The sequence below is a fragment of the Paenibacillus mendelii genome (assembly GCF_024498075.1).
Lineage (GTDB): Bacteria > Bacillota > Bacilli > Paenibacillales > Paenibacillaceae > Paenibacillus_Z > Paenibacillus_Z mendelii.
Window position 1 is genome coordinate 57,672 of sequence record NZ_JANHOF010000010.1, and the last position, 57,671, is coordinate 115,342.

Annotated in this window: 57 protein-coding genes and 1 riboswitch (2 of these 58 cut by a window edge); of the genes, 4 read left to right on the forward strand and 53 right to left on the reverse strand. The window is 53.0% G+C overall.

The genetic code is table 11. The annotated features are described in order from the left end of the window. From NNL21_RS24635 to NNL21_RS24745, 23 genes are all read right to left on the reverse strand, one after another. Positions 1-1,057, reverse strand: the 5' portion of a protein-coding gene (locus NNL21_RS24635; protein WP_204820078.1) for an NADH-quinone oxidoreductase subunit D. Its footprint begins 44 nt before the window's first position; 1,057 of the gene's 1,101 nt are visible here — the first part of the coding sequence; the start codon lies at positions 1,055-1,057; its stop codon lies beyond the left edge, outside the window. A gap of 6 nt (positions 1,058-1,063) precedes the next feature. Then, the gene (locus NNL21_RS24640; RefSeq protein ID WP_204820079.1) at positions 1,064-2,161 is read right to left on the reverse strand and encodes an NADH-quinone oxidoreductase subunit C; all 1,098 of its coding nucleotides are present in this window, start codon (positions 2,159-2,161) and stop codon (positions 1,064-1,066) included. Continuing rightward, positions 2,158-2,676 carry a NuoB/complex I 20 kDa subunit family protein gene (locus NNL21_RS24645; RefSeq protein ID WP_204820080.1) on the reverse strand — a complete coding sequence of 173 codons (519 nt, stop codon included), beginning with the start codon at positions 2,674-2,676 and terminating at the stop codon, positions 2,158-2,160. The genes NNL21_RS24640 and NNL21_RS24645 overlap by 4 nt, the downstream gene beginning before the upstream one ends. Further along, the gene (locus NNL21_RS24650) at positions 2,661-3,032 is read right to left on the reverse strand and encodes an NADH-quinone oxidoreductase subunit A (protein WP_204820081.1); all 372 of its coding nucleotides are present in this window, start codon (positions 3,030-3,032) and stop codon (positions 2,661-2,663) included. Before NNL21_RS24650 ends, NNL21_RS24645 begins: the two co-directional genes overlap by 16 nt. Positions 3,033-3,584: 552 nt before the next feature. Then, positions 3,585-3,986 carry a F0F1 ATP synthase subunit epsilon gene (locus NNL21_RS24655; protein WP_204820082.1) on the reverse strand — a complete coding sequence of 134 codons (402 nt, stop codon included), beginning with the start codon at positions 3,984-3,986 and terminating at the stop codon, positions 3,585-3,587. Positions 3,987-4,010: 24 nt separating this feature from the next. Next, entirely contained in the window at positions 4,011-5,429 is a 1,419-nt protein-coding gene (gene atpD / locus NNL21_RS24660) for a F0F1 ATP synthase subunit beta (RefSeq protein WP_204820083.1), read from the reverse strand. A 139-nt stretch (positions 5,430-5,568) separates the two neighbouring features. Beyond that, complete coding sequence (gene atpG / locus NNL21_RS24665; protein WP_305880943.1) at positions 5,569-6,432, reverse strand: ATP synthase F1 subunit gamma; 864 nt, start codon at positions 6,430-6,432, stop codon at positions 5,569-5,571. 63 nt (positions 6,433-6,495) lie between these two features. Then, the gene (atpA, locus tag NNL21_RS24670) at positions 6,496-8,010 is read right to left on the reverse strand and encodes a F0F1 ATP synthase subunit alpha (protein WP_204820084.1); all 1,515 of its coding nucleotides are present in this window, start codon (positions 8,008-8,010) and stop codon (positions 6,496-6,498) included. 16 nt (positions 8,011-8,026) lie between these two features. Continuing rightward, positions 8,027-8,575: a F0F1 ATP synthase subunit delta gene (locus NNL21_RS24675; RefSeq protein WP_204820085.1), complete on the reverse strand. Its 549-nt coding sequence runs from the start codon at positions 8,573-8,575 to the stop codon at positions 8,027-8,029. Then, positions 8,572-9,054 carry a F0F1 ATP synthase subunit B gene (gene atpF, locus NNL21_RS24680; RefSeq protein ID WP_204820086.1) on the reverse strand — a complete coding sequence of 161 codons (483 nt, stop codon included), beginning with the start codon at positions 9,052-9,054 and terminating at the stop codon, positions 8,572-8,574. The genes NNL21_RS24675 and atpF overlap by 4 nt, the downstream gene beginning before the upstream one ends. 96 nt (positions 9,055-9,150) lie before the next feature. Continuing rightward, on the reverse strand, positions 9,151-9,363 hold the full coding sequence (gene atpE / locus NNL21_RS24685; protein ID WP_204820087.1) for a F0F1 ATP synthase subunit C: 213 nt from the start codon (positions 9,361-9,363) through the stop codon (positions 9,151-9,153). 110 nt (positions 9,364-9,473) lie between these two features. After that, positions 9,474-10,229 carry a F0F1 ATP synthase subunit A gene (atpB, locus tag NNL21_RS24690; RefSeq protein ID WP_204820088.1) on the reverse strand — a complete coding sequence of 252 codons (756 nt, stop codon included), beginning with the start codon at positions 10,227-10,229 and terminating at the stop codon, positions 9,474-9,476. A gap of 21 nt (positions 10,230-10,250) precedes the next feature. Beyond that, positions 10,251-10,619 (reverse strand): ATP synthase subunit I, encoded by a 369-nt coding sequence (locus NNL21_RS24695; RefSeq protein WP_204820089.1) that lies wholly within the window; start codon positions 10,617-10,619, stop codon positions 10,251-10,253. Next, entirely contained in the window at positions 10,612-10,836 is a 225-nt protein-coding gene (locus NNL21_RS24700) for an AtpZ/AtpI family protein (RefSeq protein WP_204820090.1), read from the reverse strand. The genes NNL21_RS24695 and NNL21_RS24700 overlap by 8 nt, the downstream gene beginning before the upstream one ends. A 189-nt stretch (positions 10,837-11,025) precedes the next feature. Then, positions 11,026-12,174, reverse strand: coding sequence for a non-hydrolyzing UDP-N-acetylglucosamine 2-epimerase (gene wecB, locus NNL21_RS24705; RefSeq protein WP_305880944.1), 1,149 nt, complete (start codon positions 12,172-12,174; stop codon positions 11,026-11,028). A gap of 24 nt (positions 12,175-12,198) precedes the next feature. Continuing rightward, positions 12,199-12,828: a uracil phosphoribosyltransferase gene (gene upp, locus NNL21_RS24710; RefSeq protein WP_204820091.1), complete on the reverse strand. Its 630-nt coding sequence runs from the start codon at positions 12,826-12,828 to the stop codon at positions 12,199-12,201. A gap of 200 nt (positions 12,829-13,028) precedes the next feature. Continuing rightward, positions 13,029-14,141: a UCP032817 domain-containing protein gene (locus NNL21_RS24715; RefSeq protein WP_204820092.1), complete on the reverse strand. Its 1,113-nt coding sequence runs from the start codon at positions 14,139-14,141 to the stop codon at positions 13,029-13,031. Between the two features lie 270 nt (positions 14,142-14,411). Next, positions 14,412-15,659, reverse strand: a complete 1,248-nt coding sequence (glyA, locus tag NNL21_RS24720) for a serine hydroxymethyltransferase (protein ID WP_204820093.1) — start codon at positions 15,657-15,659, stop codon at positions 14,412-14,414. A gap of 126 nt (positions 15,660-15,785) precedes the next feature. Beyond that, positions 15,786-16,418, reverse strand: a complete 633-nt coding sequence (locus NNL21_RS24725) for a TIGR01440 family protein (protein WP_204820216.1) — start codon at positions 16,416-16,418, stop codon at positions 15,786-15,788. 11 nt (positions 16,419-16,429) lie between these two features. Continuing rightward, positions 16,430-16,888, reverse strand: a complete 459-nt coding sequence (gene rpiB, locus NNL21_RS24730; protein WP_204820094.1) for a ribose 5-phosphate isomerase B — start codon at positions 16,886-16,888, stop codon at positions 16,430-16,432. A gap of 120 nt (positions 16,889-17,008) precedes the next feature. After that, a riboswitch (ZMP/ZTP riboswitch) is annotated at positions 17,009-17,091 on the reverse strand. A gap of 54 nt (positions 17,092-17,145) precedes the next feature. Further along, complete coding sequence (locus NNL21_RS24735) at positions 17,146-17,739, reverse strand: low molecular weight protein arginine phosphatase (protein ID WP_309145354.1); 594 nt, start codon at positions 17,737-17,739, stop codon at positions 17,146-17,148. A gap of 62 nt (positions 17,740-17,801) precedes the next feature. Next, the gene (locus NNL21_RS24740; RefSeq protein ID WP_204820095.1) at positions 17,802-18,362 is read right to left on the reverse strand and encodes a manganese efflux pump MntP; all 561 of its coding nucleotides are present in this window, start codon (positions 18,360-18,362) and stop codon (positions 17,802-17,804) included. Positions 18,363-18,431: 69 nt separating this feature from the next. Beyond that, positions 18,432-19,514, reverse strand: coding sequence for an L-threonylcarbamoyladenylate synthase (locus NNL21_RS24745; RefSeq protein ID WP_204820096.1), 1,083 nt, complete (start codon positions 19,512-19,514; stop codon positions 18,432-18,434). Positions 19,515-19,715: 201 nt separating this feature from the next. On the opposite strand from NNL21_RS24745, the gene NNL21_RS24750 reads away from it, so the two are divergent. After that, on the forward strand, positions 19,716-21,191 hold the full coding sequence (locus tag NNL21_RS24750; protein WP_204820097.1) for an MDR family MFS transporter: 1,476 nt from the start codon (positions 19,716-19,718) through the stop codon (positions 21,189-21,191). Positions 21,192-21,316: 125 nt separating this feature from the next. Here NNL21_RS24750 and spoIIR read toward each other — a convergent pair whose 3' ends face one another. The 6 genes from spoIIR to NNL21_RS24780 all read right to left on the reverse strand — a co-directional run bounded on the left by spoIIR (position 21,317) and on the right by NNL21_RS24780 (position 27,933). Next, positions 21,317-21,997, reverse strand: coding sequence for a stage II sporulation protein R (gene spoIIR, locus NNL21_RS24755; protein ID WP_204820098.1), 681 nt, complete (start codon positions 21,995-21,997; stop codon positions 21,317-21,319). 385 nt (positions 21,998-22,382) lie between these two features. Next, entirely contained in the window at positions 22,383-23,267 is an 885-nt protein-coding gene (locus tag NNL21_RS24760; protein WP_204820099.1) for a stalk domain-containing protein, read from the reverse strand. A 174-nt stretch (positions 23,268-23,441) separates the two neighbouring features. Continuing rightward, positions 23,442-24,500, reverse strand: a complete 1,059-nt coding sequence (gene prmC, locus NNL21_RS24765) for a peptide chain release factor N(5)-glutamine methyltransferase (protein ID WP_204820100.1) — start codon at positions 24,498-24,500, stop codon at positions 23,442-23,444. Between the two features lie 95 nt (positions 24,501-24,595). Further along, positions 24,596-25,669, reverse strand: a complete 1,074-nt coding sequence (gene prfA / locus NNL21_RS24770) for a peptide chain release factor 1 (protein WP_204820101.1) — start codon at positions 25,667-25,669, stop codon at positions 24,596-24,598. A 211-nt stretch (positions 25,670-25,880) separates the two neighbouring features. Continuing rightward, positions 25,881-26,981, reverse strand: a complete 1,101-nt coding sequence (gene ychF / locus NNL21_RS24775) for a redox-regulated ATPase YchF (protein ID WP_204820102.1) — start codon at positions 26,979-26,981, stop codon at positions 25,881-25,883. A gap of 232 nt (positions 26,982-27,213) precedes the next feature. Further along, the gene (locus NNL21_RS24780; protein WP_204820103.1) at positions 27,214-27,933 is read right to left on the reverse strand and encodes a hypothetical protein; all 720 of its coding nucleotides are present in this window, start codon (positions 27,931-27,933) and stop codon (positions 27,214-27,216) included. A 260-nt stretch (positions 27,934-28,193) separates the two neighbouring features. Between NNL21_RS24780 and NNL21_RS24785 the strand changes: the two genes are divergently transcribed. Then, complete coding sequence (locus tag NNL21_RS24785; protein WP_204820104.1) at positions 28,194-28,340, forward strand: hypothetical protein; 147 nt, start codon at positions 28,194-28,196, stop codon at positions 28,338-28,340. 116 nt (positions 28,341-28,456) lie between these two features. On the opposite strand, the gene NNL21_RS24790 is transcribed toward NNL21_RS24785, so the two are convergent. The 13 genes from NNL21_RS24790 to NNL21_RS24850 form a co-directional block, all read right to left on the reverse strand. Continuing rightward, entirely contained in the window at positions 28,457-32,287 is a 3,831-nt protein-coding gene (locus NNL21_RS24790) for an S-layer homology domain-containing protein (protein WP_204820105.1), read from the reverse strand. 186 nt (positions 32,288-32,473) lie between these two features. Further along, positions 32,474-33,709, reverse strand: coding sequence for a molybdopterin-dependent oxidoreductase (locus NNL21_RS24795; RefSeq protein WP_204820106.1), 1,236 nt, complete (start codon positions 33,707-33,709; stop codon positions 32,474-32,476). A 54-nt stretch (positions 33,710-33,763) separates the two neighbouring features. Further along, positions 33,764-34,711 (reverse strand): helix-turn-helix transcriptional regulator, encoded by a 948-nt coding sequence (locus NNL21_RS24800; RefSeq protein ID WP_204820107.1) that lies wholly within the window; start codon positions 34,709-34,711, stop codon positions 33,764-33,766. A gap of 92 nt (positions 34,712-34,803) precedes the next feature. Further along, on the reverse strand, positions 34,804-35,541 hold the full coding sequence (locus NNL21_RS24805; protein WP_204820108.1) for an ABC transporter permease: 738 nt from the start codon (positions 35,539-35,541) through the stop codon (positions 34,804-34,806). 2 nt (positions 35,542-35,543) lie between these two features. Further along, a complete protein-coding gene (locus tag NNL21_RS24810) occupies positions 35,544-36,254 on the reverse strand; it encodes an ABC transporter permease (protein ID WP_305880951.1) in 711 nt (236 codons plus the stop codon). Positions 36,255-36,256: 2 nt separating this feature from the next. Continuing rightward, positions 36,257-37,171: an ABC transporter ATP-binding protein gene (locus NNL21_RS24815; protein WP_204820109.1), complete on the reverse strand. Its 915-nt coding sequence runs from the start codon at positions 37,169-37,171 to the stop codon at positions 36,257-36,259. A gap of 188 nt (positions 37,172-37,359) precedes the next feature. Beyond that, complete coding sequence (locus tag NNL21_RS24820) at positions 37,360-38,754, reverse strand: HAMP domain-containing sensor histidine kinase (protein ID WP_204820110.1); 1,395 nt, start codon at positions 38,752-38,754, stop codon at positions 37,360-37,362. After that, positions 38,751-39,425 carry a response regulator transcription factor gene (locus tag NNL21_RS24825; RefSeq protein WP_204820219.1) on the reverse strand — a complete coding sequence of 225 codons (675 nt, stop codon included), beginning with the start codon at positions 39,423-39,425 and terminating at the stop codon, positions 38,751-38,753. Before NNL21_RS24825 ends, NNL21_RS24820 begins: the two co-directional genes overlap by 4 nt. Positions 39,426-39,546: 121 nt before the next feature. After that, a complete protein-coding gene (locus tag NNL21_RS24830; RefSeq protein ID WP_204820111.1) occupies positions 39,547-41,907 on the reverse strand; it encodes an S-layer homology domain-containing protein in 2,361 nt (786 codons plus the stop codon). A 147-nt stretch (positions 41,908-42,054) separates the two neighbouring features. After that, positions 42,055-43,539 (reverse strand): cellulase family glycosylhydrolase, encoded by a 1,485-nt coding sequence (locus tag NNL21_RS24835; protein ID WP_204820112.1) that lies wholly within the window; start codon positions 43,537-43,539, stop codon positions 42,055-42,057. Positions 43,540-43,734: 195 nt separating this feature from the next. Then, positions 43,735-44,049, reverse strand: coding sequence for a thioredoxin (gene trxA, locus NNL21_RS24840; RefSeq protein WP_204820113.1), 315 nt, complete (start codon positions 44,047-44,049; stop codon positions 43,735-43,737). Between the two features lie 99 nt (positions 44,050-44,148). After that, positions 44,149-44,574, reverse strand: coding sequence for an RrF2 family transcriptional regulator (locus tag NNL21_RS24845; protein WP_204820114.1), 426 nt, complete (start codon positions 44,572-44,574; stop codon positions 44,149-44,151). Positions 44,575-44,816: 242 nt separating this feature from the next. Further along, positions 44,817-45,665: a DUF72 domain-containing protein gene (locus tag NNL21_RS24850; RefSeq protein ID WP_204820115.1), complete on the reverse strand. Its 849-nt coding sequence runs from the start codon at positions 45,663-45,665 to the stop codon at positions 44,817-44,819. Positions 45,666-45,861: 196 nt separating this feature from the next. Between NNL21_RS24850 and NNL21_RS24855 the strand changes: the two genes are divergently transcribed. After that, positions 45,862-46,497 (forward strand): DsbA family oxidoreductase, encoded by a 636-nt coding sequence (locus tag NNL21_RS24855; RefSeq protein WP_204820116.1) that lies wholly within the window; start codon positions 45,862-45,864, stop codon positions 46,495-46,497. Between the two features lie 52 nt (positions 46,498-46,549). Here the strand turns inward: NNL21_RS24855 and NNL21_RS24860 are convergent, their stop codons facing one another. The 4 genes from NNL21_RS24860 to NNL21_RS24875 all read right to left on the reverse strand — a co-directional run bounded on the left by NNL21_RS24860 (position 46,550) and on the right by NNL21_RS24875 (position 48,665). Beyond that, a complete protein-coding gene (locus tag NNL21_RS24860; protein ID WP_204820117.1) occupies positions 46,550-47,215 on the reverse strand; it encodes a serine/threonine-protein kinase in 666 nt (221 codons plus the stop codon). Between the two features lie 99 nt (positions 47,216-47,314). Beyond that, the gene (locus NNL21_RS24865; RefSeq protein ID WP_204820118.1) at positions 47,315-47,638 is read right to left on the reverse strand and encodes a DMT family transporter; all 324 of its coding nucleotides are present in this window, start codon (positions 47,636-47,638) and stop codon (positions 47,315-47,317) included. A gap of 57 nt (positions 47,639-47,695) precedes the next feature. After that, positions 47,696-48,070: a DMT family transporter gene (locus NNL21_RS24870; protein ID WP_204820119.1), complete on the reverse strand. Its 375-nt coding sequence runs from the start codon at positions 48,068-48,070 to the stop codon at positions 47,696-47,698. A gap of 7 nt (positions 48,071-48,077) precedes the next feature. Next, positions 48,078-48,665 (reverse strand): TetR/AcrR family transcriptional regulator, encoded by a 588-nt coding sequence (locus NNL21_RS24875; RefSeq protein WP_204820120.1) that lies wholly within the window; start codon positions 48,663-48,665, stop codon positions 48,078-48,080. A gap of 290 nt (positions 48,666-48,955) precedes the next feature. Here NNL21_RS24875 and NNL21_RS24880 point away from each other — a divergent pair, with 290 nt between their 5' ends. Further along, complete coding sequence (locus tag NNL21_RS24880) at positions 48,956-50,101, forward strand: ATP-binding protein (protein ID WP_204820121.1); 1,146 nt, start codon at positions 48,956-48,958, stop codon at positions 50,099-50,101. 84 nt (positions 50,102-50,185) lie between these two features. Here the strand turns inward: NNL21_RS24880 and NNL21_RS24885 are convergent, their stop codons facing one another. The 7 genes from NNL21_RS24885 to NNL21_RS24915 all read right to left on the reverse strand — a co-directional run. Further along, entirely contained in the window at positions 50,186-50,422 is a 237-nt protein-coding gene (locus NNL21_RS24885) for a YczO family protein (RefSeq protein WP_204820122.1), read from the reverse strand. 950 nt (positions 50,423-51,372) lie between these two features. Continuing rightward, positions 51,373-52,731 (reverse strand): beta-N-acetylhexosaminidase, encoded by a 1,359-nt coding sequence (nagZ, locus tag NNL21_RS24890; protein WP_204820123.1) that lies wholly within the window; start codon positions 52,729-52,731, stop codon positions 51,373-51,375. A 93-nt stretch (positions 52,732-52,824) separates the two neighbouring features. After that, entirely contained in the window at positions 52,825-53,922 is a 1,098-nt protein-coding gene (locus NNL21_RS24895; protein ID WP_204820124.1) for an anti sigma factor C-terminal domain-containing protein, read from the reverse strand. Beyond that, positions 53,915-54,436: an RNA polymerase sigma factor gene (locus NNL21_RS24900; protein WP_204820125.1), complete on the reverse strand. Its 522-nt coding sequence runs from the start codon at positions 54,434-54,436 to the stop codon at positions 53,915-53,917. Before NNL21_RS24900 ends, NNL21_RS24895 begins: the two co-directional genes overlap by 8 nt. Positions 54,437-54,779: 343 nt before the next feature. Continuing rightward, positions 54,780-55,604: an alpha/beta hydrolase family protein gene (locus NNL21_RS24905; protein WP_204820126.1), complete on the reverse strand. Its 825-nt coding sequence runs from the start codon at positions 55,602-55,604 to the stop codon at positions 54,780-54,782. A 215-nt stretch (positions 55,605-55,819) separates the two neighbouring features. Continuing rightward, on the reverse strand, positions 55,820-56,548 hold the full coding sequence (locus NNL21_RS24910) for a DNA alkylation repair protein (protein WP_204820127.1): 729 nt from the start codon (positions 56,546-56,548) through the stop codon (positions 55,820-55,822). 272 nt (positions 56,549-56,820) lie between these two features. Then, positions 56,821-57,671 carry the 3' portion of an ABC transporter ATP-binding protein gene (locus NNL21_RS24915; protein WP_204820128.1) on the reverse strand. 115 nt of this gene lie beyond the right edge of the window, so the window shows 851 of its 966 coding nt (coding positions 116-966); its start codon lies beyond the right edge, outside the window; its stop codon occupies positions 56,821-56,823.

Sequence of the window (57,671 nt, forward strand, 5' to 3'; positions counted from 1 at the left end):
TCGTAATGAGGTTGGTCATGGTTTCACCAACAAGCAGTTTCGGCAGTATCTGGAGGTTAACGAAAGACGGACGTCTGAATTTCAGCCGATACGGCTCCGCCTTGCCCTTGGAAACGATGTGGCAGCCGATTTCGCCGCGGGGCGATTCGATGCTGACATAGACTTCGCCGGCTGGCGGCCGGATCACGCGCGGCACTTTGCCCATCGTATCGCCTGAAGAAGGAAACTGCTCTACAGCCTGCTTCAGAATGCGCAAAGACTGACGGATTTCTTCAAGCCGGATCAGATAGCGGTCGAAGCAATCGCCTCGCTTACCAAGCGGAACATCGAACTCGAACCGGTTGTATAAGCTGTACGGCTTCACTTTGCGTAAATCCCAATCAACGCCGGTGCAGCGCAGATTCGCGCCTGACAACCCGTAATCAATCGCCGTCTGCGCATCGTATTGCCCGACATTCTTGATGCGTGCCAGAAAAATCTCGTTTCCGCTGACCAGATTATCGTATTCCACCAGCTTCGTTTCCATATAAGGAATAAACTCGCGCACCTTGTCGATCCAGCCCTCAGGCGCATCCCACTTGACCCCGCCTACACGCATATAGTTGTAGGTAAGGCGCGCACCGCACAGCTCATTAAATAGATCAATAATTATTTCTCTGTCGCGGAACGCGTACAGAAACGGACTCATTGCTCCGATATCGAGTAAATAAGTGCCCCACCAGACGAGATGGCTCGCTACGCGCTGCAGCTCCATGACGATCAGCCGCATGAAGTCGGCGCGCTCTGGAATCTCGAGTCCCATTAACGTCTCCACCGCATGGCAGAGAACATAGTTGCTCGTCATCGCGGATACGTAGTCCATCCGGTCGGTATACGGAATGATCTGGGTATAGTTCAAGTTCTCCGCAAGCTTCTCCGTGCCCCGGTGCAAGTACCCCATGACCGGAATGGCCTCTTTAATGACTTCACCGTCCAGCTTGACGATGATGCGGAATACGCCGTGCGTGCTCGGGTGCTGTGGGCCGACGTTAAGCAGCAGTTCTTCAGTGCGAATCACGGCTTGTCACACCTCCGGGTCCAGTGGTTCATAATCTTTGCGCAGGGGATGGCCTACCCATTCATCCGGCATCATGATGCGCCGCATATCGGGATGGCCAGGAAAATCCACGCCAAGCAGGTCGTAGATTTCCCGTTCGTTCCAATTCGCCGTAGCCCATACCGGTGTCGCGGAAGGAACCGATGGAGCCTCGCGATCCGCTCGCAGCTTCACGGCAAGCTCACGCTTCGTCTCGATGGACACGAGGTGATATACGACCTCCATATGCGTCTCGAAGTCGATGCCGGATACGTTGCGCAGGTATCCATACTGCAGCCTATCGTGCGTCCGCAGCAGATTGGCGGTTGCCTGCCAGTGATCGCGGCCTACGACGATAATCGGCATGTGATCGTTCAATTCATTTATGTATGCTTCCTCGACTGCTTGCTCGGAGATCAATGAACGTACCAGCTCGACCGTCTCGTCGAGCTGCGGCTGCTTCGGCGACGGTGGCTTCGGTTCAGCAGGGGCCTCTGCGGCCTCGGAGGCTGCCTTGGCTGCCGCTCTGGCCGCACGCGCTTCCGCTGCCGCCTTCTGCTTGGCTTCGCGCTCAGGGTCGCTTCCCACGGCATCGCCGGGCGCAGCGGCGGGCTCACCACCTTCTGCAGCCGCTTTGGCCGCAGCTCTGGCAGCACGCGCTTCCGCTGCTGCCTTCATCTTCGCTTCGCGTTCCGGATTGACCGCAGGTGAGCTGCCTTCTTCAGCAGGAGCATCACTCTGCTGCTGGGAAGGTGTTGCAGCGCTTACTTTTAATTCAGCTCTTGCCGCCCGTGCCTCCGCAGCCGCCTTCAGCTTGGCTTCCCGTTCCGGATTTGCTGCCGGTTGTTCCGAAACGACCGACTGTTCATGCGCTTCTCCTGACTCCGGTAGTATGCGTTCATCTCCGGCGGCCTTGGCCTCCTGTTGATCCGGCTGACCCGGTACTGAAGCTGACGATCCCTTCTCCGGGTCCAGTGCCTGGGACGCGGCAGCCTCCGCTTTCTCAGCCGTAGAAGACTCAGCCTTAACAGAGTCGTCCTTCTGCTTGCCGAGAAGCTCCTTATCCTTGTCCTGTTCCTCGCTCATCGGTTCGTCACCCGCTTTCCGGTCTTCGCCTCATAGCGGATCTTCTCCTGCAGCTTATTAATGCCATAGATGAGCGCAGCAGGGTTGGGAGGACAGCCAGGTATGTACACGTCTACCGGCACGATCTGATCGACGCCCTTCATAACCGCATAGGACTTCACATAGGGACCACCCGCCGTTGCGCACGAGCCCATGGCAATGACCCACTTCGGCTCCGGCATCTGATCATACAGCCTTCGCAACAGCGGGCCCATCTTCTTCGTAACGGTACCCGCAACGATCATAACATCCGATTGACGAGGGGAGGTGCGGAAGATAACCCCGAACCGATCCAAATCGTAGTGCGATGCGCCAGTGCCCATCATCTCAATGGCACAGCAAGCCAGTCCGAATGTCAGCGGCCATAGGGAGTTGCTGCGCGCCCAAGCCTTCAGCTCCTCAAGCGTGCCCATAAATACGTTGCGTTCCAATTCCCGCCGTTCTTCCGGTGTAACTGATTCTAGATTGAATTCCATTTCAGCACCTTCTTTTTCCAGGCGTAGATGAGTCCGATCAACAACAAGCCGACGAAGATCGCCATTTCGACAAGAATAAAAAGGCCGAGCTGCTTGTACGCAACGGCCCATGGATATAGGAAAACGGTTTCGATATCAAAGATCACAAACATGAGCGCAAACAAGTAGTAGCGCACGTTAAAGCGGATCTGGCCGTCCCCCACCGGTTCATTGCCGCTTTCGTAAGTTGTTTTCTTCTCCTCCGTCGGCTTGTTCGGCCGAAGCAAACGGCCTACAGTCAGAGCGACCACCGGTAGAAGGATGCCAAGCAGAATGAAGATCGTTACAATCACGTAGTTGTTGATGTATTTCTCCATACAATCGCCTCCGTGCGCATCGATATTCGGGCGGGATCAGGGGTCACGCCACTAGGACAAAATTCACTCACAATTATAACAAAACCTACCACTTCCGTCTATGATGGATTGAATGCGCTTCCCGCTCTGCGGGCAGGCAGTTCGTTTAAATTGAGAGCCTCTACAGCGTCCGGTCCAGTCCGATCGCTTCTCGAGTCTTAATCGTCCGGAAACCAAAAAATCTCTATCGCACATTGCAGAAGGGAGGTCTATAGGCTTATGCTCAATAAAATGGTTACCTATACTTAAGCGTGAATGTTCTTTCCATACGACAGACAGACGTGGCAGCGTTCACAAAGGCCCCCTACCAGCCGATGCCCCGAGCACATCGGAGGTACTTCTAACATTGTTCGCCTGGGTGCCTAGTTTGAGATACAGACTTCCCTTATAGACAAGCAAACCGAGAACAACTGCGCTTAAGAGGCCGATCAACGCCCCCCTAGCTCTGCCGCCCTTGAGAGAAAACACAAAAGCACCGTTATGCAGTAGCATAACGGTGCTTCATCGAATTCATTAGATCCCGCTCTTGATGTTCAGACGGTTCATCGCCCGCTGGAGCGCAAGCTCAGCGCGGCGGTAATCGTACTCGTCGTTCTTGCCGGACAAACGCTGTTCGGCACGCTGTTTGGCAGCTTGTGCGCGTTCTACGTTAATATCATCCGGCAGCTCGGCGCTTTCGGCCAAGATGACGACTTTGTCTTTGCGGATTTCCAAGAAACCGCCGTTGACGGCGATCACATGGGTCGCGCGATCTTGCTTGATTGTAACCGGTGCAATCTTCAATGGCGTTACAAGCGGAACGTGATGGGGTAGGATACCCATCTCACCTTCTACGCCTTTGACGATAACCATATTGACATTCTCAGCGTAGACTTTACGCTCAGGAGTAACGATTTCCAATAAAAAGGTGCTCATGCGGATACCTCCATTAACGGCGAATTACAATCCTTGAGCAAGCTGTTTAGCCTTCTCGATTGCGCCTTCAATCGATCCGACGTTATGGAATGCCGGTTCCGGAAGATCGTCATGCTTCCCTTCAAGAATTTCCTTGAAGCTGCGGACAGTGTCTTTGACAGGTACAGAAAGACCTGGCATGCCGTTGAATGCTTCCGCAACGTGAAGCGGCTGGGACAGGAACAATTGAATCCGGCGAGCGCGAAGCACGATCAGCTTGTCTTCCTCGGACAATTCATCCATACCGAGAATCGCAATGATATCAAGAAGCTCTTTATAACGTTGAAGAAGCTTCTTAACGCCTTGTGCAACTTGATAATGCTCTTCGCCCAAAATCTCTGGCGTCAAAATCCGGGAAGAAGAAGCCAGTGGGTCAACGGCTGGGAAGATACCCATAGCCGCGATGTTACGCTCCAAGTTGGTCGTTGCGTCCAAGTGGGCAAACGCCGTTGCTGGAGCCGGGTCTGTATAGTCATCGGCTGGTACATAGATCGCTTGAATCGATGTAACGGAGCCTTTTTTAGTCGAAGTAATACGCTCTTGCAATTGTCCCATCTCAGTTGCCAGCGTCGGCTGGTAACCTACCGCGGAAGGCATACGGCCGAGAAGGGCCGAAACCTCGGAGCCCGCTTGAGTGAAACGGAAAATATTATCGATGAACAGAAGCACGTCACGGCCTTCAGCGTCACGGAAATATTCCGCCATCGTCAAGCCGGTCAACGCTACGCGAAGACGCGCGCCCGGTGGCTCGTTCATCTGTCCGAATACCATCGCCGTTTTGGCGATAACGCCGGATTCGCTCATCTCGTGGTACAAGTCGTTACCTTCACGGGTCCGCTCGCCTACACCGGCGAATACGGAAATACCGCCGTGCTCTTGTGCGATATTGTGAATCAACTCTTGCATCGTTACGGTTTTACCAACACCCGCGCCGCCGAAGAGACCAATTTTACCGCCCTTGGAGTAAGGAGCCATCAAGTCGATGACTTTAATGCCGGTTTCCAGCATTTCTTGCTGGGTGGACAGTTCCTCGAAAGGAGGTGCTTGACGGTGAATCGGATTCGCGATCGAGCGGTCTACATCGCCGTTGTTGTCGATCGGGTCACCCAATACGTTAAACACACGACCTAGAGTTGCAGGGCCTACCGGTACTGTAATAGGTCCTCCAGTGTCAACTGCTGTTGTACCTCTTACGAGGCCGTCCGTGGACGACATCGCGACGCAGCGTACCATGTTGTCGCCAAGGTGAGTGGCCACTTCGACGGTCAAACTAATGTCGCGTTCATTCGCGTCTTGAGCTTTTTTTTCAATTTTTATCGCATTCATGATGTCCGGTAAATGACCATTGTCGAATACGATATCGACAACCGGTCCAGTTACCTGGACAACGCGCCCGTTGCTCATTGGGGTCCCTCCTAACTGTATTGTGAGGTTATGCCGCTGCCTGCTGATTCTTCTCAGTCGCAGCATAACTCGCTTCGATTGCATAAACCACGTTTATAATGCTAAAGGCCGGTTTATGCAATCCGAACATTGCTTACTATTAATTCTGTGCATTCGCTCCGCTGACAATCTCCGAGATTTCTTGCGTGATTGCCGCTTGACGCGCACGATTGTACGTTAATGTCAGACCAGAGATCATCTTCGTCGCATTCTTCGTCGCATTACCCATTGCCGTCATGCGAGCGCCGAACTCACTTGCCTTACTCTCCAGAAGCGCGCTGTAAATGACGGTTTCTGCATATTTAGGCAGCAGCACGTTCAACACTTCTTCCGGGTTCGGTTCGTATTCGTAATCAACTTTATTACCCCCGTCTGATTGCAGCTGATCCAACGGAAGCAGCCGTTTAAGGACAGGAATTTGCATCATTGCATTCTGGAACTGGTTGTATACGAGATACAGCTCGTCATAGGCTCCTTCTTCAAATCCGCGCACTGCTTTAGCAGCAATGCTCTTGATGTCGGAGAATTTCGGCGAATCCGATAAACCCGTGGCTTCTTCCGAAAGCGCAATATTGCGGCGAGTAAAGTAGTCACGGCCTTTGCGTCCGATGACAAAGATGTCATACTCGGCCGCCGACTTGTGATTCTCTTTCAGTGCAATCGACACTTTGCGAAGTACGTTTACATTGTAACCGCCCGCGAGCCCGCGGTCCGAAGTGATGACCAGATAAGCCGTCCGCTTAATTTCGCGGCTTTGCAACATGGGATGTTTCACGTTGCCGGCACCGGAAGCGATACTTGCAACCACTTCCCTGATCGTATCGGTATACGGTCTTGCGGCAATGGCTGCATCCTGCGCCCGCTTAAGCTTGGCTGCCGCAACCATCTCCATCGCCTTCGTAATCTGCTTCGTATTCTGTTTGCTCTTAATCTGGCGTTTGATTTCGCGCATTCCCTTAGCCAATCGTTGTCACCACCTTATTGCCGGGTTTGACACGAAAGGCAAACCCGGCTCTATTCCGCGTTATTAAACCGATGCTGAGAAGCCTTTTTTGAAGTTGTTGATGGCTTCAATCAATACTTTCTCATTGTCGGAGTTCAAATCTTTGGTATCGCGGATGGAAGCGAAGATTTCAGGCTTGTTCGCATCCACGTAGGCAAGGAATTCGGCTTCGAAACGGCGAATGTCCTGCACCGGAATAACATCTGCATGCCCTTTGGTCACGATGTAGAGGGAAACGACTTGGCGTTCTACCGGCAGCGGCTGGTTAATGCCCTGCTTCAGAATTTCCAGTGTTCTCTCCCCGCGATTCAAACGGGATTGTGTTACTTTATCGAGATCGGAACCGAACTGGGCGAATGCGGCCAGCTCGCGATATTGAGCCAAGTCAGTCTTGAGCGTACCGGCAACTTTCTTCATTGCCTTCGTTTGAGCCGAGCTGCCGACACGGGATACGGAGTTACCTACGTTAACCGCTGGACGTTGGCCTGAGTAGAATAGATCGGACTCAAGGAAGATCTGACCGTCCGTAATGGAGATAACGTTGGTTGGGATATAAGCTGAGATATCGCCTGCTTGCGTCTCGATAAACGGCAACGCGGTCATCGAACCGCCGCCGAGTTCGTCGTTCAGCTTCGCTGCACGCTCGAGTAGACGGGAATGCAAGTAGAAGACGTCACCAGGATAAGCTTCCCGACCTGGAGGACGGCGCAGCAGCAAGGAAAGCTCACGGTATGCTGCAGCTTGTTTGGAAAGATCGTCGTAAATGATGACAACGTGTTTGCCGTTGTACATGAAGTACTCACCCATCGAGCAGCCCGTATAAGGAGCAATGTACAGCAATGGGGATGGCTCGGATGCGCTCGCCGTTACGACGATCGTGTAGTCCATTGCGCCCTGCTTACGCAAGGATTCAACAACGGTACGAACCGTAGATTGCTTCTGTCCGATTGCAACATAGATACAGATAACGCCATTGCCCTTTTGGTTGACAATTGTATCGATTGCGATTTGGGTCTTACCTGTTTGACGGTCGCCAATGATAAGTTCCCGTTGGCCGCGGCCGATTGGAATCATGGCGTCGATTGCTTTAATACCGGTTTGCATCGGCTCGAAAACGGATTTACGGGCCATAACGCCCGGAGCTGGAGATTCTACAGGACGCGATTCGGTCGTTGCGATCGGACCGTTGCCGTCAACCGGCTCACCCAGTGCATTCACGACGCGGCCAAGTAGAGCTTCACCTACTGGTACTTCCATAATGCGGCCGGTTCTTTTAACTTGGTCGCCTTCGCGGATACCTGTGTAAGGTCCCATAATAACGACACCAACGTTACTTTCCTCCAAGTTGAGGGCCATACCGACAACGCCGTTCGCGAACTCGAGAAGTTCGCCCGCCATTGCGTTCTCTAATCCGTGTACACGAGCAATACCGTCACCGACCTGGATGACCGTACCGACATCGACGACTTGAATCTCGGATTTAAATTGTTCGATCTGTTGTTTAATCAGCGTGCTGATTTCATCAGGTCTGATACTCAATTCCGCTCACCCCTATCTACAGTGCTTGAGATTTCAACGCTTTTTCCAGACGTGCCAACTTGCCGGACAAGCTGCCGTCATACAGACGGTCGCCGATGCGCACCTGCACACCGCCGAGCAAAGATGGTTCCACGACTTGCTCTGCTTCGATCCGCTTGCCTGCAAGCGTTCCGAAGGTTGCTTCTACATTGGTCAGCTCTGCAGCCGACAAACGTTTAGCGGTATAGACAGTGGCGTGCGACTTGCCCAGCGCTTCGCCCGCTACTTTCGTATACGAGGCATAAACACCGCTCAGCGCGTCCTGACGGCCACGTTCAATGAGGACCTCGATCGTACGCAGGACGACCGCAGATACTTTGTTTGATAGAACGCCATTAATAAGCGCAATTTTTTTCGTTACGCTAATATTCGGCAACCCGAGAAACTTGCGTATTTCGGCATCTCCCTCGAGCGCCTCCACGACGAGTTTCAGCTGCTGCTCGACGTCTGCGATAATGTTCTGCTCCTGCGCAATGTCGAACAGCGCTTTTGCGTAGCGTTTCGCTACTGCGCTATCGCGGCTCATTTGCTTCCAACCTCTTTCAAGTATTGGTCAACAAGCTGCTCTTGTGACTTCTCGTCGATTTGCTTCTCGATGATTTTGGATGCGATTTGAACGGACATGCCGCTCACTTCGCTGCGGAGCGCAGCAATCGCTTTATTCTTTTCACTCGTAATATCTTGAACAGCATTTTCCTTGACACGGTTAGCTTCGGATTTCGCTGCTTGTACGATCTCATCAGCTTGCTTCACGCTGGTAAGCTTAGCCTGCTCGATAATGTCGTATGCTTCCTTACGCGCTTGCTGAAGCGCAAGCTTTTGTTCTTCCAATTGCTGTGCCGCTTGCTTGCGGCTTGCTTCCGCCGAATCCATCTGTTCAAGGACAAGCAATCTGCGCTTCTCCATGATGCTCAGTAACGGCCCGAACGCATATTTGCTCAACAGCCAGTACAGTATTCCGAAAGCGATAATCGCATAAACTGTCGATTCCCAATGGAGGGACATAGATGCAGCTCCTTCCTGTTCCCAGTATCCTCTTAATCAAAACGAAGGCGTGGAGGGCTAAGGCCTTCCCCGCCATGATTCGTTATTACGGGTCTATTAGCTAAAGAACGCCAGGAAGCCGATTACAACGCCGATAATCGGAACAACCTCGACGATACCAACGCCGATAAACATCGTTGTTTGCAGTTTACCTGCAAGCTCTGGTTGACGAGAGATACCTTCTACTGTTTTGCTGACGATCAGACCGTTACCAATACCTGCACCAAGGGCGCCCAAACCAACTGCAACTGCTGCTGCCAATACTTCCATTGTTAAAATCCTCCTCAAAAATGTAAAAGTTTTGTATTTGTGTGAATCGTATGCCTTATCCCAACTGAAATCGCGGTTATACCGCTTGTTCCATTCGGGTCAACACGGTATTAATGCTCCTCGTGCACAGTCGTCTTGGAAATGTAAACCATGGTGAGGATTGTGAACAAGAAAGCTTGAATGGCACCTACGAATAGGCTAAAGCCTTGCCATGCGATCAGGAATGGTGTTCCGACCCAACCTAGCATCAGAATCGTGGCGATCAGAATCTCACCCGCGAAGATGTTCGCATAGAGCCGCAGCGCCAATGTGAGCGGTTTCGCTAACTCCTCGATAATGTTGAGCGGGAAGAAGATCGGGTAAGGCTCGAAATAGTGTTTAAAGTAATGCTTGCGGTTCAGCTTCAGACCCAAGAAATGCACGAGTCCAAAGACGATCAATGCAAGACCTGCCGTAACAGCAAGGTCAGCTGTCGGTGATTTCCACCACGCGATTTCCACATGCCCGCCGTGCTTGTCAAGATCAGCCTGCGTAATGCCCAGCGTTTCATTGACTGAGTGCGTCTCCGTCACAATACCGAACGGAAGACCCAGCAAGTTGGAGATGAAGATAAACATGATAAGCGTCATGCCGAGATTAATGTAAGGCTTTACCTTGCTAAGCGGCATCGTACTAGCAATCGTGTTGTGAACGAAATCAACAACCCATTCCAGAAAGTTCTGCATTCTGGACGGATTATCGACCGACAGGTTGCGCACCGCCAGTCTTGCCAGTACAAACGTGATGATCACGGAAACCGTAATGGCGATGAAAGACGAAATATCAATGGTCAAGCCACCGACGTTAAGCTCTGGAAATAAATGCATACCGTATTTCACCCCTTTCCGCTACAAATTTCGTTTGTTCAAAAAATAGGCGTATGCCAATGTTACAAAGGGCATGAGGAAGCATGCAATCAATGTCGACGGCAGGCTGAATTGTTCCGGGTACTTCTTGGCAACCATAACGACAAGCAGAATAGTCGCTAATCGTCCTGCCAAGCCAAGGCCCATCTTCCGAGGTCCTAGCTCAGTTACCACCTTCCCCATCCAATCCACTCTTCTGCGAAGCAGAAACGTATTCGACAAGCTCGCAGCCAAGCCCAATACCAAACCGGCAGCTATGGTGCGCCATTCCGGCACAACGGCCCAGACGAGCAGGCAGCACGCCGCAAACAACAGAGCCGCCCGGGTTGCCTTCTTCATCACTTCATCCATCGGTGTCCTCCAAGGCTTTCTTGACAATGAGGATGGCTGTGAAGATTCCGGCAGCCAGACCGAAAAGCACGCCGAAAATGATCCATCCCGGCGATCCGCCGCCAAGCCACTTGCCCAAGAATAGGCCGAGCACGGTGCAGATTGCGACATCGAAACCTAAGGCTCCGACCATGGCTAGCGTACGCCACGGGTTATCTCCATTGCTCTTTTGTGTCATGGTTTTTACCCCTGTCAATCCTCATACATTTTATCGGAGCAAAGGAAGGTTTGTCAATTCACTTAAAATAAAACATTCCGTGAACAAGCGGCTCCAAACCCTTGATATCTCTGGCTTTCTCATATTTACCAACCGTACAGTACCACTGTATGCTGTAATGTTTGCGATTTGCCCTCTTCAGGCGGCAACTTATGAACGTTGTGTGAACAGGCTTGGACGTTCCGTACGCCTTCCAAAATGATGCAGGATGGCTTGTACAATCCGAACAGATGCTTGTCCATCGCCATAAGGATTAGCTGCCTGGCTCATCCGTTCATAGAGCGCCGCATCCGTCAACAACGCGCGGGCTCGTTCGTAAACATTCTCTTCCTCCGTGCCTACCAGTTCAAGCGTTCCCGCCTCAATGCCTTCAGGGCGCTCCGTCGTGTCGCGCAGCACAAGCGCCGGCACTCCGAACGATGGCGCTTCTTCCTGCAAGCCTCCCGAATCCGTCATAATCATGTACGAATGCGGGTAGAAGTTGTGGAATTCGAATACGTCGAGCGGGTCAATCAGCTTGATCCTTGGATGGTCGCCCAATATTTCATTAGCAGGCTCGCGTACGGCCGGGTTCGGATGCACGGCGTATACGAACGCCACGTCCTCGAACTCATCTGCAATACGCTTCACGGCGCGGAAGATATTCCGATGCGGCTCTCCGAGCGCTTCGCGGCGATGAGCCGTCATCAGAATCAGTCTTTTACCGCGCGCCCATTCGATGACCGGATGTGAGAAGGAAGGATCTACTGTGTACTGGAATACATCTGTCGCTGTATTGCCTGTGACATAGATGGAGGCTTCCGCTTTGTTCTCACTACGCAGGTTGTCTGCCGAGCGTTCGGTAGGCGCAAAATGCACATCAGAGAGCACGCCGGCCAGCTGGCGGTTCATCTCCTCCGGATACGGGGAGAGCTTATTCCACGTACGCAAGCCTGCCTCAACATGTCCAACTTGAATTTGCTGCAGGAAGGCAGCATAGCTCGCCAAAAACGTCGTCTGTGTATCGCCGTGAACCAGCACGATATCCGGCTTCGACTCGCGAAGCACCGGATCAAGTCCCTCCAGCACACGAACCGTCGTTTCCGTAAGTGTCTGACGATCCTTCATGACATTCAAATCATAATTCGGTACGATTTCGAAAAAGTCGAGAACCTGATCCAGAATTTGGCGATGCTGCGCCGTTACGCAAACAATGGGTTGAATATCAGCTTCATATTTCTGCAGCTCAAGAACTAGAGGCGCCATCTTAACCGCCTCCGGGCGGGTGCCGAATATCGTCATCACTTTCAGTTTAGCCAATCTTTGTCACTCCTATGAAACGCGTTATTTGGTGCCGTACATCCGGTCCCCGGCATCGCCGAGACCCGGTACAATATAGCCGTGGTCATTCAAGCACTCGTCAAGCGCGGCAATGTAGACGTCGACATCGGGATGGGCCTCTTGTACGGCCTTAACTCCTTCAGGCGCAGCAATTAAGCACATCAGCTTAATTTGTGTGCAGCCTCTCTGCTTAAGCGTCTCGATCGCAGCGTTCGCCGAGCCGCCAGTCGCCAGCATCGGATCAATGACGATGAGCAGACGCTCAGTCGCGTCCGTTGGCAAATTGACGTAGTACTCCACTGGAATAAATGTCTCTGGGTCGCGGAACAGTCCGATATGGCCAACCTTGGCGGACGGAATCAGCTTCAGCATGCCTTCCACCATTCCAAGTCCGGCGCGGAGAATAGGCACAATGCCGAGCATCCGCCCGGAAATGACTTTACCCTGCGCTTCCGTAACGGGAGTCGTCACGGGAATGGTTTGCAGCGGAAGATCTCTCGTAATTTCATACGCCATTAAGGTCGAGACTTCATCAACCAGCTCGCGGAAGTCCTTGGTGTTCGTGTTCTTGTCTCTGATGAATGTCAGCTTATGCTGAATTAGCGGGTGATCGCAAATGGTCAATTTGCTCAAAGTATCGTCCTCCTGGGGAAGCTTGATCGCGGACGTGCGACTTCCATGTTTACGATTGATACACAATCTTATTTATTATAGCACCGGATGTTTCTATTTTGCACAACTTCACTTCTTTTTCCGATTTTCTCGCAAAAAAAGGGCAGTCCCATTATTTCGGAACAACCCCCTATCCGTCAAGAACTTTCTTTTGGAGCGGCTTAGCTGCTGCATCCGCCGCCGCATCCCCCGCCTCCGCCAGAGCTGCATGAGGAGCCACCACCGCCGCTATCCCCGGAGCCGCTGCAGGAAGAGCCGTCGTTTCCGCCGGAATCATGGTCACTGTCACTATCGCCATAACTTCCGCAGCCCGAGGCCGATCCTCCGCTGCCGCCATTGACCTGCCGCTGAGCCTCTGTCTGAGCTTCCTCCATCTGACGGTCAAAGTCGTCGGCAGAGCCCATGGAAGAGAAGAACAATGCGCCCGATAAGACCCCTGTCATTATCATGGGATCGTTCAACATCCCGTTATTGCGGTAGGGATCTTCGTAAGACGTCCCCTTCTCCGCCCCGTTTCTTGCGTCAGAAGCAAGCCTGCGTCCGCGTTCGATGAGATAAGCAGCCGTGCTGTTCAAATCCGGATATGCCTCGGCCGCTTTCGTATTGAAGCGGCGCGCGAACAGCTCCTGCTCCAGAGCGAGCTCCAGCTCCTCGATTCGCTCCCGGGCAAGCGGCGTTCGATAGAATGCCCCCCAGAGCTTCGCGCTTGCCGGCAAGATGGTAAACAGCTCGCCGTAAACCCAATCGAACCAAGCACGGTCTGCAGGATCCGCTTTCGCTCCCGGTGCATGCGGCGCATGATGGATAAACGAGCTGCAGAAATTTTTGCAGAACTGCTCATACTCCCATGTAAACATCAGCATTTCATGCCATACATCGTCCACCTTGGCGCTGTACATGGGAACATTCCGAAGCACGCCGCACATCAGAAAATATCTTTTCAGCTCAAACCATCGCCACTGCCAGTCTCTCTCTCCCATACCGGGTTCATTCTTCAGTACACGATCCTTCACCCTGGCTTCAAAATCGGCCGTTAGGGCGTATTCCAGACGTTCGGCCGCTTGCCGGGCTGGATGCCCCTGCGGAACGCCTAATGCTGCTGGCGGCTGGCTTGATGAAGCCGCAGGTCTGCCTGCCGAAGGCTTACGGTAGGAGCCTGTTGATGAACGGCCGCTGCGGCCTTCCCTCTGCTGCCTATTCGAACGCTGGATGAACATGACGACAATGCCAATGATGATGGCAACAACTAACAAACTTCCGAAAGCTCCATCCATGCTTGATCACCTACTTATCGTTGTCTGCTCTAAGCATACCATGAAGAAGATGCGCACTTCTGCCGTTTCGTGTAAATTTTAGCGATCTTTTAAACAAGGATAAGAAGAACTTCCAGCTTGTCCAGCTTATACACAGTTTTATCCACAACCTATGCACAACTATTGATATTCTGTGGATAAACTAAAAACCGCCCCGGGTTCATCCTTTGTTAAGGATGGATCCAGGGCGGTGAACGCTCGTCCTCCGCTAGTTACTGGAGGCTAGGGCAATTAGTATTTCAATGCTGGGTAGAGCGGATACTGTGCAGTCAAGTCTTGTACCATACCGCGCGCTTTGGCCAAGATGGTTTCATCATTCGGATTCTTAAGTGTCATGGCAATGACTTCGGCAATCGTCTTCATGGCTTCTGTACCCATCCCGCGGGATGTAGCTGCAGGAGTACCGATCCGAATGCCGCTCGTAATGAACGGGCTTGTCGGATCAAACGGAATCGCATTCTTATTCGCCGTGATTTGAACGCTGTCCAGCACATGCTCGGCGTCTTTACCCGTGATGTTCAGGTTGCGCAGGTCAATCAGCATCAGATGGTTATCGGTACCGCCGGATACGAGGTTGATTCCTTGCGCGATCAGCGCTTCGGATAATACCTTAGCGTTGTCGACGACATTCTGGGCATATGTTTTGAATGATGGTTGAAGCGCCTCGCCGAACGAAACTGCTTTAGCAGCAATAATGTGCATAAGCGGTCCGCCTTGGGATCCAGGGAACACGGCCTTGTCGATCGCCTGCGCCCAAGCTTTGCGGCACAGGATCATGCCGCCGCGCGGTCCGCGAAGCGTCTTGTGCGTTGTCGTCGTCACGAAGTGGGCATGCGGCACTGGATTCGGGTGAAGACCCGCAGCAACCAAACCTGCGATATGCGCCATATCGACGAAGAACAGTGCGCCTACATCGTTAGCAATTTGACCCAGCTTCTCGAAATCGATAATGCGCGGGTAAGCGGAAGCGCCGGCTACGATCATGCGGGGGCGGTGTTTGAATGCCGCCTTGCGCACTTCATCATAATTGATCGTAAACGTATTCTCGTCAACGCCATAAGCCACGAAGTTATAGAGAATGCCCGATGCATTAACAGGGCTGCCGTGCGTCAAGTGACCGCCGTGCGCGAGGTTCATGCCCAGTACAGTATCGCCAGGCTTGAGCGCTGCCAAGTATACGGCCATGTTTGCTTGCGCGCCGGAGTGCGGCTGAACGTTCACATGTTCTGCGCCGAATAACTCTTTGGCACGATTGCGCGCGATATCTTCGGCGATATCAACATGCTCGCAGCCGCCATAATAACGCTTGCCCGGATAGCCTTCTGCATATTTATTCGTCAGTACGGTGCCCATCGCTTCAAGCACCGCTTCAGAAACGATGTTCTCGGATGCGATCAGCTCAATATTGTCGCGCTGGCGCTGGAGCTCAAGATCGAGTGCCTTCATCAATTCCGGGTCTTGTTTACGCAAATTTTCCATGGTTTAATATCCTCCTTAGTGGTGTCCAATATGTCAGCGCCAGGCCAGCCTCATAACCGCAAGCTGACTGTCAGGCGTGGTTTTAGCCAATCCTACTGCATATTCATCTATTCTTTGGGCTGCACGCTAGTCGCAGGTTCCGCCGGGTGCCTCCGGACTTCCCGGAGCCGGACTGTGTATTGGCGCAGGAGCTCCTGCCGCTTCGAGCGTATACACCGCCCGTTCTCCGCCGATCAGCTTCGGCCGCGTATACGCCATCGTCAGGTGAGCTCCGCCGATCGATTTGATCGAAGACCGAAGCGGCACTGCGACACGACGCAGATGCATGCCGATAAAGGTATCCCCGATATCGAGACCGGCATGGGCATGCACCGACTCCGTTAAGCAAGCATCCTGCAGATGCCTGTACGCATATGCAGCCATGGAGCCGCCCGCCTTCGGTGCGGGAATGGCCGATACCAGCTCAAGATTATACCGTTCCGCCGCCTCGCGTTCCATAACGAGTGCCCGGTTCAAGTGCTCGCAGCATTGGAACACCGGAGAGAAGCCGATTTCTTTGCGTACCGCGTGGATACCTGCGAATATAGCCTCCGCCGTCTCCAGGGTTCCTGACGTGCCAATTCGCTGCCCTAGCACCTCGCTCGTGCTTACACCTACAACGAGCAGCTGGCCGGTACGAAGTTTGGCCGCATCCGCGAGCTCACGTACGACCTGTTCCACATCACGCGCAATCGCTGAGATTAATAGTTGGTCGTCCATCATAGCCGTCCTTAAGATTGAACCGAGTCGGCCGATTCGATACGCATCACTTTGTTAATGCGCCCGATGTGGCGCTCGCCGCCCGAGAACGGGGTGTCCAACCAGATGCGTACGATTTCTTGCGCAAGCCCAGGTCCGATTACCCGCTCGCCCATAGCCAGCACGTTCGTGTCGTTATGCTCGCGCGTCGCTTGTGCAGAGAACATATCATGCACGAGCGCACAACGGATTCCATGTACTTTATTCGCGGCGATCGACATGCCGATACCGGTTCCGCAAATCAATATGCCGCGGTCTGCCTTCCCCTGCGTAACCAGGTCGCAAACCGGAAGCGCATAATCCGGATAATCGACGGATTGCTCGCAATTGCAGCCCACATCTTCGATTTCATGTCCAAGCTTCTTTAGAAAAGGTACGATTTCGTCTTTCAGCCGGTAGCCGGCGTGATCGGCGCCAATAGCGATTTTCATCGAAGTAAACCTCCCGAATGGTCCGCCCGCGAGGACGGATAATGTCGAATCACGATGGTTCCATTATACCCCATTAGCGTAAAAAGACGAAAAAAGAGCAAGACGTGCTATATGCACGCTGCTCTTTGCCCAGGCGACCGGCCGTATGATCCGATGCTCCACCGTGGTTTGATCCACTTTCGTCGCCAGTCACATCGGAAACCGTCTTTAATTGTACCTATCATACCGGATAGAAGCGTGAAAATCAATCGATAACGTTAATTTCCATGCTCATCCAGCTTCTTCAGAAGTTTATTCAGCGCCTGCTCAATTTCATCTGCGCAGCTCTCATAAAGGCCAATCGGGCCTCCGAAAGGATCTGCGATATCAAAGCCCGGAATTCGCTGCTCCAGCTCAATTAAGCGGTCTCTCTCCTCAGCTGAAAGCTGCTGGCCGAGTGCCTGCTTCATATGCCATTCCGTATATAAGGTTTCCAGTTCGGCAATATCGGCTAAAACCGCTACGTCCCTATCCACATATTCCTTCAAGGTAAAGGTTTTATCCACCGCTCCGGGAAACCGCTGCAGCAAATGCTTTTTGTGACTTGTTGTCATCGTGAGCACGAGATCAGCCCAACCGACCATTCCCCCGTCAAGGGCACTTGAGCCTTGGGGATGAGGAATGTTCCGGCGCTGCAGCGCCGTTCTGGCATTCTCGGACACCGGCAGCCCGTCCACAGTTGATACGCCTGCTGATCGGACCTCCAGCTCCAGTCCAAGATTGCGCGAGCGCTCCATAAGCATGGCTTCAGCCATTGGCGAACGGCATGTATTGCCGGTACATACGAACAATATTCGTTTCAAATCAGTCATAGCGGCCTTTCGCTCCTTCTATAACAAATAGGTGCGCACCATAGGCGGGCTCCTCGATTTAACTAAAGTATAAACAATATCCCGAACGTAAACAAAATGACACCGCCGCAAGCTTCGCCGTATTCACCAAGGCTTGTGCTTACCCGGCGGCCCAGCAGCAAGCCCAGGATAGACATCAGCCCGCCGAAAAAACCGAATACCAGCACCGTCAGAACGATATCAGCCGCAAACATGCCCAGCGATATGCCCACAGAGAATGAATCGATACTGACACTGAGGGCAAACAGCAGCATTCCCCACAATGTGCGATGATTGATCGATCGTACCGCTTCTCCACGCATGGAGCTGTATATCATATGTGCGCCAAGCAAGAGCAGGAGTCCGCCCGCCGCGGTTGTCGCTACGCTCCCGAGCAGCGTGCCTACATACTGCCCCGTAAACATACCCATGAGCGGCATCAAAATATGAAAGAGCGCGATAAGTGCGCTTAATTTTAAAACCTCAAGCAGCCGAATACCCTTGAGCCCGATACCAATGCCCAGCGAAAACGCGTCCATGCCAAGCGCAGCCGCCATGATGAGGAGCGTGAGCAATTGGCCGGCCTGCAAGCTCGCTTCAATCATTGTCATACCCCCTGTCCCATTCTCATCCAAGCATATGCGGACAAGAGTGGAAAGATGACGGGGGTGACGCTAGACTCGGACGATGCGGTGTCCTGCGGCTTTGACGAGGCGGTTCATCAAGGCATGACCGATGCCTTCTTCCGGACACGCCTCCGCCCATATACGCTGCGTGCCGCGCTCATCGAATGTTCGGAGAGCAGCATATAGCCCTTGAGCTGCCGTTTCCGGATGAGCCAGACTACCAACGATCACGACATCGTCGGCTTCATATCTAGTTCCGTGCTCGGCAAAGGCAAGTATACCCGCCCGTTCGCCATGCGACTTTGCGGTATTAGCTTGCCCTTGAATGTAAGCTGACACGTTATCGGCATCGCCTATAACGAGCTGCATGAGCCCTTTGGGCGCATAATGGGTGTATTTCATCCCTGGCGAGCGGGGAGTCCCGCCCTTCTCGTCCAGAGCCTTCCTGCTCAAGACTTCTCCCGGAACAGACTCCGCATCATAAATCACATGTCGCGAAACTTCTCGAAGCGCTTCGGCGGTAATACCGCCCGGACGCAGAATGCGCACCGCGTCACCTTCGATCTCGACCACGGTCGATTCAAGACCGACACCAGCGGGACCCCCGTCGACGATCCCGTCGATCCTGCCATCCAAGTCGCCCTGTACATGGTCAGCATGGGTGGGGCTCGGCCGACCGGAGCGGTTCGCGCTAGGCCCGGCAATCGGGCATCCGGACGAAGCAATCAGCTCTAAAGCAATAGGGTGGTCCGGCATGCGCACAGCCAGCGTATCCAGCCCCGCGGTGACGCGAGGCGATACGGCACCAGGCTTCACAGGAAGCACAAGCGTAAGGGGGCCCGGCCAGAACCGCTCCATCAATTTCTTCGCTGTTTCGCCATAAGGGAGAGTAAGCTCGCCCAGCTGCTCCAGATTCGCGATATGGACGATAAGCGGATTGTCCGACGGACGTCCCTTCGCCTCGAAGATGCGCGCCACCGCCGCATCATTGCGCGCATCGGCACCAAGACCATATACCGTCTCTGTCGGGAAGGCAACCGTTCCGCCATTCCGCAGCACCATAGCCGCTTCATTCAGTAGCCCACTTTCCCATTCACTTGTGTTTACACGCCAAACGCGAGTATTTAACATTTGCCCATTCAATCCTTAATCTCACATAGTCAGTTTCTGGACTTATTATAACACAGCTCGTTTTTCAGTCACCCGAACCGATGCCGGTTTGTACAAACTTTCCTTTATTTATTTCTTTTGACAACACCAGAATGCGGTTGTATGATTATCTTCTATTATTTTCATATGTAATTTTATACATAATTCTGGAGGCAACTATTCATGCAAAGCAAGGATGATTTAAAGAACGTCCGTTTCTTACCCATCATGATTGCCATCTTCTTCGGAAGCTTCGTTTCGACATTAAGCGTGAGCACGATTAACATCGCGATCCCCGTTCTGCAGAACCACTTCGACGCCGGGCTTAGTACCGTGCAGTGGACGCTGACGGGATTTATGCTGGCGATGGGAACTTTCGCTCCGATCACAGGGTATTTCGGCGAACGGTTCAGCTATAAACGGCTCTATATTTTTTCGCTTGCCGGCTTCACTGCCGCTTCCATTCTGTGCGCGCTCGCTTGGGACATTCAATCTCTCATCGCGTTCCGGATTCTCCAAGGGGCATTCAGCGGCATCATCACCCCGACTACCATGTCCATTATTTATCAGGTTATTCCGCGCGAGAAACAACCGCTGGCGATCAGCTTCTGGGCGGTCTCATCCATGCTGGCTCCGGCAATCGGGCCAACGTTCAGCGGCTGGCTGCTCGATAACGCCTCCTGGCAGTGGCTGTTCTGGATGAACGTTCCTTTCGGAATTATCGGTGTCGTGCTGATCATTCCATTCATCCCGTATTACCGCTTAAATATCCCGAAGTCCTTCGACCTCATCGGTCTCGTAACCGTCGTTATCAGCAGCTCCTCTCTTCTGGTCGCCTTGTCGCAAGGCCACTCCTGGGGATGGACCACGTGGAAAACGATCACGTTATTCATCGTCGGTATCGTATTCCTGGCCTTGTTCATCTGGCGTGAATTAACCGCCGAGACGCCGCTGCTCGATCTGCGCGTACTCCAGAACTGCCGCTATACGATTTCACTGATCGTCACGATTATCATCACAATCAGCCTATACTCAGGAACGTTCCTGACCCCGGTCTTCCTCCAAAATATACAGCATGTCTCGACGCTCGATACCGGTCTTATCCTGCTGCCGGCATCGCTGATCATGGCGATCACGGTGCCGTTCATCGGGAAGCTCTACAATTCGGTCGGGCCTCGCGTCCTGCTGCTGATCGGCGTCGTTCTGATGGCTGCCGGGACACTGCCGTTAAGCTGGCTGAGCGTCGATATTCCGCATGGCTATATCGTGTTCTGGATGATTGTGCGCAACCTGGGCATCGCTTTCGCGATGATGCCGGCGAGCAACGCGGGCATGGAGCTGATTTCGCGGCATATGAGCGGGCACGCGTCCTCAATCAGCAATTGGACGAGGAATGTGTTCGGCTCATTCGCGATCGCAATCTTCACGTCGATGCTATCGTCTCGCTCCGTGTCGCATGCGGCGGATCTCGTCCAATCCGGTGCCACGGATAAGCAGACCATCAGCATGCTATCCTTCACGATGAGCGTAAATGACGTGTATCTGGTTGCCACGATTATCGTGCTGGCCGCGCTGCCGATTAGTCTCTGGATTCGAAAAGTGCGCCCCTCCGAGGCAAGCGAGAAGCAAGCCGCTAAAGAGGCAACGGCCTCCGCATAGCAAAAGATTGAAAGGCTCATCCCAAGCGCGGGGTGAGCCTTTCCTTGTTAGCGTGCTGCTTGGGTTACAAGAAGCACCTATATCATGAGCGCGCATATTTTCCACGCTGAGTTTGCTAATTTGCACTAGCTAAATAGGTTTTTGAAGAAATTGAGAATGGACTGAAGGATTTCCCACAGAAAAAATTTCACTTCCGGATCGGCGTCAGCGTTTGAATCTGCGCTTGCTTGTCCGGCGGCTTGGGCTTGACCAGCGTCTGCCGCTGCTGTTACTGCTGCTGCGCCGGAAGCTTCACCGCTCACAGCATCCACGAAGCACAGGGGTGGAAACAAGACGCACCACCAGTTCTGGCCTTGGCCGCTGCCCAACGTAATACGAAGCGCTTCGTAGTTGCCGGCAGGATATACCGTATTTCCGTACATTTTGGTCGGGAAGGGCACAACGCCCAGCTCGGCTTGGAAGCTGTATGTAAAGCCGCGTGCACGCAGCTCATCTGCCACTACCTGCCCGATTTCTCCCATCCGGGAGCGAATCGTGTCACGGGCCTGCTCGATCGTCTGCGGACCATCCACCCAGCTGCCCATCTCCGCAACGACGGCGTCGCGCACAAAGCGTTTTACCGCTTGATCGGCCGGGGCATCGGAATTAGCCAGAATGCGAAGCCGGATCGATTCTGTTGGAATTTCGCCGCCAGCAATTGCCGCATCGGCCTGGAGGCCTTCCCAGCTCATAAGAAGAATGGCAATCACGAACAACAAGTAACCGTACGATGGGCGATAAGGAAAACGAGAATAAGTGCGGATCATATACACAAGCTCCTCTACAGGCACCCGTCGGTGCACTCGGCTTGCGTCCCGGAACGTCTATAACCCTAGTATGTCCGGCAGCTCTCGCATCTAAACCTAGCAATTCGATGAAAGGTTAATAGATTATTCTGAGATTCCTGTAAGACAACGGCATGCGCCGTGTGAAGCTTATAAAATAGAGGAACAGCTTCTGACGTTCTAATCTTCCAAACTTGATGAACAGCTCCTAATCTTCTAAACCATGAATAATGGCCCGCGTATTGTGAGCTTCTATACAAAAAAACGGCTCGCTCCGTGTGAAGCTTCTCGATTGTTCAAAGCGAAAAGCCGAAAAAAGCCAGCCTTGGCGGCTGGCCGTGATCGATCGAATGTGTCATGTTTGGAATCAGTTCTTACCCATATAATCCTTCAGCAGGGCAATAATCGTATCATAATCATTGATTGTCGGCGGCTTGTCAGCAGCGCTATCCTTGTAGCCGAATCTTAATTGCTCACGCCAAAATTCCGCCAATTCAAGCGCCGTACTCTTCGTTTCCGTGGTGATCGCAAGGTCTGCTCCCGAGGTCAGCAGAAACTTGACGACCTCAACACGGCCATTCGCAGCCGCATTGTGCAGCAGCGTATAACCGGCGTAGTCCGCGCTGCGTGTATTAATATTCATCCCATGCTTGAGGAATAATTCAACGATTTCCACCGAGTCATCCGCAAATGAAAAGATCGCAGGCCCCAGAGGCCCAATGAGCACCTTCGGATCAGCGCCGCGCTGCAGCAGCTTCTCGACCTCCGCCGTTTCATGACCGGTGACAGCCTTATACAAGTCGTTCTGATCAGCCGAAAGCATCCAGACCACATTCAATCCGCCTTTGTACAGCTCGACAGCTCCACCGCTCGCCGTGCCGGCGAATCGAAGCGGAATATAGGTGGTGTCATTCTTAACGACTGGAGCCAGCAGCAGCGTCTCGGCTTTTCCGTTGACGGTGGCCGACTTGGATCCAAGGTTAAAGACGATTTCACTTTCCGTATTGGATCCTGTCACTTGGTTGGTCTTCGCATTCCATGAGACGCGAAGGCCCAGCCGTTCGAATACCGTCCGAAATGGAACCATGGTCGTCCCATTTTGCAGGAATGGCGGGTTAGACAGCTTCAGTTTTGTTCCGTCGATTACAATATCGAACAAGGGCGTTGTCGTTTCTTCTGCGGCAGACGCAACCGTTTGCGCGGACAGGATCGTCAAGATGAGAGCCATTGCTACGAGTTTGATCTTCTTCATACCGCACCTCCATATCGATCGCCTTGCTGACAATGAGGTTATCACACCCTCCCTCCCGCGTCTATTCCTCTTTTTGGACAACCTGAGGTAGAACGCGAAATAAGGGACTGTTTCCGGTGGTTTGGAAACAGTCCCTTGCAGGCGAAACGCTTACTGCCGCCGCAGCAGCAGTAGCTATTGAATGGGCTCGATTGCCATCACGTGGCGGTCGATCCCGGCATAATCGCGGATGGTGCGGATCTCGCGCCATGGCCCGCACTGCCGGAGCAGGTCCGCGACGGCCTCCGCTTGGCCGAGGCCGAGCTCGAAAGCGACGATCCGCGGCATTGCGGCCAGCAGCGGCAGCTGCGCGATGATGCTGCGGTAGGGCGCGAGGCCGTCCGCGCCCCCGTCCAGGGCGAGGCGCGGCTCATGATCGCGCACCTCGGGCTGCAAGCCCGCGATGTCTCCAGCCGGAATATACGGCGGGTTGGAGACGAGCACATCGATCCGCAATCCAGCGGCGGGCTCATCATCGCCGGATGCGTCCGTGCCTGCCTCGTGCCGCCGGATGAACGGCACGAGCAGGTCGCCCTGCACGAACGCCATGCGCGGCGCAGCGCCATGGCACTCCGCGTTCGTGCGGGCGACCGCCAGCGCGTCCGGCGACAGATCGGACGCGCACACGCGCCATTGCGGACGCTGCGCAGCAAGCGTCACGCCGATTGCGCCGCTGCCGGTGCCGACGTCCAGCACCGTCGGCCCGGCGCCGCTCCAGCTAGCCGCTGGTGCCCCGGCATCGCTGCCGGCCGCGCTCGCAGCGGCATCTCCTCCCGCCTCCGCGGTACTTCGCGCGGCATCCGGCCAGAGCTGGTCGGCGGCTTCAAGCACTGCCTCGATCAGCAGCTCCGTCTCCGGGCGCGGAATGAGCACGGCCGGCGTCACCGTGAACGGCAAGCCATAGAACCACTGCTCGCCGATAATATATTGCACGGGTTCGCCGGCAGCCTTACGCTGCACAAGCTCGTCCCATTCCGCGCGGCGCTGCTCCGGGAAGGGCTCCTGCCAATCGCGCAGCAGCGCCGCGCGCTCGATGCCGAGCATATGCATGAGCAGCAGCTCCGCATTCGCCCGCGGCTCGCCGATCCCGTTCTCCTGCAAAAACAAAGAAGCCTGCATGCAGGCTTCCCTAAGCGTTACCGAAGCTTGCCCCGACTGGCTGCCTGCTTCGTTACCGTCCAATCTGCGCTCCATGTAACAGCGCCCCTCTCTCTATCGATCGTACTCCTGCGGCGGCTGGAATCAGCAAACGGCCGCACTTGCACTTATCGGTTAACCCGCATACGCCCTTAGATCTGATTGTCTTGCTCCATCAGCTCGGTCTGTGCGGTTAATGTTAATGCATTGATAATTTCTTCCATGTCGCCGTTCAAGACGGAATCCAGCTTGTGCAGCGTAAGTCCAATCCGGTGATCGGTGACACGGCTTTGCGGATAATTGTACGTACGAATCCGCTCGCTGCGGTCGCCCGTTCCAACCTTGCTCTTCCGTTCGCCCGCATATTTCGCTTCTTCCTCTTGACGACGGATGTCGGAGATCCGTGCGCGAAGAACCTGCAGCGCCTTGGCTTTATTATCATTCTGCGATTTGCCGTCCTGACAAGTCGCCATGATACCCGTTGGCACGTGCAGAACACGAACAGCCGATTTCGTCGTATTGACGGACTGACCGCCAGCGCCGCTCGAACAGAAGGTGTCGATACGAATATCTTTATCGAGGATTTCAACTTCAACCTCTTCCACTTCCGGCATGACCGCAACCGTTGAAGTCGACGTATGAATCCGTCCGCCGGATTCCGTAACCGGAATACGCTGTACGCGGTGAGCGCCGCTCTCAAACTTGAGCTTGCTGTACGCGCCTTTACCTGCAATCATGAATATAACCTCTTTGTAGCCGCCAAGATCGCTCTCGCTGGCTTCCATCAGTTCCACGCGCCAACCTTGAGCATCGGCAAACTTCGAATACATCCGATAGAGATCGGATGCGAACAGTGCCGCTTCGTCACCGCCTGCCGCACCGCGAATCTCCACGATGACATTCTTGTCGTCATTCGGATCTTTGGGCAGCAGCAGCATGTGGATCTTTTCTTCAAGCGGTAATATCCGAGCGCTCAGCTCTTCAATTTCCATCTTAACCATTTCGCTCATTTCATCATCGAGCTTCTCATTCTGCATCAACTTGGCTTCCTGAAGCTGTTCCGAAACTTGTTTATACTCCGTATATGCTTCGTAAGCTTCCTGCAAATCCGACTGCTCCTTCGAGTAGTCGCGCAGCCGCTTCGGATCGCTTGCCACATCAGGATCGCACAACAGCTCGCTCAGTTTTTCATACCGATCGGCGAGCGCTTGCAAACGGTCTAACACGTGCGTTCACCCCTATGTTGTTTAGTCAGTTACACTGCATGTAGTTTACCTATTATATCATACCGGCGCATGTTCGATAAACGGGCGATTATTGGACATAGGCTTAACCCATAATCACAGCACAAAGGACCCGATACCCGGGTCCTTCTTCCCTGCAACAGCCGCCCCTAAACTCAGGTGCTCTGCAGAGCGCATCCACATTCTAATCGATCTACACGTTAAAACGGAAATGCATAACATCGCCGTCATGAACCACATATTCCTTGCCCTCAAGACGAAGCTGGCCTCTCTCCTTGGCCGCGTTCATGGAGCCTGCGGCTACAAGATCGTCATACGATACGACCTCCGCGCGAATGAAGCCCCGCTCAAAGTCCGTATGAATAACGCCAGCCGCTTGCGGCGCCTTCATGCCCTTGCGGATCGTCCATGCGCGAACTTCCTGCACGCCGGCCGTGAAATACGTGTACAGGCCAAGCAGCTTATAGGCGGCATGGATAAGACGGTTCAAGCCGGATTGCTCGAGGCCAAGCTCCTCCAGGAACATCTCCTTGTCTTCGCCTTCCAGCTCGGCGATCTCCGCTTCAACTTTCGCGCTGATCGGCACGACCTCCGCATTCTCAGCCTTGGCGAATTCACGTACGAGCGCTACGTAAGGATTACCGTCTGCATTGGCGGCTTCGCTTTCACTAACGTTAGCTGCATACAGCACCGGCTTCATCGTTAATAAGTGCATGTCGCGGACGATCAGGCGTTCCTCATCGCTCAGCTCTAAGCTGCGCGCCGGTTGATCGGCATAGAGCGCTTCCTTGATCCGCTCGAGCGTCTCCACCTCTTGCGCGTACTTCTTGTCGCCGCCCTTCATGTTCTTGTGGCTGCGGTCAATACGCTTCTCCACCGAATCCAGATCGGCCAGGATCAGCTCCAAATTAATGGTCTGAATATCGCCGATCGGGTCTACCTTGCCGGAGACATGCGTAATATTCTCGTCCTGGAAGCAGCGAACGACGTGTACAATCGCGTCAACTTCGCGGATATGAGCAAGAAATTTATTGCCGAGGCCCTCGCCTTTACTTGCACCCTTCACGATTCCGGCAATATCGATAAATTCAAAAGCCGTCGGAACCGTACGGTTCGGCGTTACTAGCTCAGTCAATTTATCTAATCGCTCGTCCGGCACTTCCACCACGCCGACGTTCGGATCGATCGTACAGAACGGATAGTTTGCGGACTCCGCGCCCGCTTGCGTAATTGCATTAAATAAAGTCGATTTGCCCACATTGGGGAGACCGACGATTCCACAAGAGAGTGGCATACCTAACACTCCTCTTCCTCTATGATAACCTTCCGCCATTATACATGAAGGCAGGTGACAAAAAAAGCCCCGGGATAAACCCATTCCTCCCGGGTTGCTGGCAGCACATGAACCTGTCCTATCATGCCAAGGGCGAGGCTGTCCTTTGGAACAAACAAAGCCGCCCTCCGGGCCCTGCTGCGAATCAACATTCGCAAGGCGCGGGCGGAGAACGGCTTCTTGGCCTGTCCGATTATAGAATGATTTTCGTAACGATCATCAGAATGACCATATACAACGCAATGGCAGAAGCCGTGTACACCATCCGCTTCTCCCTGTAGACGCCGAATATGTCGATGGACACGATTACAGACAGCACCAGCATAATCGATACGTTGATCAGGATCAGCAGGAATGAGAACGAGATCAAACTAATCAGCGCACATAAGCCGGCCACGACAAAGCCCGCTCCAGACAGATAGTGCATACTGCCTGCGTAGGTAATGAAAGCTTTGAACGACAGCTTGTTGGTGCCTTGCCAGCTGCCTAGCAGCCACAACATGCCGTGCAGCGCCGCAATCGAGAGAATCGCGGTCAATAGCATTCTGCCTGTGAAAGCGCCGCCGATGGAATCGCCTCCGAAACCTCCCAAGCCGAGCAAGCCTGAGAACAGGCTGTCAATTCGCATACCGAGCAAACCTGCCCAAATCGTGAAACCAAGAATTGATGCCACAAGGCCAAGAATGCCATAAATAAAATCTTTGTCCGGATTCAAATTCAAGCCGTATTGCGGATCCTTCAACAGCTTGAGTACCACATTGCCATCGACCTGCTTCATTGCCTTCGTCAAATCGTTGGTGAGCGGGCGGCTTGCCTCCGCCTGGGTACCTGAGTTCGCTACCTGCTGTCCGTCGCCGCATATGTGCGTCGCTCCTTGGGGAATTTGCTGCCCGCATTGCATACAAAATGCCATTGCCTTGCCTCCTAATTCATCTGTTCATCATGATTACGCACGACATTTCGACGGATTCGTCTATGGAACTACAATAACTCCCCATACCCGATACACGTCCATGCGTTATCGCTATCGTACAGAAAGATGAATGTCGAAGTAAGTCGAATATTGGAATATTAATGAAATATTTAGCATGTATCATCCTATGTTGTAAACTCTGGTCAGAATGAGTCCGCCATTCACGTTGCATACTACCTCCTTAGGAGGTGACATTCGCCATGGAAAACCAGACGCATAAAGGCAATTACAAGGGCACAACCCACATGAACGCCAAGAACCAGGATATGGCCTTCGTCAATGACACGATTGAGGACACCAAATCCGTAACGAATTTTCAGGACAAGAAGAATAAGACCGATAAGTAGTGTAACGCACTCGCATACACATCCGTCCAAAAAAAATGTCCTGTGGAGCCAAAACAGCGGCTTTACAGGACATTTTCACTTTCATAGCAAGTCAAAAATGAATTGATAATTCCCGTTTATGGTCGCTGTATGGGAAGCGTGATAACGAGCGGATCGGTTGAGTTCTCATTAATTTGGAATTGACTATTCACATCCCATACCGTTTGTTTGCCTTCTAGCTCATACCCAATGACTTGGTAGGTGCCTGTTTCGAGCAATAGGTTCGCTTCTCCGTTTTGAACAAGAAATGCTAGACCGAAAGTAGGATCGCCTCTGGAAATAAACAAAGTCATAGCTTCCGCCACTGTGTTGTTCTCGCCTTCCCACTTCACGCTTGCCGTTGTAATTTCGGGAACCACAAAATCGAGAAGGGATAAATCGGTGACTACGCCCTCTTTAACCTCGATATTCCTCAAAACCGGAATGATACGGTGCTCCGTGTAGGAACTGATCCAACTTAATTGGTATTCACCGTCGGGTAAATATAAACTATAAATGCCGGAGCCTGAAAGACCAAACATCTTCGGCTCTTCATCCAACGTAACAATCTTTCTTATCCTCAACGAACCGAAAACATCCGATCCATCCTTGTACTTAGCCGAAAATGTAAGATTCGGTGGATGTACAATGATATCCAGCTGCTGAGGAACTCCATTTGTGACAACGAACGATTCGCGTAATGAAATCGCCTTATCGGTCGTCGAATCCCGATATGCCACGACCGAGTATTTACCATCAGGTAAAAATGCGGAGAAGCTTCCGTTGTTTACCGGGATCAAATAGGTCAGTCCACCGGGCGAAGATACAATTTCAAGCTTGACATCATGGAGCGGCGTATTGTCTTCGTGCATCAACGTGCCTGTTACATTGTCTGCTGGGATCACAATTACGATATCGGTCGTCGGAACCGGCACACCATTTATTATCGTAATCTTATCTGTCAGAGTCCTTGAATTTGGAGGGCCATCGTAGTTAATTTTGTATGTCCCATCCGGTAAATACAAACTAACCTTGCCATCCCTGATGAAAGCACTGTGCAGGACGATGTCCGTACCCTCTTTAATAAAGTCAAGCATTCCACGAGACTCCATTTTACTATCTTCCCATTCAACTTTCGCCATCACGTTAGGTACCACAGTTGAAAATTCCAACATTGAACTAACTGATCCCTCTACTCGGAAATCAGAAAGTAATTCAAAACCTTCACCATCTTTAGTGTTATAGCTGTATGCGGTGTACTCACCCTCAGGCAAATGAAGTTGAAACACCCCATTGATAATTGTGGTTGTATACATGTAGGCCAATGAATCCTTCACACGAATACTTACGTATCCATCTTCCATAGTCACATTCCCGACTTTGACTTTGCCTTGCACATTGTTTGCCGGTAGTTGAACGACTATGTCATCTCCCACTAGCACACCTTCAAGAACTTCAATAGGCACATTCAAGCCAGCACTGCTGGTTTCTCCTTGATACTGGACAATCGTGTAATTTCCGTCCTCCAAATAGAGACCGAATTTGCCGTTCACGATACCAGCTTCAAATGTTAGAGGCCAAGCCGACTGATCGTCATTTCGAATCAACAGTTGACCAGTTGAGACTGCTTGACTGTTCGAATCCATTACCTCTCCGATCAAGTTATCCTTTTTAGAAACCAATTCCACTACATTCGTATTGCCCTGTGTTACGGTATATTCCTTACTAATCAGAATTCGTTTCTTCGCATAGTTCCAATATTCAGTAATAATGTATCTTCCCGCTGGTAAATAAGCCTCAAAGACTCCATTAACAACTGGTATGATATAAGAACTGTTGTTGTCTACACTATGAACCAATAATAAACCAGATTCTACATTCACACCATCATTGTAAGTGTACGTTCCAGACGCATTATAGTCTGACTCTTCAAATGCATTAATATCCAAGGTATTCTTACCTAAAAGTTGTCCATTAGAGACACCAAACTTATCAAACAACATGATTTCCTTGTCTACTGGTTCAGTGGGCACGGTCAACGATACCGCCCGATAGTTCCCGTCTGGCACATAAAAAGCGATATTTCCATTATTAACAGAGATGCTGAATCGGCTTGCATCGTAAAGGTCTTCAACAACCAATGTCGCCGTAAGAGCAGCATCACTGCCATTCAAAGTCACGGTACCCGTCACATTCGGATTGTTCTTAACTTTGAGTACTGCATCCGATGGCAAGGAAACAATACCTGCAGAATCAATCGTGAAAAGTCTGTAGTCCCTTTCAACCTTCGGCGCGCGGATCAAAACAGACTTGCCGTTTCCTTTCAGCTTCGTCATCCCGTCCCCAACGACAAAATGAGTGGTGCCGACAGGGGCAAACCATGCCGTTATACCTGCGTCCGGTGCTTCGTTTAGGAAGATATATGCCTCACTACTAACATCTTTACCACCCGGAAACAGCTTGTTCGCCAACGTATTATCAACTACGGGTCCGCCAGGGCCCGGAAATCCCCCACCGCCTCCTCCGCCACCGGAAGGTATACCGCCGGCAGGAATGTCGCCAGAGCTTTCCGTAACCTTTTTACCGCCTACCGTTGTAGAGATTCCCTTATTCAGGGTAAGCTTGCCCGGGCTCTGCTGAAGCTCCGAGCCATCCGCAGTGACGAACGCCGCTTCGATGCTGCCCTCGCCCGAAACGTCGGTACCCGCTCCCAGCGTAAGCTCATCAACCTGCGTGCCTTTCTCCAGCTTCAATGCATTGCGTCCAGCTTCCGGCAGGAAATGGAACGTGTGAATAGAGCCTGTCGGCAGCAGAATGGATATTCCACCCGATAGCACATCAATGCGCTGGAATGCCCCGCTGAACCGGACTTCCGCACCCTTTGGAATCATATTGCCCAGGATTACGAATCCGATTGGAGTCATTCCAGAGCTCTCCACATTCGCCGCCGATTGAAGCTCCAGCTGCTGAACGGTGGTGGAGCCTTGGGTAACGACTCGAATCATTCCGTTCTCCTTGTTGATAATAACGATTCCAAACGTCGAGTCGATGAATACGATACTGTTCGGACCACCGCCCAGCAGGTTCGTTGTCCCCTTCACTGTCACGCCTTCCAGTGTGACGTCGCCTTCACCTACAGATTTGTCCACCGTTAGATCACCGGAAATCGTCATGTTCCGCAGCGTCGTTCCCGGCTTTGTGATGCGAACAGAGCCGTTAACAGCAGTGACTTCCTCTGATCCGTATTCGCCGGCCTTGTCATAAACGATCGTCGCGTTGGCACGCTCTTTGAATTGAAGCGCACGATCGAGAATCACGACCGCTTCCGCTCTCGATGTTGGAGCATACAGACCGAAGGACTGCTTGTCCTTGCCGATCATCAGACCATTCTTCATAACGGCGCCGATCAGACCTTTACTCCACAATGGTGCATTCGCCGCATCCGTATAGGCCGGATCGGGATCACTTGGCGACAGCTCCAGTAGCCGGGCGACTAGCGCCGCAACCTCTTGGCGCGTTATTGTCGCGTTTGGCCGGAAGGTCTTATCGTCGAAGCCCTTCATATACCCGGCCTGTGTGGCGATCGAGATGTCTTTATAGAACCATTGCTCTTGTTTAATATCCTTATACCCGGCTTCACTGCCGGTCTCGGAATATCCGAACGACTTGTTAATGAGCGAAGCGATCTCGGCTCTCGTAATCGGCTGGTTCGGATTCATGCGGCCTTGTGCTTGACCGCTAATCCAGCCCTTCTCTTGCCACTTCGACAGCGTTCCCTCCGCCCAATGACCCGTCGTATCGGTGAAACTTTTCTCACTTGCATACACGCTGTTAGGTATTACAAGTACTAGTGCGATAAATAATGCCATGACCTGCTTGAACTTGGACAAAGCGTTCTCTCCCTCATCTATGAATTGATTTCGATACATTTCGTATCCTTCCCTTGATAATCCTAGCAAGACAATCCAGTTCTGTAAATACATAAACAGGAAAATGTTACGCAAAATAGCCTCCCAATCGCCGCTATATACTTGGCTAATGGAAGGCTTATTTTTCGTATAAGATTACCTTGTCTTAACAGTTACGATCCTTGCTTCGCTTTCGGGCTCCCGCATCTACACCCAAGCATCCTTATCATATCCCCGCTCTTCCCAATACCCGGTATGGTCTTGGTCGATCAGCTCGATGCGATTGAGCCATTTGACCGATTTGTAGGCGTACATCTTCGGCACGACAAGCCGCACCGGTCCTCCGAGGTCGCTCGGAATCGGCTTGCCGTCATGCAAGACGGCAACCATGACGTCATCCATGTCCGCTTGTTCGAGTGTGAGGCTGTCGGTATAGACTCCGTCCCCGGAGTAAAGCTTGACCGTCTTCGCCTGCGGCTGTACGCCCGCTTGCTTGAGCAGCTCCTTGAGCGGTATGCCTTCCCATGTATTCGAGTAGACGGACCACCCTGTCACGCAGTGAAAATCGCTTACCTGCACGATGCGCTTCTGCTTGATGAACTGCTCCCAGTTCCAGTGCAGCTTGCGTTCGACCAATCCGTCAACAACGAAGGACCAATTCGCATTGGTAAAGGTCGGGATCGGCGTTACCGTATACACACGGAAGGACCCTTGGCTTCCTCCCCCTATTGGCGGCGATGAGTCCGGCAGCGGATTCGGAAGAGGTGTGAGCCGGTTGGCATCTTCCTCTATAAGCTTCTCCAAGCTGGCACCAGAGCCGAGATTGTTGCCAAGCCACTGCAGGAAGGACGGACCGAGCGTAATCGCCAGCCCGGCTCCGACTGCCGTCCGAATGAACGCGCGACGGGTATATACGGCTTGCGGCCCAGCTGCCGGATGCAAGCCCCCTGCGGGTTCAGCCTTATCGGTCTTGACCGTGCGCCGATGAGGCTCCTTCAACCATTTGGTCCGCGCGAGGGAGTGATAGATGATATAAGGCAATCCGATCCAGGTCAGCAGATCGTGCGTGTAGAGCGCGGCATTGGACCAGTAAGGGCCAACCGTCCGGAACTGCCAGAGAAGAATACCCGAGAGCAGCCACCCTACTAGGAGCGCAAGCACCACCAGCACGTTCGCCCGCTGCCAGGGCTTGCCCCTTAGCTGCTTCCAATGCTTGCCCGCTAGAAAGAGGTAATACAGAACCGGAAGAAGGGAAGCCAGCCCCACAACGATATGCAGCCAGCGCACCCACACGCGCCCTTCGCCAAGCACCCCGCGCCAAAAGCCGCCAAACAGGACGAGGCCGGTAATCGCCAGCAGTACGACGATCCAGCCATTCCAAGCATGAAGCCGTGCGAGCTTCTTCCCGTATCCTTTACGCCATGCCTTCAGCCAATCCCGCATGCCGCCTCTCCCCTTCCTGCTCCTTGACCTCTACAGCCCTGCTGCCTGATCGCTCTAAGTTAGGATGGATTCATATTTGCGAATAATTTTTCTAGCCTCGCGCACAAGCTCCTGTGCCAGTGAAGCCGGTTCTAATACCGTTACATCGGTGCCATAGCCCAGGAGCATGCTGCGCACCCATGGCTCATCCGGTTGAACGACGGTGACGAGCAGCGTACCTTCCGGCTCCACCTCGATCTCACTCCCGCGATAATAATCCAGGATCCGTGCCTTGAGATGAGGCTGAAACCGCAGAACAAGACGCAGCATAGGAGCATCCTGCGGGCGGACAGAAGGATAACTGAGCTGCTCCAGCGTCTCTTCGCGACGCTCGAATGTCTCGGGCAGCTCCGCCAGCCTGCCGATTCGCGATAAGCGGAAGATCCGAAAATCTTGCCGCAGCCTGCAGTATCCGTACAAATACCATACGTATCCCTTGAGCACGACGCTCATCGGCTCGCATACCCGCTCGGAATCCTCACCATGCCCGCTCGTATATTCGAACCGGAGGAGCCGTGTCGAACGGATGGCCGTCTTAAGCACGCTAAGCTTCTCCTTATCCGCCTCGCCATTATGCCAAGGGTTAATATCAATTAATAACTGTTGGCTCATACTGGCAGCCGCGCCTTGCTCGGATTTGGCAACAAGCGCGCCAACCTTGTCGAGCAAGCCGCCGATCTCCTTCTCCTCCATGGAGAACCGGATCCCTCTTAAGGCAATGATGATGGATTGCAGCTCTTCTAGGGAAAGAAATTGGCGGTCCAGCCGGTATTGATCCATGATTTCGTACCCGCCGGTCACCCCTGTATAGGACACGATCGGAATACCGGATTGATTAATCGTCTCCAGATCCCGATATACCGTGCGCAGGGATACCTCGAATCTATCCGAAAGCTCCTTGGCGCTGACTCTGCGCCGTCCCAGCAGAAGCATCGTAATGGCTAACAGTCGATCCAGCTTCACAGACGGCAGTTCTCCTTCCAATATGCTTGTGACAAGAACATACCAGAGGTGCCCGTTTCAAGCAAGAGTAAGCTGCGAATCCAGCTCTCCCCTCAGACCGCTTTCTTCGAAAAATACGTCCATCCAGAGGCCAAAAACAGCAGGAAGCTGCCGCCAATAACAGCGAACAACGTAACCGGAGAGACATTAAACGCACCGAAGCTCATCTCATCGCGGGGCATCATGGCAAGCATTGGCTGTACCCAAGGGTAGTACGGGGCATATTCAGCAGAGTTCGCCACCAACATATTCGGCAGGGTGAAGATGACATTCACAGCAAGTGGCGCGGCGAAGCTTGACCAGGCCGTTGAAACGGCGAGCTGCAGCGCGGCTAAAGGCAGACAGGCGATCCAGCCGCCCAAGCAGGCGACGATAATCTCCTTCCATGGGATCGGTCCAGGGAAGCCCAGCGACAGACCGATTCCTAGAAGCGCAGCCAAAAACAATAGCTGCGTAATCGCAAGAAGCAGCATAATAAACGCAAACTTCACCAGATAAACCTGGCTTCGCGAAACAGGCAGCGAGAGCAGCTGCTTCCATCCGCCGCCGGCATGCTCGTACCTGCATACAAGTGCGGCGTATACGCCGGTCAGCAGCGGCAGGAACAGCATAGCATGCAAGGCAGCCATCATCGATAGCGCATACAGCCAAGGAGAGCCGCCGATAATCTCGGCATCGTCCAATATACTGAGAATGCCGACGAGCGCCGCAAGGAGCGGACTGACAACAGCCAGCAGCCATATCACCGACTTGCGCAGCTTTAACCATTCTGAACGAAACATCCGAACCATGGCTATTTCACATCCTTTCGGACAAAGTTCAATGTACCTGCAGCGAGAACGACGATACCGGTTACTACACCTGCAGCCACGGAGAAGAGCGGGTTATCTGCCGCATTGTCCAAATACGGCCATTTGTAGGGCATCCAGTCGTCGAACCGGTTAGAGAACATGGAGAATACCGTCCCCACAATGCCGACGGTGAGCGGGATCGCCTGATTGTGCATCAGGACAGATAACCATACCTGCAGGGCAATGAAGGGCATTATGGCCAAGTATGGATAATAAATAAGTTCTAGCAGATGTTTGTAGGGTACATCTCCAAGATCAAAGCCCAGCGCGGCTCCAAGGCCGACCGTACCGACGATAAGCAGCGTGCTGGAGCAGAACAACAGCAGGACACTCAGCAGAAACTTCCCGGTGAAAACCTGCGTCCGCGTAATCGGCAGCGCCAGCGTCTGCTTCCAGGCGTTCGTCTGATGCTCGATACCCGCCGTCATGGACGCGAGGATTGCAAGCCCCATGAACAGTGTCGGCACCATCATCATGGTGACATTGTTAATTAACCCACCCCAGAGATCATTCGCGTATTGCTTAGTTAAGTAGTCATAACGAAGACCGAAATTAACGGCCTGCAGTCCGACCACTCCGAGCGGTCCTAGAACAACCAGGAACCAGATCATTTTGCGGCGGATTTTCAACAGCTCGGCAGCCATTACACGCATAATCACAAGCTTCCCTCCCCCCCGGTCAGATCCAGGAAGATGTCCTCCAGCGAAGCGCCTTCCTCCTCTACCCGGTAGACGGAGAAGTTATGCTTCACCAGACTGGCGATCATCGCGGCGACGGTTTCGTTAGGGGCTCTGTCAATGGTCAGCTTACGCCGGTCCCAATCCGCCTGGTAGCCGCCCGCGAGCAGCTGCTTCCACGCTGCCTCCGGATCGCTGACGCCGATGCGGATTTTACTCTGTGCCCGCTCCCTCAACGTGTCTATGGAATCCTGGAAGATCATCCTTCCTTTCGTAATGATGCCAACACGCGTCGCCATCTGTTCAATCTCGGATAATAGATGGCTGGAAATCAGAATCGTGACCCCTTGCTCTCGCGGCAAGCTCTTGATAAGCTCACGGATTTCCAGGATGCCTGCCGGATCAAGCCCATTCGTGGGCTCGTCCAGAACGAGCAGCTCAGGCTGGCCCAGCAGTGCAGTCGCAATGCCCAGCCGCTGCTTCATACCAAGCGAATAACCCTTGACGGGCCGCTTCGCATCCTTCGTCAGACGAACAACCGACAACACCTCATCGATCCGGGATTTGGGTACGCCCAGCAGACGGCGAACGGCTTCCAGGTTCTCAATCGCGTTCAGATGACCATAATAGGACGGGTATTCGACCAACGAGCCGACCTTGCGCAGAACAGCCATCCGCTCCTTCTGCATGTCCTTGCCGAAGATTCGGATACGGCCCTGTGTCGGCTTGGCCAGGCCGAGCAGCATGCGGATCGTCGTCGTCTTCCCTGCGCCGTTAGGTCCAAGGAAGCCGTAAATATCCCCTTTCTCCATCTTCAAATTCAAATCATTGACAACGGCTTTGCCGCCTAGCTTCTTCGTTAAACCCTCTGTTTGCAGGATCCAATTATTCACGATAATCACCTCGGTATTTATCGTAACGGTTGAAGTTTAAAGCGCATGTACAGCCAAGTTTAAATTCGGTTTAAAATAACCCCGGGACCGCCCGCAGCACAACGTTTCTCGATCTGCTGCCATGCTCCTGCGAATCAATCTCCAACAGAAAAAACCTCCTCACCGCATTAAATGCGGCTTGGAGGCCTCTAACCGATCGGAGGAAATTCTATTCGCTCCACCCGCATAATTGAAATCGTCGTCCCCTTCCCGCTGCTTGAGACCACGCTCCGGAGACCCATCTCCTTCAGCATCAGTGAGACGATGGACAGACCCAGACCGGCGCCCTTATCAGCGGAATCACCGCCCATTCCGGGACCGTGATCCGCGATTATGATGCGGCCTCCGGACTCGGAGCTTACCTCCAATCGGATATACCGGCCGATCTTTGCGTGGCGCATGGCATTCTGACAATAATTGTCCAGCACGCGTTCCAGCCACTCGGGATCTATCGTCCAATGAACGGACTCCTCCGGGAGATCCAGCTCAATCGTGAAGCCTTCCTGCTCGAACACCGGATACCAGCCCGCGAATAACGTCTTAGCCATCCGTACGATATCGACAGAGCGAGGACGGTAGGGATACTTGCCCGCCGATAGCAGCGAGTAGGAGAACAGATTCTCGATAAGCTGGCTCAGGTAGACGATTTTGCGATCGATCAGATCAATCGATTCGGCGCCTTTGTCTGTCAGCTGCTCGGTTCGAAGACTATAAGCATGGCTGCGGATCGTCGTCAGCGGCGTACGCAGATCATGCGATAGCTTCGCAATCAGCTCCTTGCGAAGCGATTCCTCCTCGGCTTCCCGGAGGCGGCTGCTCTCCAGTTTTTCCACCATTCCATTAAATGCAGTCTCCAAACGGCCAATCTCGTCGCTATTCAGCGCCTCAACAACCCCAGGTATCCCGCTCTCGGTCGGCTCGGTCATGGCGGTCTGCAGCCGGACGAGCCGCCTGCGGATCCGGTAGAAGAAGAGGAGGGAAACAAACAAGAAAAGGCCGAGTACGAGCAAGGTTCCCCCGATAATGATCGTGTTATAACTATCCATGACTCTTGCCCCGACCGGCTTCATAATTGTGCGCGGGATCTCGAAGACCATGAAGCCATCCTGCTTCTTCCCGATAAAGGCCACGATCGTAAACGGATCCCCGTTGATACGCTCTTTCATGAATTGAATCGTATAGAATGGCGTCCAAGTCGCGGGAATCTCAGGATTCACCGGCAGCTGCAGCCGCGTCCTGCCTGCATCGTCCACCCAGAACAATCGCGCTTTCGGGTATTGTTCCTTCAGTCCCATCAGCCGTGAGTCAATCTCCGCATCGGAAGCCCCCTCAAGCTGACCGGCCTCCTTATGCCACATCCGTTCTAATTTCAAGCCATCCTTGTATCGCTCCTCTACAGCAATGAAGCCGCCGTCTCCCTGGTTGATCGGCAAAGAAATGATGATCATGATCACCGGGAATGTAAAGGGCAGCAGCACGAGCGCAAACAGGATGATGAGCAAATACTTCGAGAGCAGCGAATTCTTGAGCTTAAAAAACTTCATTGTCTCACCCGGTAGCCAAGGCCTCGAATGGTCTCAATAATCGTCGGCGCACCCGGATCCAGCTCAATTCGCTCCCGCAGGTAGCGGATATGCACCATGACGGTTTTGTCACCCTCCATATAGGGCTCCCCCCAGACGGCTTCATAGATCTGCTCCTTGGTCATGATTTGGTTGGGGTGCTTCAAGAAATATAGCAATATTTGCAGCTGCTTGGCGGTCAGCGGGATTTCATCGCCCGTTCGGTTATCGATCACCGTCTGGCGGTCCGGCCTTACCGTCAGATGGCCCAATCTCACCTCTTGTCCGGCCGGCTGCCCGAACCGGCGGAGCAGCACGTCGATCCGCGCAGCCAGCTCATCCGGATGGAATGGCTTGGTCAAATAGTCGTCGGCAAAATGCAGCCCCTGCAGCTTATCATCCACCGACGTCCGGGCAGACAGCATTAAGACAGGTACGCCAGGTGCCTCCTTCTTCAAGCGCTGACCAATCGTGAAGCCGTCCAGCCCGGGAAGCATGACATCAAGCACGACAATATCAGCCGTTTGTATTCGTTCTAATGCGCCTTCACCGGAAGTGAGCCATTCCACCGCATACCCGCGCTTCTCCAGATCGCTGGCGGTCCACTGGCCGATCTCACGGTCGTCTTCTATATAGAGAACATTCTTCATCACATTCACCACGATCGTTTTTTACCCATGATAGAGAAACCCTATCCAAAAGGAAAGTTAAATTTGGTTTAAAAAAGAATCCCGTCCACATCTGTGAACGGGATCCCCATATGCTTCTTATCTATTAGTCGTTACGGAGCGGCGCTTCCTTCAGATCTGCGCTTACGCTCAAGAACCGGAAGAACGCGGCAGCCGCTTCAGCGCGGGTTACTTCACGGTCCGGCACGAAATTGCCATCCTTGAGGCTCATGATACCAAGTCCGATCACGATAGCCGCCTGACCCTTCTGCTCGGTTTTGTCCGCATCCTTGAAGGTGAGATTGAACAGTTCATTCCGCTCGGCAAGCGGGTTGTATCCCAAGGCGCGAACGATCAGCTCCGCCATCTCCTCGCGGTCAACCTTGCCCTCGGGATTGAATGAACCGTCACCACGGTCGATCAGGTTTTGCTCCAACGCATTTTGCACATATACAAAGTAGCTGGAGTCAGCACTCACATCGTCGAAGCTCGATTTTGCGGATTCAGCGCCGCTGTACAAGATCGGCGAACGGCCGCTGTTCATGGACAGCACCAGCATCTTAATCAGCTCGCCGCGCGTAATCACTTGATTCGGCCGTACTTTGCCGTCCGCGACGTCTAGCGCCTTGTAGGCGACCATCAGCTCCAGCTCGCGCTGCGCCCAGTGGCCTTCAATATCGCTTGCTTGGGGCTTCTCGAGCGATGCCGCATCTCCTGTCGTCTGGTTGCGCCATTGTCCGGTCTGCGCATCGAGGAAGACCGGTTCGTCGATCGGCTTCGATACCAGCCGGAATACCAGCTTCGTCTTCGGCTCTGCCAATCCTTCTCCAGGCTGCAGCTCGCCCGATGCGACCATCAGGTTATACTTTTCCCTCGAGATCGGCGACCCGTTCCATACGAAATCGGAGTCCAGTACATAAGTAAGCTCCAGCTTATAGTAGTCTAACCAAGCATCCACCGCTTTATCACGGCTGATTACCGCCGGTGCCTGCTCAGGATAGTCGAATTCAGCGATATTCGCATAGTAATTCCGAACCTCTCCGGAGTAAGCGTCGATGGACACACGAACGTTATTGTAATCGATTCGCGCGTCACCTACCTTGTGAACGAAGCGGAACGAGTATTCGCTTGACTGCTCGTCGTTCATCCGCTTGATTTCCACCTCGCTCGGTTCGCTTAAGTAAAGCTCTTGAACGAGCCACGGCAGCTGCTTCTTCACCAGCTCGACCGCTTTCGTCCGCGCGTCCGCGTAGGCGATTCGCTTCATGGATTGGCCGGCCTGCTGCTGCCACGTGTAGGAGTTGAAGCTGCGGATAATCCCTGTGCGGCTGTCGACAGATGCGTTCACATTGCCGATCTCTTTATCCCCGTCCTTCAAGGTCCATCCGATATTCCATTCGGCTGTCGTGATGCCGCTATATTCATCTGTGTACTCGTTGTAGTTGGCTTGTTCTTGAGCTGCGCCAGCCGGAACAGTAAAGTGGTCCTTCACCGTCTGAGCGGCCTGCTCGCGGGTCAAATTCTTCCCATTCTTCGGCTTGGTTCCAAGCGCCTTCTCGGCGAGAGGAGCTGTTGATATTTGCGACGAATTGCCGGCAGACTGCTGGACCTCGCCGGTTACAGCGTCCAGGACAATAGGCTGGAGCTCATAGCTGAGCACAGGCTTACGCGGCTGCTTCATTTGATACGGAACGACATACACCAGCTCCGGCTTCGCAGTCTCGCGAATCTTCGCCATAGCCTCGGTCATCGTCATTCCCGGCTTTACTTGTTCAAACTTGATATCCGCGTTCCAATTGACCTGGTAGCTAAGAACGCGTCCTTCGCTATCCACTTCAATATCAATGTAGTTGCCCACGAATGGGAACTCGCCCACCATCCGATCATAACGCAGCGAATGACGGACCTGCCCGTTAAGAGGCGGCTTAGCATCCGCCCCGTAATCGGCGTTAAGACGCACCTGATCCTTCAGCCTAGGCGACATCTTCGCCAAGAAGGACAATGCGACCTCTTGCGCTTTTTCCCGGTTTACTTTAAGCGGGTAAGATGGCTTGGCGCCGGGATCGTCGATATACGTATTGAAGCCGATCATGTCGCCATTATCGGCATCGAGGCTCACTTCGATGCTTCCTTTGTGCTTGCCATTGACCGTCTTCACGAATGACAGGTTCCATACGTTGCGCTTGGTGTTTATGTCCATGCGGTTGTAAAGGCTTACATTCTGGATTTTATAGTCTGCGGGTATACTAACGTAGCTCTTGGCAAGTGATATCGCCTTTTCCTTCGAAATAGCCGTATTCACTGGCGCCGTCTCTTCCGCTTTAATCGGTACTGCTGAAGAACCCTCCGTAGTGCCTGCCCGCAGGTCAGGAACCGCCTTATCCGCATACGCGGCTGCCGGTACGGCCGCAGTCAGCGCGACTGCCGTAGACAGAGCTACAAGCCATTGTTTATTGCGTTTGTTCATCCCTTCTGAACCCCCCCAATGTTTTCCACTCAGGAGTATTAACGCGGGGGCGGCCGGAAAAGTTGCACAGATTATTTGCCGATATCAGATAAAGTTGCCAATGATGCCGCATGGAAGAAAGCGCCCCACACCACTAGGACGGATTCGTTATTCAACAACCAGCTTTCTTCGCTCGCCCGGCATGTGGGGATGGATATGTAGGTAGCCGGATTCTCCGCCGCCAATTTGGACCGTATCAAAATGTTCGCCGGCAGATAGCAAAACCCGTTTGCCGGCAAGCTTCGGCAGGTAGATGACGGTAGACTCTCCGTCAGATGCCCGCTCCACCCACTCCAGCTCAAATCGCCCCGTCCCTGCATCGTACGCATACCGCAGCAGTTCCCCCGCAACAGCGGCTGGATATCCGCGTTGAACACCTTTGAAGGAGCTATATTGATCTATGTCCGGATGCGTATAACACCAGTACGTATCGCTGCATAAGCTGCGTTCGAATATTTTCTTGATCGCTAGAGCAGCCTCGCCGGCATGCTCGGAATCACCGTATGCTCCCCATTCGCCGACGAGCATCGGCATTCGCAGCCTGCTTCGCGTCTCCTCATGCCGATCGAAGATCACTTGCACCCGGCTCGAGCTTGGCGTGTGAACGAAGTCCGTATCCGTCACCAAATCATAGCCGTGCGGTGCATAAACCTGATAAGGATCCCGCAGCCCGTCGTCACGAACAATCGGCTCAATCCCGCTTCGGACACCTAAATTGCAAAAGTAGCTGGTCTCCAGAAACAGCAAGCCCGTCGGATCTGCTTCACGGATCGCTGCCGCTGTCTTGCGGTAGAAGGCCATTAGCTTCGTCTGCTCGAATTGTTTATAGCCTTGCTCCGTAACGTCAATCACCCGGCGGAAAAGCTCCGGATCCTCCATCAAGCGAAGGGCCTCCATACGTTTCACGGGATCCATCCACACTGCGGGCAGCTCCTCTTCGTTCCATGAAGACTGTCCCGTAATTTGAGCTGTTTCGATACCGTATTGATGAAACATGAGGGGTTGAATATCGTTTACCTGGCTGCCAATGAACGGTTCGTTCATCAAATCATATCCGATGACACAAGGGTTATGGCCGAATTTACGCGCCACATGCCGCCATGCAGCAGCATAATGGTCCTGCAAGCCGATTCCATCAGGAGCCGGAGCGTTCTCCCAGAACCGGTCGAAGGCCCGCTGAACCGCTGGGCTGAATAAGTAAGCATCACTCCAGATTCCGTCATTCACATGCGGCAGATCATCGGTAATGGTCGCCCACTCCGGCGCTCCATCCGCGTACCGGTAACTGTATAAGTCCTGATGCATATCGAGAAAGACGTGCATACCGTATTGCTCCGCCAATCGGACCCATGCTTCCATCTGGTCCAGATAAGCATCGTCATAAACGCCGGGTTCCGGCTCAAGGCCGTCCCAGATGATCCCCAGACGGATGACATTACATCCCCACTGCTGCATCTTCATAAAGTCGGATTCGTTCCAGTCGCCAATGTAATTCCGGCTCTTGTCCTTGCAGACAAGACCCATGCCATGCAATATAACCTCCCTGCCAAATGAATCAACAAACCGTTCTCCCCTTACAGATACAGCATGCATCGTAGAAGACCTCCTTAATTATTGTACTGACTAGTCAGTTCGATTATAGGGAAGCTGTTTAAAACTGTCAATCTTGTTTTAATCTTCATATCTGCCAAACTGGACGGAATGCTGAAGATCGGCCGTTTTCTTCACAGCAAAAATCCCCACACCGCCTCGGTGTGGGGACTCCTGCGCCGCTGAAGCCTTGTTGGCTTACAGCTGGCCTTGAATTTTGTTTTTGAGTGCATCCTTGGATTGCAGGCCGACCATTTTGTCCACTGGCTGTCCATCCTTGAACAGGATCAGCGTCGGAATGCTCATAACGCCGAATTGGGACGCGATTTCAGGCTCTTCGTCGACGTTGATCTTCGCGATTGTTGCCGAGCCTTCCAGCTCGCCGGAAAGCTCTTCAACGATCGGAAGCTGCATTTTACAAGGGCCGCACCATGGTGCCCAGAAATCAACGAGCGTTACGCCGCTCTCGATGCTTGGTTTGAAAGTATCCTTCGTCAGTGCTACTGCTGCCATTGTGAATCATCCTCTCGGTATAATAATTATTCTCCATGTATCCATGTATGAGAAGGGAGAACCCGTCACACCAAACGTTGGCAAAGCGTCCGCAAGATATCAGCAATCCTCGCAGCTGTGAATTTGCCCCAGCACATCAGCAATGGTTATGCTCCCGAAGTAGGATTCAAGATGCTTCTCCGCTTTGCAGAAGATGCCGTGCATAACCTCCTGCATATTGGAGCCGACAACGCAATCCATATCGGGATTACCGGAGCACCAGCCCGGGATCACGGAGCCTTGGGCCATCAGCCGGTACACATCGGACAACGATACGACAGCCGGATCAAGCGTCAACCGGTATCCACCGCCCGCGCCTTCGCGAGTATCCACATAACCGCCTTTACGCAAACAGCTCATGACTTTACGGATGCGGGCCGGATTGGTCGAGACATTCTCAGCGATGGCTTCGCTGGATGCCATCCGATCCGGTACATACGCCAAGTAAACCAAGCTGTGTACGGCTATCGTAAATTCGCTATTCATGTGTAACCCACCCCCGCTCTGTACTGTAATCATATCAGTTACAGTTGTCATTGTCAATGCGGACAGGTTCCTATTTTACGAAAAGAATGCCGCATTTATTCGGTGCGCCACATCCAATTGTATGAAGCTGCCACCGCTAGGCTGCCGCGCTCGCTCCCTCACTCTCCCCACCATCCATTACCACGTATCCGACAAGTCAAACAGCATATCGCTGGCTTCATTCTTCACCAGGCTTAAAACGCCTATTCAAACAAGTCAAGCTGACGTGGAGCGAGCGGGAGGGTATCCATCTGCAGCAGATTCATCAATTGCTTGGCATTGCTTGCTGCATCGCCTCCGGAGTTGTTGTTGAACACAACGCAAATCTCTTCGGTCTGCTGTTCAAGGCTGCGAAGCTGCTCCGCCCATTCCTGAAGCTCGCTGCGGTTGTAATTGTATAAGTAGCGGACGGCCCGCCAATTCGGATTTCCCCGCTGGCTCCAGCCGGATACATTGCGTCCATGCATGCGTACCATCGTCACCTGATCATGGGTCGCTTGAAGAACGGTCGGTACGGAAAAAGGAGCTACCTGGGGTTCATCGCATATGCTGTGGATCCAGCCCTCGCTTCTCATAAATTGCAGCGTCTTCGCCCGAAAGGTATCAGAGAACCAGCTTTGATGCCTGAATTCGAGCGCCGCAGGCAAATCCCCAATCAGACTCTTCGTTTCTCTCAGAACCTGAACATTCTCCCGGGTACAGTCAAACCATGGCGGGTATTGACACAGAACCGCTTTGAGCTTGCCCGCCTCCCAAAAGGGTTGAATCGATTCAAGAAACGGCTTCATGGTGGATTCAAGCTCCGTAAAGCCCGGCTGGCTGCGGTCATGGCCGGTTAGCCCTTTGTAGGCTTTGACGATGAAAGAGAAGGCCGGCGGTGTCATATCGGACCATCTCCTGCAAGTTTCCATACTCGGGATGGCATAGAAGGTTGAATCCACTTCAACAATCGGATAATGCTTGGCATAGTGCGCCAGCTTATCACCCGCTCTCACGCCAGGATTATAAAGCTCGTCATGGTCCCCCCAACCGGCAAGGCCAATAGCAATCACACTGATTCCCCTCTCCAACTAATGAATAAGAACCCGTCCAATCGATATTCATTATTCCATAGTAATGAAGGTTATAGAAGCTGTCCATCTCAGGTAGTCAGGGGCCATGAATTACCGCCGCCTGCATTCTTGCTTTCGTAAGTGATCTGCTTTAGCATGAGGTTAGATTACAAATCGATTAAGGGACTGAATCCACATGAAAATTGAAGTCTATTCCGATATGGTATGTCCATGGTGCCGAATCGGCAAACAAAATTTGAACAAGGCGCTCGAGCAGTGGGTCAGTGAAGGCGGCGAGCCTGCTGAGATTACATTCCGTGCCTTCCTGCTTGATCCGACCCTCCCCCCGGAAGGGCTTCCGTTCAAAGAAGTGATGTCGCAGAAGATGGGCGACAACTCCCGGATGCAGCAAGCTCTTGCGCAAGTGACGAACGCCGGCGCAGCCGTCGGCCTCACGTACCGGTTTGACCGGGTACAGCGGATGCCGAATACGAAGCTTGCCCACCGATTCGTCGCGCTTCTGAAGCCAGAGCTCAAGGAAACGGCCGTTAATGCGATCTTCCGCGCCTACTTTGAAGAAGGGCGGGATCTTGCGCAATTCAAGGAGATCGAGGCTATTGCGGCTGAATTGGGCGAGGATGCAACTGCCGTATTGGAACCCTTGCGCCAAGGCGGCGGAGAGGAAGCCGTTAACGCCGACTTGGCATTAGCGGCGAGAATCGGCGTAACCGGCGTGCCGTTCTTTGTCTTCGATAACAAGTATGCACTGTCTGGCGCTTATCCGCCCGATAAGCTTGTCGAGCTTATGCATCGCGTGAATAAGCAAGAATAGCATGAAGAAGCGGGCGCCTGCTGAATACGGGCGTCCGCTTCTTATTATAAGCTTATGACGTCGAAGACTTGAACAGCCGATAACCTTTGCGCACACCGTTCATAATCCACTCGGGAACAGGAACGGGACGCTTGGACAGATACGGCAGGTAAAGGTGGTTATACGCTTTCTTCAGATCGCTCCACATCGAGCAGGTGTCCTGCTTCAGGAAATCTGACACGTCCACGACAAGGCCGCGGCCTTCGTGTATCATGACGTTCTTCCCATGAACATCATGGGGGCGGAGCCCTCTTGACCGTGCATAGTCCAGCGCTTCATCGATATCCTTAATTGCCTGGGCAGGAATCGCAGTTCCCTCAAGTATGCATTGATACAAGGTTTTCCCCCGCAAACGCTTCAAAATCAAATATTGATAACTGTTGGCTTCATTCGCATAATAGCATTGTGAATAAGCGGAATGCTCGCCGAGCCGATCATACACCTGAACCTCGTCCTCGAAGCCATCCCGGCCAGGCGTATATACTTTGATCACGAGATCATCCGCAAGGGGATGCACGAATACGCCTGCATAATTACCCGCTCCGAGCTTAATCCATGGCTCCGGATATTGACGGACAATAATCGGTTCGCGGGGATGCATGCTTTCGATCAGCAGCTCCGGAAGCAGTGACCGTTCGACCCATGCTGCGAGCTCGCGAATTTCTATAGGGTTCGTCACGTCCGATTACGCTCCTTCATCTCGAACTCGTATGTTGAGTCTGTATCCCCATTGTAATTCGTGACTGGGCAAAAAGAAAGATCGTCATAGGCTCGGCCGCTAGTGCCCGCCCCCAACGATCCGTAAGCCAGCCACGCCGGCAATAATCATACCAATGAAAAGCAGCTTGCGTCTGTCCTTCGACTCTCCGAACACAAACATGCCAAGAAGTACACTCCCTGCCGATCCAATGCCGGTCCATACGCCGTAAGCCGTACTGATCGGAATTTCCTGCAGCGCTCTCGATAAGAAATAGAAGCTGAAGAAGCCCGAAATAATGGCGCCAACTGTTCCTTTCCACTTCTTGAATCCATCCGACCATTTCATGCAGGTAACGCCGCTAACTTCACCCAAGCCGGACAGCAGCAAGAATATCCAAGCCATTGTCAATCCCCCCCGTAGCTATACCTGATGCGAGCATTCATTTAGCGGCCCACGCCGCTAGGCGCTAGTATCAACCGTTTCCTCCTGCTGCGCGGCAGGTTCTCCTGCGTCCTTATCGGACGAAATCATTTTGAGTCCCACAATGCCGCCCACAAGAAGCGCCACGAAGAACAGTCTCAGCAAATCCGCCGGCTCGCCCAGCAGCAGCATTCCGATTACTACCGTTCCTGCCGTCCCAATTCCCGTAAACACCGCATAGGCCGTGCCAATCTCAATCATCCGCATCGACTTCGCAAACAGGTAGAAGCTGGCCGCCAGCATAACGATCGTAAGCACGGAGGGCAGCAGAATCGTAAACCCTTCCGAAGCCCGCAGCCCGAATGCCCAGCCGATCTCAAGCATACCGCCGACAAGCAAATAAACCCATGCCATATTGATATCATCCTCTCTTGCAGGTAATTGCTTTACAGAACCAAGCCCACAGCTGTTCCTGCCTCTCCAAGAAGAGCTCCTTATCATAAAGCTCCCGCTCCACAATCAATCCGTCCACCAATGCATAAAAGAGCGCAATCAGGCGACATTCTTCCTCTTCGTCAAGTTCTGCTCCACCATCCATGCATCCCCGAAAGAGAAGAACGATATGATGGGTCAGAAACCGCTCATGCCCGTCAAAGTCTTGCCGAAGACGCTCCCGCAAGTGACGGGGCGGCACCATAATCGCCCTTTTCAAAAATGACTTCTCCATGGTCGGCGTTCCGCGATCCGAATAATGATTGAACACCGCCCGCACTCGTTCTAGAGGCGGTTGATCAGCCGTCTGAGCAATAATCCTCAGAAGCTGATCGCAATCCTCCTGAATGACGAATTCCACCAAGGTAAGGAACAAATGCTCTTTCGATTCAAAATGAGCATAGATTGAAGGTGTCTTAATGCCGACGGCCTTTGCAATTTGGGACATGGAGGTCCCTTCATAGCCCGACTCCGTAAACAGCGTTAGCGCTGCAAGCTTCAATTTAGTAGCGGTCATACTCCGTACCTCCGCGATGATTCAAATCAAAGTATTTAACCCAAATAGGGTCCCGACATAGATGGATCATACGGTTCAATAACTTTACCTAACGATCGTTAGTCTCACATGATTCTAACTGCTCATTAAATGGATGTCAATGCATTTGTTATCGCGAAACTGATGTATTCGGTAAGGAAAATAAAGGACAGGTTCGTATCCAAGGAAATATTTACAAATGATGGATTACATGATATTATTAAATTACGTAATAACGTTATTGCGTAATTATGTTTAGTGAGGTGATGTTCATGACTGCATCTAGAGACTTCGCCGCTGAATTGGATACTATGAAGACACAGCTCTCCGAGCTTACCCAGCAAGTCAGGCTGCTGATAGGAGAAGCCGGCTCAACTACGGTCCACACTGAAGCAGCTATCCATCCGGAAGTTCCCGCTTCGCATGCACCTACAGAGGCTGCCGAATCCATGGCTTCGGCCGGTGAGCTCTACTTCTCCGGCTATTACAATCATGACAACACGCGATTTCGTTGGGAGCCTAAATCCCGGTCTGTCAGCCAGATTCTAGCCGCGGACGGGGACAAGGCCGCCAAGGTCATCGGAGCTCTCGGACATAAACAGCGGCTCGATATCATCCGCACAGTCCTGTATCAGCCGATGAACGGTGCCGAGCTGGTCGAACGATTGAATATGGGAACGACCGGCCAGCTGTACCACCATCTGAAGGCGCTGCTCGGCGCTGACCTGCTGCAGCAGGATGACCGCGGCGGCCGATACTCGATCCCCCGCCATCGCACCCTGCCTCTTCTGCTGCTGCTTGCCGCGACCTCCGATCTGCTCGATACGAGCGATTATCTGGACATGACCGAGGCTCGCGGCAATGCCGCAGCTTACCTCGGCAAGCCGGAGGGCAAGCACGACCCGCATGCCCTGCTGGGAGCCGTGCTGGAGAATAGCATCCTGGAGCATCAGGCGGGCTATTGCACGGAAGTGAATATTTATGTCCACGATAACAGAAGGGTGACCGTAGCTGACAACGGCCGCGGCATTCCGACCCGCGCCTTCCCGGGAACGGAAACGGATCGGTCCTGGCTCCAAACCGTCATGACCGACCTGCATAACCGGACGGCAATCGGCGCCTCGTACTCGGTACCGGGCGGCGAGAAAGGGATCAGCATCGCAGTAGTCAATGCACTGTCACTTCACCTGCAGGTCGAGACGCGGCGCGACGGCTCGATCAATCGCCAGGACTACAGCCATGGGATTCCACGATGCGCCTTGACACCGGTTGGCACAACCGGCGAGACCGGCATAAGCGTTACCTTCGAGCCCGATCCGGAATTGTTCCACGCCTCCTTCGACCGGGCTACAATCGAGACAATGCGGGCAGAACGTTCCGTGCTGTATCCCGGGCTGACCCTTCGGGTTCACGCTTAGCCTCGCATCCAACAAGAAAGAAGCCTTGAGCGTGGACGTAAGTCGTCTGCTCTCGGCTTCTTTTATATACTGCTCTTGAATGGGCTACCCCTTACCGAATCCTGAATGGTATTTCTTCAAGCTGGAGGACTCATTCTTCGTATGCGTCTGGCGCTTCTCCTCTTTCTTGTCGAGGTTCAGGTCCTCCATTGGAATGGGGTCTACATTCTTCTGGCTTTCCCACATATCGAACAAGCTCGGCTCATTGGTCGGGTATTGTTCCGGATGGTCACGACTATTCTTCGGATCAACATGGGTTGTCTTCTTCTTATCCTTTGCCATACCAGATCACCTCTCATTGTGACTTGTACTACCTACATACCTCCAGAACGTGATCCGCAAACAATGGACTACTTACACGATAGAGGCAGATTGCGCTCGAGTGCCGGAGACGTACCATAGCCGGCTCCGTCTCGTGTTTCAGGAGCTGTAACGGTAGAATACGGCCTTACAGCTCTACGGCGGCTGCACTACGTGAGCTGTTACTCCCTTTTCTGGCGTTACAGCCGCAGGTTGCTGGCTCCTCTTCGAGATTCTAGAGCTGTAACGGTAGAATACGGCCTTACAGCTCTACGGCGGCTGCACTACGCGAGCTGTTATTCCCTTTTCTGGCGTTACAGCCGCAGATGGCCGGCTCCTCTTCCAGATTCGGGAGCTGTAACGGTAAAATCCGGCCTTACAGCTCTACTGCGGCTGCACTACGCGAGCTGTAACTCCGTTTTCTGGCGTTACAGCCGCAGGTTGCCGGCTCCTCTTCCAGATTCTGGAGCTGTTACGGTAGAATCCGGCCTTACAGCTCTGCTGCGGCTTCACTCTGCGAGCTGTAACTCCGTTTTCTGGCGTTACAGCCTCATACGGACAGCCCCTCTTCCAGATTAAGGAGCTGTAACGGTAAAAACCGGCCTTACAGCTCTACTGCGGCTGCACTACGCGAGCTGTAACTCCGTTTTCTGGCGTTACAGCCGCAGATGGCCGCCTCCCTTCCAGATTCAGGAGCTGTAACGGTAGAATCCGGCCTTACAGCTCTGCTGCGGCTTCACTCTGCAAGCTGTAACTCCCTTTTCTGGCGTTACAGCCGCAGACGGCATCCGGCCATCCTTCCAAATATGGAATTACAGCCGCATGCTATCTCGGCAGGCTTTGATCCTTTCCCGATCAGTACGGCGGCAGCGGCTACCACTGCCGGGCTACTGAAAAAAGATGGAGCCGCGACATGCGCAGCTCCATCTCTCCTATTTTGTATATTGTTTCAGCACGCTGCGGATTTCCGCGTTCAACTCGCCTAGCGCCGGTGCGGCGACGGGTTCATCCGTCAGCTCGTAGCGCTGCTTCAGCTCCAATATTCGAAGCACACTCTCGTCTATACGCTGCTCCGTCAGCTCACCCTTACCCACGCTTTTCTTCAAGGCTTGAATGACCTTATCGACATTGCCATACTCATGCGCGACCAGCACGATATCGCTTCCGGCCTTGATCGTCTGGACAGCAGCCTCGCCAATGCCGAAGTTCTTCGCGATCGCACCCATCGTCATATCATCGGTCATCACCACGCCCTCGAATCCGAGCGTTCCGCGCAATTGGCCGGTTATAACGGCCTTCGATAACGAGGCTGGATACTTGTCGTCCAGCTTCGGAAACAGAATATGGGCAATCATGACCGCATCCGTCCCCTGATGGATCGCTTCGGCGAACGGCAGCCATTCGAAAGCCTTCAACTGCTCCAGATCTTTGTGTACGACAGGCAGCTCCAGATGAGAATCCACCGAGGTATCCCCGTGACCCGGAAAATGCTTCACGACCGGAATAACGCCCTCGCCTCGAATAGCGCCCATGACCGCCATTCCCATAGTCGTCACCTTATCCGCAGTCGACCCGTAGGAGCGCGTGCCAATGACCGGATTGTCCGGATTGCTGTTGATATCAAGAACCGGGGCAAAATCCATATTGATCCCCATCGCCTCCGATTCCCGGGCAAGCAGCGATCCTACCGCAGAGGCAAACGGCAATTCATCTGCTGCACCGATCACCGCGGCTGAAGGCAGGGCTTCCAGCCCAGGAAGCCGGCTGACCTTGCCCCCCTCCTGATCAACGGACAACAGGAGCGGAGCCGCGCCTGCTCCATTCCACTCCTTCAGCTTATTCACATACTTAACGACCTCCTTAGGTGAGGCCAGGTTATCTTTATAGAAGATGATACCCCCAACATGCTGCTCGGCGATCATCCGCTTATCCTTGTCATTGGCAGAGGTTCCTTCTACGCCAGCAATGATAAGCTGGCCGATCTTCTCGTCAAGTGACATCTTCGCCAGTGCCTGTCTGAGTAAGCCATCCTCAGGCTCGGCGTTTCGATCGTCCTCATCATTCCCCGCGCCCGTGTTGCCCGCATTTCCCGTATTGCCTGTATTACCTGAATTACCTGTAACGCCTGTATTTCCTGTCGGCGGTTCTGCGGGCTGCTGTTGGTTGGATTCGCCCGGTTGAATGGGATGGTTTCCTTGGTTCACCGCCTGATTGCCGTTCTTCGCGCAGCCGATAATGCCCACGCTTAACAACAGAATGGCAGCAATGATCCACAATTGTCGTCTCTTCATGCCGCACCTCGCTCTCGACGCTCATTTCGCTCTTCGCGTTCTATGAACTATAGTTAACCCCGTTGATCATTATATACCATTGGACAGACGGTTTCATTCGCGCCAATTCCACGGCTCGATCCGGCCAAGCTCGAATAGATGCAATTGCTTCTCCTGCTTCAGCTTTTCCAGCTCTCTGATTGGCCCTGTCACGATCGCGCCATAGACTTGAAGCCCCTGCTCGTTCAAGTAGGCCATCCGGGCTTTATCGAGTGACCGTCCGTTATAGTCTCCTTGATCAATCAGCCATGGGATATCCTTCATAAATTGATGCTCGGATTTCTCCAGGCCGTCCTTATCCGCAATCAAACGCGTCCAAGACCTCGTGCGATCCATATATTCAACGTAAGGTCTTAGCATTAATGCCGGTACATAAATAATCTGGCCCGAAGAGGAGTGCGACATCCGACTGAGCTCCTCCGTCTGGAGTTCGCCCGAATAAACCGGCATCGCAACAACTCTTAGATCATAAGGGGCAAGCAAGTCGAATAGTTGTTCCGGATCCATACCCGTTACAGTCGAGAATGCCATCTCGCCCACATATCCATCCTCCATGCGCGCAAACCGGTTCCAATCCGCATTAAGAGGATTCGTCATCAGCTGTTGCGAAGGATCCCCAGGATACAAATCCGGCGGCAGCGCGAATGAATAGCTTTTCCTTTCATTGAGATACTGTTCATTCAGCTGCAGCGTATAGGAGTAATCGCCGAAAATCGGCTTCCTTGCCGTCACTTCCCCAACCACGACATCCCACTCGCCTACGGGTCTGTATACTTTAAACGTCATCACTTGGGTTAGAAGACCCGTCAGCTCTACTGCAGGTGTGCCCGTCTTATCTGCAAACAGACCCGTTTCATGAGTCTCAACAAGCGTATGAACATAGCGTATAAACGCCTCGTTCTTCCCCGTCTTCAGGAACGTAATATTTGCCACCATCATATAAATCAGAAATACAAAATAGAGGACGAGCAGCGTTGCAGCCACACTCCGCATAACGGCAAAGCGCGTCCGCCAAATCATTCGCTTGAATTTCTTCTCCTCCCTAGCTGTTAAGCCGGGCACCGGATCCAGCTCTCCCCGCTGCTTCCGCCATTCATCAAGAAGACGCTCCTCGCGGTCTTCCTCTCTAGCTGTGCGTGAATCGTCACTCATTCCTCTCGCCGCCTTCCATTGTCTCCGCAATCTGTTTAAATTTCGTTTTACTCCGATGCAGGTTCACCTTTACCTGGCTTAGACTGATATCGAGCAATTCGGCCAGCTCCAAGTAGGAAAAGCCTTCAATTTCCCTTAAATATAGAATCGTTCGATAATGCTCGGGGAGCTGGCCCATTATAGCCGCGATCGAGCTCCTGCTTAATTCCTGCCGGTAGGCCTCTTCCGGCATCGGATAGCTGCTCATTCCGGTCGACTGCAGCTCCACCTGACGGAGCATCTCCGCTTCCTTCCCCCTTCTCCTCATCCAATCGATCATCAAATTGCGAGCCACTTTATAGAGCCATGCACGTATGAGCCTCGTATCCTCAAGCCGGAGGGACAGCATCGCACGATAAAAGGTTTCCTGCAGCAGCTCCTCGGCGGCTTCCTTCGATCCGCATGTCCGGTACAAATATCGGTACAGAGGGGGCTGATACGCTTTAAACAACTCTGTGAATGTATGGTGATTCATTGCGACGCTCCCCTCCTCTACCCCCTGATAACGAACGAAACTCGATTTTGTTACATCATCCGCTGCACGGAGTCACAATAATACGGAAATATGCCCTGTATAATTAATGAGATCAATTTTCACATGTGGGTAATTCACGATCAAAAAGAAGTTGTCCACAAACTTATTCACATTCAATCAACATTATCCACAGCCGCCTGTGGAAATAAAGAATCGCTGCCTCTTTCTTGTCCACAGCGTGTATTCTCCGGGAACTCATCCACATGTTAACAAAAAAAACGCCTTTCCATTATGGCTGTATACAACCGTAATGGAAAGGCGTTTCGTAACTTATTTTAGGAGATTAAATGGTCCAATAGCTCCAGTCCGAGCGGCGCTTGCCTAGCGAATCAATCCAGCGGAGAGTAACATCGAATGCCTGATCCCGCGTCGACTTCGAGGAGAAGGTGTGATCTGCCTGCATAATGACCTCTTTATCGCAGCAGCCTTCCTTGCGCAGCCAGAACGTCTTCTGATACAGGAAGCAATAGTCGACGGGAACGACCGTATCGGCCGTACCATGCACGATCAGCACGTCGCCATTATAGCTGCGCAGCTCAGTGAGCGGCTGATATTCCGCCAATGAGTTGGTGAAATGCTGCGTAAGCTCATAATGCAAATAGTCGCTTTTGCCTGTCTTCTCGATTTCCTCGACCGCTTGCTTCCCGATAATATTGCGGATATCCATATAGGGGTGCGCTACCGGCGCCCATAACACGAGCGACTTCACCCGGCTGTCCCTCGCAGCCGTCAGTACGGCCACTGCCCCGCCCAAGCTGTGTCCGAGCAGAATGATGCGATCCGGGTCAACCAGATCGAGACCTGCCGTATAGTCAAGCACGGTCCGTGTTTGCTCGATCAGCTTATCAAGTCCGCCACTGCCGTAGTCTCCGGTGCTTTCGCCGCAGCCGCCATAGTCGAAACGCAGAACAAGATAGCCGCTATTCGTCAGCTGTTCCGCAGCCTCGACGAATAGGCGATCTGTACCGATCCGATTACCGACGAAACCATGGCAAATCACAACGATCGGGTACTTCTTCGTCCCTCGTTCGACTTTATCAGATTCAGGATACTGTAGGACACCGGACAGCTGCACATCGCCGCTCTTTATCGTTATGGGATGATTCATACGTAGGCACCGCCTTTATTCCTATAATTCATACTACTTTACTTGGTTATAACTTTATCATGATTTTTATTGACCGTCAAACATTTTCTGCCTATAGGAGGAGCCGCACCTGCTCCCTTAATCATGCTCTGTTTCTGTTTCTGTTTTCCGTGTCTGTTTCTGTTTCCATTCCCAGTTTCTGTTTTCGTTTCTGTGTACGTGTCCGTGTCAAGTTTCTATGTCGAGTCCGTTTCCGTTTCTATGTCCAAACCTTTCATCGCCTTGCCTTCCTTGGCCTGCACCCACTTCAAAGCTTCGCGTACGCTAAGCGGTGACAGCTTCGTCTCGGCTACAAAAGCGATGACCGCCTCTTTGTCCGTCTTCGAGTACTCCCGCAGCGCCCATCCAATGGCTTTACGGATAAAGAAATCATCTTCCCCTGCACAGCGTCGTATGTAATCGAATAGAAGCTGCTGGTCCGTATCTCGCTTGTACCCCAGCTGAAACAATATGGCGCTGCGCCGCAGCCACAGATCTTCCGAAGCGATCCAAATATCCGTGTAGACAGGTATTAACTCCGGATAACGGGTGAACAGACCGCCGACGAGCTTACCGGCAATAAGATCCACCGTATCCCACCATGATTTCGTCGTTATCATCCACTGCAGCAGTTCAATCCGCTCCGGCTCGGACTGCTTCATGCGCTTCTCCAGCAGGTGCATGGCCGTATATTGAAACTCCCGCTCCGGCAGCAGCCACAGCTCCCGAACGATCTGTTCCAGCTCTTCATCCGGCGGCATCCCGTATTCCAATAGAAAAGACCGGGTTAATATAACCCGCTCCGGATTTTTCAATCCGAGAAAGGGAAACCGATTCCGCATATACGTGGACATCGGCCCCGCATTCGCCTCATTCGCCTGGCTCCGCAGCCACTCTTCCAACTGATTGACATAGGCACTATTCATCGCTTCTCCCCATTCCAATCGATCGCTTCACCTTTAATTAACTCCATTAAGTGTACACCATATTGAGGAGGCTTCCAAACCCAGACACCGCTTTGACCCAGCCCTTAGACTGTCCCTTTCGCCGGCCCCAAACTCCTTCCGCGCCGACCAGTACCGCCGCAACGCAAGAAAGAAACGGATCGCTCCGTTCATTAGGCGGCTGAATAGGTACAACAATAAGTTCCACACAATAAAACCGCATCATCGTTTAGATGATGCGGTTCGTATAAGGACTAAGCGTAGTGGCAAGCCGCCAGATGGCCCGGCTTCACTTCACGCAGCTGCGGCATCTCGGCTGCACAGCGTTCGGTTGCTGCCGGACAGCGCGTGCGGAACGGGCATCCGCTAGGCGGATTGATCGGGCTTGGGATGTCGCCCTTAAGCACGATCCGCTCCTTGCGGGCTTCGATATCCGGGTCAGGCACCGGAATCGAGGACAGAAGTGCTTGTGTATACGGATGCTTCGCATCGGCGTACAAGTCCGCGCTCTCTGCAAGCTCGACCAGCTTCCCTAAGTACATGACCGCCACCCGATCGCTGATATGCTTCACCATCGCCAAGTCATGCGCGATGAACATATAGGTAAAGCCCTCGGAGCGTTGAAGCTCCTTTAGCAGGTTAACAATCTGTGCTTGAATCGATACGTCGAGTGCCGAGATCGGCTCGTCGCATACGATGAATTGCGGATCGACCGCAAGCGAGCGGGCAATCCCGATACGCTGACGTTGACCGCCCGAGAATTCATGCGGATAACGATCCGCATGCGAGGATTGCAGCCCTACGCGCTCCAGTAGACTCTCCACCTTCATCCGGCGCTCCTTGCGGCTGCCAGCCAGATTATGCAGATCAAGCGGTTCGGCTATAATGTTTTCCACCGACCAGCGCGGGTTGAGTGAAGCATATGGGTCCTGAAACACCATCTGCATCTGACGGCGCATCGCTTTCAGCTTGCTTCCGCCCATCTTATATATATTCTGGCCGTTAAAGGTGACTGTCCCTGCTGTCGGCTCATACAACCGCAGAATCGTCCGTCCAGCCGTCGATTTCCCACAGCCGGATTCGCCCACGACTCCAAGTGTCTCAC

What these genes read in the sequence shown, in the direction of transcription:
- spoIIR (WP_204820098.1), bottom strand. Translation starts at nt 21,997, where the DNA reads ATGATCCGCACTTATTCTCGTTTTCCTTATCGCCCATCGTACGGTTAC.
- NNL21_RS24875 (WP_204820120.1), bottom strand. Translation starts at nt 48,665, where the DNA reads ATGACCGCTACTAAATTGAAGCTTGCAGCGCTAACGCTGTTTACGGAG.
- NNL21_RS24700 (WP_204820090.1), bottom strand. Translation starts at nt 10,836, where the DNA reads ATGACACAAAAGAGCAATGGAGATAACCCGTGGCGTACGCTAGCCATG.
- NNL21_RS24745 (WP_204820096.1), bottom strand. Translation starts at nt 19,514, where the DNA reads ATGTTAAATACTCGCGTTTGGCGTGTAAACACAAGTGAATGGGAAAGT.
- NNL21_RS24910 (WP_204820127.1), bottom strand. Translation starts at nt 56,548, where the DNA reads ATGAATAGTGCCTATGTCAATCAGTTGGAAGAGTGGCTGCGGAGCCAG.
- trxA (WP_204820113.1), bottom strand. Translation starts at nt 44,049, where the DNA reads ATGGCAGCAGTAGCACTGACGAAGGATACTTTCAAACCAAGCATCGAG.
- NNL21_RS24715 (WP_204820092.1), bottom strand. Translation starts at nt 14,141, where the DNA reads ATGGATGGAGCTTTCGGAAGTTTGTTAGTTGTTGCCATCATCATTGGC.
- NNL21_RS24750 (WP_204820097.1), top strand. Translation starts at nt 19,716, where the DNA reads ATGCAAAGCAAGGATGATTTAAAGAACGTCCGTTTCTTACCCATCATG.
- NNL21_RS24790 (WP_204820105.1), bottom strand. Translation starts at nt 32,287, where the DNA reads ATGTATCGAAATCAATTCATAGATGAGGGAGAGAACGCTTTGTCCAAG.
- NNL21_RS24795 (WP_204820106.1), bottom strand. Translation starts at nt 33,709, where the DNA reads ATGCGGGATTGGCTGAAGGCATGGCGTAAAGGATACGGGAAGAAGCTC.
- NNL21_RS24695 (WP_204820089.1), bottom strand. Translation starts at nt 10,619, where the DNA reads ATGGATGAAGTGATGAAGAAGGCAACCCGGGCGGCTCTGTTGTTTGCG.
- ychF (WP_204820102.1), bottom strand. Translation starts at nt 26,981, where the DNA reads ATGCCACTCTCTTGTGGAATCGTCGGTCTCCCCAATGTGGGCAAATCG.
- nagZ (WP_204820123.1), bottom strand. Translation starts at nt 52,731, where the DNA reads ATGAAGAGACGACAATTGTGGATCATTGCTGCCATTCTGTTGTTAAGC.
- NNL21_RS24855 (WP_204820116.1), top strand. Translation starts at nt 45,862, where the DNA reads ATGAAAATTGAAGTCTATTCCGATATGGTATGTCCATGGTGCCGAATC.
- rpiB (WP_204820094.1), bottom strand. Translation starts at nt 16,888, where the DNA reads ATGAAAATCGCTATTGGCGCCGATCACGCCGGCTACCGGCTGAAAGAC.
- NNL21_RS24870 (WP_204820119.1), bottom strand. Translation starts at nt 48,070, where the DNA reads ATGGCATGGGTTTATTTGCTTGTCGGCGGTATGCTTGAGATCGGCTGG.
- NNL21_RS24760 (WP_204820099.1), bottom strand. Translation starts at nt 23,267, where the DNA reads ATGAAGAAGATCAAACTCGTAGCAATGGCTCTCATCTTGACGATCCTG.
- NNL21_RS24640 (WP_204820079.1), bottom strand. Translation starts at nt 2,161, where the DNA reads ATGAGCGAGGAACAGGACAAGGATAAGGAGCTTCTCGGCAAGCAGAAG.
- NNL21_RS24820 (WP_204820110.1), bottom strand. Translation starts at nt 38,754, where the DNA reads ATGAAGTTTTTTAAGCTCAAGAATTCGCTGCTCTCGAAGTATTTGCTC.
- atpB (WP_204820088.1), bottom strand. Translation starts at nt 10,229, where the DNA reads ATGCATTTATTTCCAGAGCTTAACGTCGGTGGCTTGACCATTGATATT.
- NNL21_RS24645 (WP_204820080.1), bottom strand. Translation starts at nt 2,676, where the DNA reads ATGGAATTCAATCTAGAATCAGTTACACCGGAAGAACGGCGGGAATTG.
- NNL21_RS24830 (WP_204820111.1), bottom strand. Translation starts at nt 41,907, where the DNA reads ATGAACAAACGCAATAAACAATGGCTTGTAGCTCTGTCTACGGCAGTC.
- NNL21_RS24885 (WP_204820122.1), bottom strand. Translation starts at nt 50,422, where the DNA reads ATGGCAAAGGATAAGAAGAAGACAACCCATGTTGATCCGAAGAATAGT.
- glyA (WP_204820093.1), bottom strand. Translation starts at nt 15,659, where the DNA reads ATGGAAAATTTGCGTAAACAAGACCCGGAATTGATGAAGGCACTCGAT.
- NNL21_RS24780 (WP_204820103.1), bottom strand. Translation starts at nt 27,933, where the DNA reads ATGGCATTTTGTATGCAATGCGGGCAGCAAATTCCCCAAGGAGCGACG.
- NNL21_RS24675 (WP_204820085.1), bottom strand. Translation starts at nt 8,575, where the DNA reads ATGAGCCGCGATAGCGCAGTAGCGAAACGCTACGCAAAAGCGCTGTTC.
- NNL21_RS24835 (WP_204820112.1), bottom strand. Translation starts at nt 43,539, where the DNA reads ATGCATGCTGTATCTGTAAGGGGAGAACGGTTTGTTGATTCATTTGGC.
- NNL21_RS24905 (WP_204820126.1), bottom strand. Translation starts at nt 55,604, where the DNA reads ATGAATCATCCCATAACGATAAAGAGCGGCGATGTGCAGCTGTCCGGT.
- NNL21_RS24740 (WP_204820095.1), bottom strand. Translation starts at nt 18,362, where the DNA reads ATGATTGAAGCGAGCTTGCAGGCCGGCCAATTGCTCACGCTCCTCATC.
- NNL21_RS24725 (WP_204820216.1), bottom strand. Translation starts at nt 16,418, where the DNA reads ATGGACGACCAACTATTAATCTCAGCGATTGCGCGTGATGTGGAACAG.
- NNL21_RS24810 (WP_305880951.1), bottom strand. Translation starts at nt 36,254, where the DNA reads ATGCGTGTAATGGCTGCCGAGCTGTTGAAAATCCGCCGCAAAATGATC.
- prmC (WP_204820100.1), bottom strand. Translation starts at nt 24,500, where the DNA reads ATGGAGCGCAGATTGGACGGTAACGAAGCAGGCAGCCAGTCGGGGCAA.
- atpE (WP_204820087.1), bottom strand. Translation starts at nt 9,363, where the DNA reads ATGGAAGTATTGGCAGCAGCAGTTGCAGTTGGTTTGGGCGCCCTTGGT.
- NNL21_RS24735 (WP_309145354.1), bottom strand. Translation starts at nt 17,739, where the DNA reads ATGACTGATTTGAAACGAATATTGTTCGTATGTACCGGCAATACATGC.
- NNL21_RS24900 (WP_204820125.1), bottom strand. Translation starts at nt 54,436, where the DNA reads ATGAATCACCATACATTCACAGAGTTGTTTAAAGCGTATCAGCCCCCT.
- NNL21_RS24845 (WP_204820114.1), bottom strand. Translation starts at nt 44,574, where the DNA reads ATGAATAGCGAATTTACGATAGCCGTACACAGCTTGGTTTACTTGGCG.
- NNL21_RS24865 (WP_204820118.1), bottom strand. Translation starts at nt 47,638, where the DNA reads ATGGCTTGGATATTCTTGCTGCTGTCCGGCTTGGGTGAAGTTAGCGGC.
- atpF (WP_204820086.1), bottom strand. Translation starts at nt 9,054, where the DNA reads ATGTCCCTCCATTGGGAATCGACAGTTTATGCGATTATCGCTTTCGGA.
- NNL21_RS24650 (WP_204820081.1), bottom strand. Translation starts at nt 3,032, where the DNA reads ATGGAGAAATACATCAACAACTACGTGATTGTAACGATCTTCATTCTG.
- atpD (WP_204820083.1), bottom strand. Translation starts at nt 5,429, where the DNA reads ATGAGCAACGGGCGCGTTGTCCAGGTAACTGGACCGGTTGTCGATATC.
- NNL21_RS24895 (WP_204820124.1), bottom strand. Translation starts at nt 53,922, where the DNA reads ATGAGTGACGATTCACGCACAGCTAGAGAGGAAGACCGCGAGGAGCGT.
- NNL21_RS24805 (WP_204820108.1), bottom strand. Translation starts at nt 35,541, where the DNA reads ATGGTTCGGATGTTTCGTTCAGAATGGTTAAAGCTGCGCAAGTCGGTG.
- NNL21_RS24785 (WP_204820104.1), top strand. Translation starts at nt 28,194, where the DNA reads ATGGAAAACCAGACGCATAAAGGCAATTACAAGGGCACAACCCACATG.
- NNL21_RS24655 (WP_204820082.1), bottom strand. Translation starts at nt 3,986, where the DNA reads ATGAGCACCTTTTTATTGGAAATCGTTACTCCTGAGCGTAAAGTCTAC.
- NNL21_RS24880 (WP_204820121.1), top strand. Translation starts at nt 48,956, where the DNA reads ATGACTGCATCTAGAGACTTCGCCGCTGAATTGGATACTATGAAGACA.